This is a genomic window from Limosilactobacillus reuteri subsp. simiae, assembly GCF_020784875.1.
GTDB lineage: Bacteria > Bacillota > Bacilli > Lactobacillales > Lactobacillaceae > Limosilactobacillus > Limosilactobacillus reuteri_H.
This window is the reverse complement of sequence record NZ_JAJGUI010000094.1, coordinates 1-57671: the sequence shown is the minus strand read 5'-3', so window position 1 is coordinate 57671 and position 57671 is coordinate 1. Positions and strand designations below refer to the sequence as shown.

The window sequence follows — 57671 nt, the reverse complement described above, 5'->3', positions numbered from 1 at the left end:
TACTGTAATTGCCACTGGAATTGATAAGAAAAAGAAAATTCAACAACAAAAACCAACGGAAAATGAAGCACCACGAGTAACACGGTCTATTCCACAAGAAGAACAACCCGTTGAACAACCAAAGCAACGAGATCCTTTTGATGGTTGGAATGATCCAACAGCCGATACAAGTAACCAATCAAGAAATTCTGATAATGAATTTTCTCACGTTACTAAGCCAGAATTTAACGTATTTAACGATGATGCGGCTAATACGGATGACAATGATGATACTAACTTATCGACTCCACCGTTCTTCAAGAATCGTCGTAAGTAAATAATCTAGCAAAAAGGTGGATTTTTAATCCATCTTTTTCTGTTTAGCACTATTAAGGAGGTTAAAACAATGGCAGCAAATTTCTTAAAAAGTCTATTTGGTGAAGAAGACATTGATGAACAAGATGGTCTCTATGAAACAAGTGAACAAGTTTCAACGCCAGCAAACACAAGTAATAAAGTAGTTTCAATTAATAGCGGGCGTCTTAACCAAATGAGTCAGATTTCCTTATATGAGCCCCGTCTTTATGCAGATGTAAAGCAGATTGCGTCTCAATTATTAGAGGGGCATGCAGTAATCGTTAACTTCACTCAAATGGATGCAAATGTTGCAGCACGGTTAGTAGATTTCTTAAATGGGACCGTTTTTGCAATTGATGGTGAAATGAAACGGATCGGAAAGGAAATTTTCCTCTGTACCCCTAAAAATTATGAAATTTCAGGTAGCTTAACGAGTAATCTAAAAAATGATGGTGATAAATTTTAGTCACTAAAAGGAGTTAACATGATCGCATTTTTATTATGGGCTCTTAATCAATTAGTTGATGCTTATATTTTAGTAATAGTTGTGTGGTGCATTATGTCATGGTTTCCTAATGCACGCAATTCACGACTCGGTGATATTATCAATCGGTTGGTAGAACCTTATATGCATTGGTTTGACTTTATTCCTCCAATCGGGGGGATAAGTTTTGCGCCGATGATCGCTATCCTTGTACTATATTTTGTTCAAGCAGGATTAGCACAAATAGCAGCAATCATTTAATTAATATTAAGAGGAAGTAGATTTGAGCGAAGATAATATTAAACAACATTTTCGTCCGGATGAAGCCACCCTTATTGACCAAGCAAATGACTGGGTAGCCACTGCAGAAGGCCAATATCGTCCTGTCCTCACTCCTTTTTTAAATCCGCGTGAACGTTTTATTGTCCAAACGATTGTTAATCGAAATAACAATGTTAAAATAACAATGTATGGTGGTTGGCAAGGCGCAGAAATGCAACGAGTTTTAATTTATCCGCCTTATTATGAACCCTCTATAGAAGACTTTGCTTTACAGGCTTTAGAGATAAACTATCCTGTTAAGTTTTCAGAACTTCACCATCGGCAAATTATGGGAACATTGATTGGTGAAGGGATGGAGCGGAATGCATTTGGTGATATTTTAACTGATGGGTCGCATTGGCAAGTTATCGTAACGAAACCAATGGCAGAGTATTTACGTAAAAACGTTGATCACGTTGGTCGAATTAAGGTTAAATGGATTCCGATCGCAACAGAAGCAGTGGTAACACCTAAAGAAGAATGGGTACCGATAGTTACAACGGTTTCATCACTACGGTTAGATGTTGTGATAGCTGCAGGCTTTAATTATTCACGAAACCGGGCAAAGCAATTAATAGAGCATGGTCAAGTTCGATTAAACTGGGAAGAGATTGATCGTCCAGATTATCAAATTGTGGTTCATGATTTGATATCTGTGCGTCATGGTGGTCGTCTCAGAATCGATATGACCAATGGGAAAACAAAAAAAGATAAAGAAAGAATTACCATTTCAGTTGTAAATGCGTAATTTGAATGGAGGAATTTACTCATGAGTTTGACGGTTGATCAAATTAATAATAAGCAATTTAATACCAAGATGCGGGGTTATAATCCTGAAGAAGTTCAAGAATTTATTCAGGAAGTTTCACAAACAGTTCAACAATTAATAACTGAAAATAATAATTTACAAGAGCAAGTACGGGCTAATGATAGCAAGATTAAGTACTTTGCTGACTTGAAAGATTCTTTAAATAAGTCAATTTTAGTTGCTCAAGAGGCCGCTGATAAGGTTAAAAATAATGCTAAGCGTGAAGCAGATATTATGATTCGTGAAGCGCAAAAGCAAGCAACTGATATTGTTTCGGAAGCTAATGATAAGTCAAATCAAGTAATTGAAGACGCTGCTAATTCTACTAAGAAGTTAACAAGTGAAACTAATGATCTTCGTAAACAGACTCGGATCTTCCGTCAACGGCTTCAAGTCATGCTTGAATCTCAATTAGAAGTCATTAAGAGTAATGAATGGGACAAGCTTTTGGAAAATGATGACTTGAGTAAATATGACGAAATTGAAAAAATTTTAGGCAGTCGTCTTGACAGCAGTTCAGCAACCAGTGTAGAATCAACTGCAACAACTGCTAGTGAAGAACAACCTGTTGAATCAGAACAGCCAGTTGCTTCTGCTGAACAAACAGAAGAAGAGAGTGCACCTGTACAACCAACAGCTGTTAACGATGACAAAGGATCAGATGCACCTGAAACTGTTGTTGTCTTCCCTGATAATAACAAGTAAATCACTAGGATCGTATTTTAATAAAATCGTTGAAGAGAATTGGAATAATTATCATAACGTTGAAGCGAGTCAACAATTGGTGAGAGGTTGATAACGTTTTAGTATTCCTGATCATCTCGGAGTACCTCATTTGAGTTAGTTAGGATGAGGCGGTTCATTATCGTTATCTAATGACATGAGGAAACTTTAATTTTAAAGTTTTAAATCCGGGTGGTACCGCGAAGAAGCTTCGTCCCAGTAATGGGAGGAAGCTTTTTTATTATTAAAATACAAGAATTAATGAAAGGGGTAGTTACAATGCGTGTTAAAGATACGTTAAACCTTGGCCGTACTAAGTTTCCAATGCGCGGAAAGTTACCTGTAACAGAAGCACAACGGGAACAGCTATGGGAAGAAAATAAAGTTTATGAACTACGACAAAAATTAAATGAAGGAAAGCCTACTTTTGTTTTACATGATGGCCCTCCATATGCTAACGGTAATATTCACATTGGCCACGCCATGAATAAGATTTCTAAAGATTTTATTGTGCGCTATAAGTCAATGTCTGGCTACCGGGCACCTTATGTTCCTGGTTGGGATACTCACGGATTACCAATTGAACACCAATTGACTAAGTCCGGTTACGACCGTAAGAAGATGAGCTTAACTGAATTCCGTGATCTTTGTCGGGAATATGCCCTTAAGCAAGTTGATAAGCAACGGACTGACTTTAAGCGTTTAGGTGTAAGTGGTGAATGGGATCATCCATACCTTACCCTTGATAAAGAATTTGAAGCTGCTCAAATTCGGGTATTCGGTGAATTTGCTAAGAAGGGTCTATTATACCAAGCCAAGAAGCCAGTTTACTGGTCATGGTCTTCAGAATCAGCATTAGCAGAAGCTGAAGTTGAATATCATGATGTTGTTGCTAAAACAGCCTTCTTTGCCGAACAAATTAAAGATGGAAAAGGTCGCTTAGATAATGATACATATTTAGTTGTTTGGACGACTACTCCATGGACCATCCCAGCCTCAGAAGCGGTTGCTGTTAATGCAAAATTTGACTATTCAGTTGTAAAGCCTGCTAATGATGACCGGAAGTTTGTTGTTGCAACAGATCTGCTTGATAAATTAGCTGGAAAACTTGGCTGGGAAGATTATGAAGTTGTTGATCATTTAATGGGTCAAGAACTTGAAGGGATGACTACTCAACACCCATATCTTGATCGTGATCTTCTTGTTGGCGTAGCTGATTATGTTACTGCTGATGCTGGTACTGGTCTTGTTCACACTGCTCCTGGATATGGGGATGATGATTACAACTTTGGTAAAAAGTATGACTTGCCAATTTTTGCCCCAATCAATGATCAAGGTGTTTTAACTAAGGAAAATGGTGAAGGCTTTGAAGGGGTATTCTACCAAGATGCTGATGATGTATCCCTTCAAAAGCTAGAAGAAAACAATGCTTTACTTCTTCAAGAGCCATTACAACATAGTTACCCATTTGATTGGCGGACAAAGCAACCAATCATCTTCCGGGCAACTGATCAATGGTTTGTATCAATTGAAAAGATGCGCCAAAATATTTTGGACGCCTTAGAAGATGTTAAGTACCATCCAGAATGGGGAAAGGTTCGTCTTCGCAATATGATCAAAGACCGTGGTGATTGGGTAATTTCTCGTCAACGTGTTTGGGGTGTACCTTTACCAATCTTCTATGCTGAAGATGGTACACCAATCATGGAAGAAGAAACAATCAACCACGTAGCAGACTTATTTGCTAAGTATGGGTCTAATGTTTGGTTTGAACGTGAAGCAAAAGATCTTTTACCAGAAGGATACACTAATGAACATTCTCCTAATGGTAAGTTTACTAAGGAAACCGACATTATGGACGTATGGTTTGATTCAGGATCATCACACCAAGGAGTATTAGCTGAACGTGACTACTTAACATACCCAGCTGACCTTTACCTTGAAGGATCTGACCAATACCGTGGTTGGTTTAACTCGAGTTTGATTACCAGTGTTGTATGTTCAGGACATGCGCCATATAAGGAAATCGTTTCTCAAGGATTTACACTTGATAAGCGCGGTAACAAGATGAGTAAATCTCAAGGTAATGTTATCGATCCAAATAAGGTTGTTCAACAAATGGGTGCGGAAATTATCCGGTTATGGGTAATGAGTGCTGATACTTCGGCCGATGTTCGTGTATCGATGGGAACATTCCAACAGATTTCCGAAGCATATCGTAAGTTGAGAAATACATTCCGCTTCTTACTTGCTAATACCAGCGACTTCAATCCTGAAGAAAATACCGTTTCTTATGAGAAGTTACAATCGGTAGACAAGTACATGTTGGTTAAACTTAACCACTTCTTAAAGACAATGCGGGAAGATTTTGATAACTATGATTTCCTTGATGCTTATAAGGTATTGATCAACTTTGTAAACAATGATCTTTCAGCTTTCTACATGAACATTGCCAAAGATGTCCTCTACATTGAGGCTGAAAATTCAGAAGTTCGGCGATCAATGCAAACTGTCTTTTATGATATTCTTTTGACACTTGTTAAACTTCTTACGCCAATTCTCCCTCATACTACAGAAGAAGTATGGAGCTACATGAATGAACCAGAAGATTTTGTTCAATTAACTGAAATTCCAGATCCACGGACATTCGCTGGGGAAGAAGAGCTATTGAGCAAGTGGGATGACTTTATGGAAGTTCGTTCACACGTTCTAAAGAGTCTTGAAGAAGCACGAAATGCTAAGTTAATTGGTAAATCTCTTGAAGCTCAAGTTGATCTTTACTTAACCGAAGATCAAAAACAATTACTTGATAGCCTTGATGAAAACATTCAATTATTGCTAGGGGTTTCTGCTCTTCATGTCCATCCTGCTGATGAAGCGCCTGCCGATGCTGACCAATACAATGATGGGGTAGCAGTTAAGGTTACAACCGCTAATGGTGAAACATGTGCTCGTTGTCGAATGGTTAAAGAAGACGTTGGCAGTGATCCAGCATATCCTGAATTATGTGCTCGCTGTGCTGCTATTGTTCGGGAAAATTTCCCTGAAACAGTGGAAGACGGTCTAGAAAAATAATGATCTCTAAAAAAACTGATTTTCGATATCCAGTAAATGACAATTATTTTTAAGCGGTGTAAAATACCAAGTGACGCTTGTTGCTTGGTATTTTATTATGGAGTTGGTAAAAATGCTCAAAGGAAAAGTAAAAAGTTTTGATGAACAAAAAGGATGGGGATTTATTACGGTTCCTCACGAAGGAGAAATTTTTGTTCACTATAGTGGAATCGAAGGAACGCGTCGTCGTATCCTTCATCCTGATGAAGAGGTCTCGTTAGTAATTGTTCAAGGACAAAAGGGACCGCAAGCAGCACATGTTCGTGTTTTAAGATAAGGATGGATTCTAATGGAATTTGAAGAGCGACCAATAAGTAGTAAGACAGTTTTTCATGGTCATTTAATTGATGTTGAGGTACAACAGGTTATCACCCCGCATGGTAATAAAACACAACGGGAAATCGTCCATCACGCACCAGCAATTGCGATTTTGGCTTTGACGGCTGATAATAAGATGATCCTTGAAAAACAATGGCGCGCACCGATTGCGAAAACAACCCTTGAAATTCCTGCGGGGAAACTCGATCAACGTGATGCTGATAATGCACTTCATGCGGCTAAACGCGAATTAAATGAAGAAACAAGATATGAAGCAACAAGTTTAAAAAAGATTTCTTCATTTTATACTTCTGTGGGTTGTATGGATGAATATATGACTCTTTATCTGGCCACGGGATTAAAACGGGTTAGCAACGAGCTGCCGCAAGATCAAGATGAACAGTTGATGTTAGAAGAAGTAACTTTACCACAAGCGCTTGAAATGATTGATCAGGGCGAAATTGAAGACGCTAAGACAATCATGGCAATCTATTACTGGCAAGGAATGAACAACCGTGGATAATAAACAACAAGATGAGCAACAATCACGTATGTCACGTAGTCAATATCGTCAACAGCAACGTCAAACTGAACAACCTAATGAAGCGGCAGAAAATACAACTGATCAATTTTATAGTCGCGAAGCAGTTGCTAGTCAGCGTCATGACGAAACAGTGGCAGAAAAGACAGCGCGCTTGAAACGCCGCTTAAATATTGCAATCATTGCTTTGATTGTGGCAATTATTATTGTTTACTTAATACTATTTTATGTTGGATAAAAAGGAGAAAAATATGCGATTTGGAATTATTTGTGCAATGCCTGAAGAAATTAAAGAGTTAACTGCAAAGTTATCCGATAAACAAGAAAAGAAAATCGGGGGTAAATCCTACCTTTTCGGTAAAATCAATAATCAAGACGTTGTATTAGTAGAATCTGGAATTGGTAAAGTGGAAGCTGGGATTACTACTGAACATTTAATTACCGATTGTGGGGCAGATGTTGTGATTAATTCTGGATCAGCTGGCGGAATTGGGGAAGGCTTACATGTTGGTGATATTGTAATTTCAACTGAAACGGCCTATCATGATGTCGATGCAACTGCATTTAATTACCGTTATGGTCAACTCCCAGGAAAAGAACCGCGCTTTAAGGCTTCTGACCAATGGGGACAAGCCTTAGAAAAAGCCGGCGAAAAGACTGGCTTAAATGTAAAACGAGGATTAATTGTTTCTGGTGACCAATTTATTGCAAGTTCAGAAGCAATTAAAGAGATTTTGAATAATTTCCCTGATGCACTTTCTAGTGAAATGGAAGGGGCAGCGGTTGGACAAGTTGCCACTGACCACCAAATTCCATATGTGGTAGTCCGGGCAATGTCTGATACAGGTGATGAAGATGCCGGCGTTAGTTTTGACGACTTTATTATTGATGCCGGAAAACGCTCTGCAAACATGCTTCTTCAGCTCTTTGCAGATTTAGATAAGTAAATGGAAGGATGAAATACTCGTGAGTGAGATTTATTTGGATAATGCAGCAACAACCCCAATGACCCCAGAAGTGATTGCGGAAGTGACTAAACAAATGCAAGAATCATGGGGAAATGCCTCAACTGGTTACTCTTATGGGCGTCATGCCAAACTTGTAATGGAAGATAGTCGTCACATTCTTGCCCAGAGCATTAATGCTGATGATAATGAAATTATCTTTACCAGTGGGGGAACTGAAAGTGATAATACTGCGATTATCCAAACTGCTTTTAAACGGCAGAACCTTGGTAAGCATATTATTACAACTGCCATTGAGCATGAGGCAGTCTTAAAACCCCTCCATTTTTTAGAAGAACATGGCTTTGAGGTAACCTATTTACCAGTTGATGAAAATGGTAATATCTCAATTGATGATTTTAAGGCTGCTCTTCGTGATGATACGATTTTAGTAACCATTATGATGGAAAACAATGAAGTGGGTAGTCAAATGCCTATCCATGAGATTGGTGAAATTTTGAAAGACCATCAAGCATGGTTTCATACAGATGCTGTTCAAGCATATGGACTGTTGCCAATCGATGTTAAAGCTGATCACATTGATATGCTTTCAACATCTGCCCATAAAATTAATGGTCCAAAGATGATTGGCTTTTTATATCGTCGTGATGGCATTAGTTTTCCAAGCTTTATTAAGGGTGGAGATCAAGAAACTAAACGTCGTGCTGGAACTGAAAATGTACCTGGAATTGCCGGTTTTGCTAAAGCGGTAGAATTAAACACGCCGGAAGTAAAAGAAGAACGGCGCGATCGTTATTACGCCTTTAAGCAAAAGATTGTTAACGTGCTTAAGGAAAATAATGTTGATTTTGAAATTAATGGTCAAATCAACAAAACCCACGTACTTAACTTATGGTTTAAAGGCATTTCAACTTATGTTATCCAGACAGACTTAGACCTTGCAGGCATCGCAGTCTCTGGTGGGTCTGCATGTACAGCGGGTAGTATTGAACCATCTCACGTTTTAACAGCGATGTTTGGCGCCGATAGCCCCCGCATTAGTGAATCAATTCGAATTAGTTTTGGCGGGTTAAATACTGAAGAAGATATTGATCAGTTAATTGCTACGATTGTTAAAACCGTTGAAAACCTAAAGAAGATTAATGGGGACAATTAAAATGGAATTTACAAAAACAGTACAAATTTCTGGTGATAAAGATAAATACACAATCAGCCCAGAAATAAAAAAATATGCCTTGCTTGATTTAGGATTTGAACAGACTAACCGGGGAAACTTTGAGTATTTAGGAAGCCTCGATACTGATAATCCATTTAAACCAGTTGCTCGCCTTCGAATTTTAATTAACAGTGACTTAGACGGTTTTAAAATGGAGACTCTTTCTGGAAATGGTTTAAGAAAAATTAATATTTTTAATCACCAACGGGCAACTGAATTTGTGCAACAATATCATTATATTTTAGATGAAATGGTCGCCCGGCAAATATTCACTAAATAAAAACTGTGCAGGGATTGAAATACTTTGGTACAATGGTTATCACTGGATGCATGCGACCTTCAATCGTAGATTATTCCAGAATCTATACGAAATGATGGTGATAATTAATGGCTGATAATAGTCATACACGTGTGGTAGTAGGAATGAGTGGGGGAGTCGATTCTTCAGTGACGGCTCTCCTCTTAAAACGCCAAGGATATGATGTAGTTGGTGTCTTCATGAAAAACTGGGATGACACTGATGAAAATGGTGTTTGTACTGCCACTGAAGACTACAAAGATGTAGCAAAAGTTGCTTCTAAGATTGGGATTCCATACTATTCTGTTAACTTTGAGAAGGAATACTGGGATCGGGTTTTCAAGTATTTCATTACTGAGTACAAGAAAGGTCGTACACCAAATCCTGATGTTATTTGTAATAAAGAGATTAAGTTCAAGGCTTTTATTGAGTATGCTAATCAATTAGGTGCTGATTACGTTGCCACTGGACACTATGCTGATGTAAAGCGTGATGAGAACGGCCGGATGCACCTGATGCGCGCTAAAGATCAACACAAAGATCAAACTTACTTCTTAAGTCAACTTGATTACAAGCAGTTGGATAAGGTAATGTTTCCATTAGCTGGCTACACTAAGCCAGAAATCAGAAAGATTGCTGAAGAAGCTGGTCTTGCTACTGCTGATAAGAAGGATTCAGTTGGAATTTGCTTTATCGGTGAGGATGGTCATTTCCGTGAATTCTTGAGTCAATATATTCCAGCACAACCAGGAAATATGGAAACCCTTGATGGCAAAGTTGTTGGTCAGCATATGGGCTTAATGTATTACACCATTGGTCAGCGTCGTGGACTTGGCCTTGGTGGTAACAAGGAAAGTAATGAGCCATGGTTTGTGATCGGTAAGGATATGAAGAAGAACGTTCTTTATGTTGGTCAAGGATACGAAAACAGCCATCTTTATGCTACTCATCTTGAAGCAAGTGATATTCACTGGGTTGATGATGTCGTAAGTCGTTATGGACGTGATTTTCACTGTACAGCCAAGTTCCGCTACCGTCAGACGGATGTTGGCGTTACTGTTCATTTGTCAGATGATGATCAAATGGTAACGGTTGAATTTGATGATCCTGCACGGGCCATCACTCCAGGTCAAGCAGTTGTCTTTTATGATGGTGAGGAATGTCTTGGGAGTGCGATTATTGATCGTGCTTACAGTCATGACCGGCAGCTTCAATACGTTTAATTCATATTTTTAGACCTTAAAGAAGGCAGAAGTAATTTCACTTTTGCCTTCTTAAATATACATAAAGTAATAACTCTGTGATAAACAATTGCCGCAAACTCTGGTAAGATAGTAAATAAAAGGGGTAACGACAGAGATGACAAAAGTTTATTTAATCCGACACGGAAAAACGCAGTGGAATTTAGAATCCCGTTATCAAGGTGCCAATGGCGATTCACCGTTATTAAAGGATAGCTATCGAGAAATTGAATTATTAGCAAGCTCATTGCAAAGGATTCCGTTTGAGCATGCTTATGCCAGTCCCTTAAAGCGTGCGCGAATAACCGCTCAAGCATTATTGAATCATTTGAATCCAGAAATTCCATTAACAATTGATAGCCGGTTAAAAGAATTTAATTTAGGCAAAATGGAAGGAATGCATTTTGAAGATGTTGCGGCAAAATGGCCTGAGGTTTTAAAAAACTTTCGTCATCATCCTGATAAATATGATGAATCATTAGTAGAAGGGGAAAGTTTTCTGGAAGTAATAGCTCGTTTCCGTGCAGCAATTGAAGAGTATTGTCGCCAGTATCCTAATGGTAATATTCTCGTGATTTCACACGGAGCTGCCTTAAATGCTGCCATTAATGCATTGATTGGAACGCCTCTTGCTCACTTGAAAGATCGTGGTGGACTAAGCAATACATCAACGACGGTTCTTACTACTAATGATGGTCGTCATTTTGAACTTGAGAAGTGGAACGACACATCTTATCTTCACAAGAGCAAGGTTGATCCGACTGATACGATTTAAGAGGTGATATTAATGACAGAGAAAAAAGATTTTCGTGATCCTAAGAAAAAGGAAACAGAAAAATTAGTTCATAAACTAGTTGAAGCAATTGATGAGCACCCAGATAAAGTAAATAATTATTATGATTTAGGTTCTTTGTTAACCCGGTTAAATGATTATCAACAAGCAGAAGAACTCTTTATGAAGGCTTTAGGTATTTTTGAGGCAAAGGGCGACAAGAATGCTATGAATCTTTTAAACTATGGCCTTGGTAACCTTTACTATGAGATTGGCAAAGTTAATGAAGCAATTAAGCTTTACAATAAGATTGATGATCCAAAGCTCAAAGCGGATTCTTATCTTATGTTAGCTCAAAGCTATATGAAAAAGGGTCAATACAAGCAGGCAGTTGCTTATGGATTAACTGCGCTTGAATTACGTCCAGACGATCCTGAAATTAACCAGGTAATCGGTGATTCATTATTAGCATTAGGTGAATTTAAACAGGCTAAAGCTTACTATGATGCAATTCTAAAGTATCATCCAGGACGTGCTGATACGCAGTTTAATCGTGGAATTGTAGCGATGGTTCTCGGTGAGCCTTACAAAGACTACCTTGCGCAAGCTAAGCAGTTAGATCCTAATTACTACCATAAGAGTGAGCAACGTCTTAATGATATTGAAAAAACGCTTCAGGCAACGCAAAAGAAAGATTAGCAACATGAAAGGATGACTTCTATGGCTGAAGAAATCGACCTATTTAAGACGCCAACGGAGCCGTCTTTTTTTATTGGTCAAGTACAATCTGAGATTTTCACTAGTCCAGATTCGTTTTTTAAGGTTTTAATTGTCTCGGTTGAAGAAGCAAACTTTGATTGGCATGAGCCGGAAATTACTGTAACTGGAAGTTTTGGTGATCTTAGTGATGATCAAACTTACCGCTTTGAGGGAAAAATTGTTGAACATCCGCGATATGGACAACAATTTCAAGCGACTTCTTACCATGCCAACCGTCCTACAAGTAAGGATGGATTAGTTGATTTCTTGTCTGGAAAACAATTTACTGGAATTGGAAAAAAGACGGCCGAAAAAATTGTGGACAAGTTAGGAACAGATGCAATTAATAAAATTATTGCTGATCCGCATGTTTTAGATGAATTAAAACTCCGCAAAGCAGTTAAGGATTCATTAGTTGATAATTTACGAGCAAACCAGGGGATGGACCAGATTATTATCGGCCTAAATGATCTCGGCTTTGGTGCTAACCTTAGTAGTGCAATTTTTGACAAGTACGGAGAAGAAACTCTGCATATTATTAATGAAAATCCTTACCAACTCGCTGCTGAGATAGATGGGATTAGCTTTAATCGGGCTGATCAGGTGGCACAGAAATTAGGAATCGCCACGGATGATTCACGTCGAATTGATGCCGCAATTATCCAGACGCTTGATGACTTGACAATGGAAACTGGTGATACATTTACTACAACCAAACCTCTTCTGCAGCAAACTATCCAGTTGCTTGCCCAAGGAAGTGGAGGCCGTGTTTCGACCGATTTAATTGCCAACCAAATTGTTGAGCTAGAGAAAAATCAAGCAATTAGTTATGCGGATGAAAAAATTTATCCAACTGCCCTTTATAACGCGGAATGGCAAATTGCTGATCACTTACATCGTCTTCTTACCGTTGACCAGGAAAAAGTACCAGCAACGACTATTGAGAAAACAGTTACGAAGGTTGCCGATCAATCGGGGATAACCTATGACCAAGTTCAAAAAGAGGCCATCAAAACAGCCTTAAATAGTAAAGTTATGCTTCTTACGGGAGGCCCAGGAACGGGAAAAACAACAATTATTAAAGGGATTGTAGCAAGTTATGCGAAAATTCATGATCTTTCATTGGACGTAAATGAATATAAAGAAAAGTCATTTCCTGTTTTACTAGCTGCTCCTACAGGCCGTGCTGCTAAACGAATGAGTGAAGCTACTGATTTACCAGCAAGTACAATTCACCGCTTGCTCGGGCTTAATGGCCGGGAAATGCCAACTGATATGAATGCCCGCGATTTAGAAGGCTCATTATTGATTATTGATGAAATGTCGATGGTCGATACGCTTTTGTTTAAAACTCTTATTCAAGCTGTTCCTACTTCTATGCATGTAGTTTTGGTAGGTGATAAGGACCAATTGCCATCTGTTGGTCCCGGGCAAGTTTTCCATGATCTTCTTGATTTTGCAGAACTGCCCAAAGTTGAACTGACCAATATTCACCGCCAGGCTGCTGATTCAACAATTATCCCATTAGCTCATGCTATCAAAGAGGGTAAGCTACCATCAGATCTAACGAATAAAATGCCAGATCGATCATTTATCTCATGCCATGCTAACCAAGTGCCAAGTGTGGTTCAACAAATTATTGACCTTTCTAAAAAACGAGATTATTCCGCAAATGATATTCAAATCTTGGCACCAATGTACCGCGGACAGGCAGGAATCGACCGTTTGAATGAACTTGCACAACAGGCGTATAATCCTCCAGCTAATGGAAAGCAAGAAGTCGATTTTAGGGGACTAACTTTTCGTGTTGGAGATAAGGTTCTGCAACTCGTTAATGTTCCAGAAAAGAACATTTTTAATGGTGATATTGGAAAAATCACAGCAATTGAAAGCGGTAGAACAGTCGGTAAGAAAAATGAATCAATTACTGTCGATTTTGATGGTAATGAAGTGAGTTATAGCCGCATGGAATGGAATCAATTACGGTTAGCTTATTGTATTTCGATCCATAAAGCACAGGGAAGTCAGTTTAAGATGGTTCTTTTGCCGATTGTTCAGCAGTTTAGCCGGATGCTTCAACGAAATCTTTTATATACGGCGATTACCCGTGCCGCAGAAAAGTTAGTCTTGATCGGTGAGCCGTATGCGGTTGTGACTAGTGTAAAAAATGAAGCAGTTAACCGGAAAACTTCTTTGGTCGATCGTCTTGATAAGGTTTGGAGTAGGCATGGTGAACTAAAATCAAAATTGGATTATCAAACGGATTCGTTAGCAAAAGAACTTTCTAGTCCGCAACCTGTTCAAAAAGAAAATGAACAGTTAATAAATAATGATGCTCAGCAATATATCCTAACAGCTGATCTTATTAATTCAGAGACAATTGATCCATTAATCGGAATGGAAAATATTAGCTTACAAAGTTTGCATCAAGCCAAATAATACTTGCTTGAATAGTAATTTGTTGTCATAATAGTTATGATTATTGTCGAACTTTAAAGGAGTATAAAAATGACCCAGATAAAAAATGCCGATAATGTGCGTTTATTTTCACTAAATTCAAATCCAAAACTAGCTGAACAAATTGCTCAACGCGTGGGGATTCCGTTGAGTAAAGCTTCCATTAGTCATTTTGCTGATGGGGAAATTAAAATTACAATTGACGAAAGTATTCGTGGCTGTGAGGTCTACGTCATCCAGTCAGTTTCTGATCCAGTTAACACTAACTTAATGGAACTATTAATTATGGTTGATGCTCTACGGCGGGCAAGTGCGGCCAAGATTAACGTAGTAATGCCATACTATGGCTATGCACGTCAAGATCGAAAAGCACGAAGCCGTGAACCAATTACAGCTAAATTGATCGCGAACCTTCTTGAAATGGATCAAATTAGTCGACTAGTAACGATTGACCTTCATGCTCCTCAAGTTCAAGGTTTCTTTGATATTCCTGTTGATCATCTTCAAGCAACTAGTCTTTTTACTAAATATATTGAGGAACAAAACTTGGGTGATGATATTGTAGTAGTTGCCCCTGATCATGCTGGCGTTAATTTAGCGCGGAAATATGCTGAACGAATTAAAGCTTCCATTGCGATTATTGATAACCGTAACGATGAAGTTCGGGAACGGACTGAACAAGAAGTACCGGAATATGTAATCGGGGATGTAAAAGGTAAGACTGCGATTATTGTTGATGATATTGTAGATACAGGAGTACGGATGAACTTATCTGCACAAGCATTAAAGAACTTTGGTGCCGCTAAAGTTTACGGAATTGCTACGCATGCAGTATTATCAGCTGATGCGGTAAATACGTTACAAAATTCTCCTCTTGAAAAAATGATTGTAACAGATACAATCCAACTACCAAAAGAGAAAGAATTCCCTAAGTTGGTTCAATTATCAGTGGACGATTTATTAAAAGAAGCAATTGTTCGTATCCACAATAACCAATCAATTGATACATTGTTTAATCGTAAATAAATTAATTTGTTTGAAAGGTTCTCATCTAATGAGACCTTTTTTTATATGTTTTTTATTAAAAAAATTGTATAACCGTTTTAATTGATGATGAATATTATTTTATTTATAATAGGCGGTGGATAAGTTTGATTGACAGACAAGTCCTATTTGTAGAAACAGTTAATGATTACTGATAATGAAAGGTTAGTTTAGTAGTCAAAAGGAGGATTTTGATGTTATCGAAAAATAATAATCGTGAGCTTCAACGAAAGATAGATGATAGGCAAGAGCGTTTTACATTACGTAAACTTTCAATCGGGGTTGCCTCTGTCTTACTTGGTTCTTTTATTATGGGAACCCAGTTGTCGCAAACGGCTTATGCTTCTAATGACAATAGCACAGCAATTACTGAAACAACGCCCCAGGCAAGTTTACCAGGGAGCAATGATGCGTCAAATCAATCTAGTGCGGCTGAAAGTGCTAGTGCCCCAGTAAGCGCAAGTTCTAATCAAAATAATCAGGTGCGTACAGCAAGTGAGGAAGTTACAGCTACTTCTAATAATTCTAGCTCAACAAATTCCTCATCAGCAGCTAAAATAGCAACTGCTAGCAGTCAATCATCTCAAACGAGTGCTGGATTAACTAATAATAACCCAAGTTCGACGCCCGTGATGGCTGCAAGTGGATCTAGTGACTCTATTCAAACTTTAACCAGTAATTCCCAAGCGTCATTAAATACTCAACAAGCAAGTATTACAGATGGGCCAGATTACCCTAATACCAATGGAATAATACCCCAAAATCAATATATTTTTGATCAATTCCATTTAACTAATGGTCAATTAACTGATAATGCGTATACGCCTTTAAATATGGTAATTACTTTAGCTACTAATCGGAATGAGCCAGGAGGAATCTTAAATTACTATATTACGAACGACCAATACACGCAGCAGTATAGTAATGGGACAATAAATGTTGGGGAAATGCAAACCTATGAGGGACCATATCAAGGTTCTAAAATTAATATTTACAATTTTGGGGAGAATGGAATAAGTGTTAATGAACTTAATAATAATTATGGCTTAGCTTTTACATTTGGTTATGGAAAGTATCAGGCTCTTATTAAAGAAAACCCTAATCCTTATGCAGCAGATAGTGTATCTAATGCGTGGGGAGATGCAATGCCAGAAAAAGTAACTCAAACTATTAAATATGTAAATGAAAAAACAGGAGAAGAGATATCAGGAATACAACCTTACACACAAACGGGACTCACAGGACAGGTATATTCGGTTGGAAAAAACGATCAAATAGTTATTAAAGGTTACTATTTGGTTAATAGTAGTCGTGCTAATGGAATTATTTCACAATTTCATAATGGAGGAACTTACACAAATGAATGGGTAAGCGCAAGCGGACAATTAATAAAAGAGGTATGGCACCAAATTTCACAAAATGGGTTGATGCAATGTGATATTTATATTAATGGTCAGCAGCAATATGATCCTAATAATTCAAAAGGAATTGTTTATCCTTCAAGCCAAAGCTCACTTGGCCCAACATCTTTGAGTATTCAAAATGGTAATTATGTCTTTCCAAATCCTTATGTAGAGCAGACACAAAACATTGAATTAAAATATTTGCCATTAGGGAAAATTATTCCAGTTTTACCGAATGGAGAAGTAATACCAAACGCACCGCAACCGCAATATCAGAATAATCCGAATGATCCAACTGAGGTTAAACCGGATGAGCCAGTTCCTGTTATTCCTGGTTATACTCCACAAGAACAAACGGTTACGCCAGAAGATCCTGGAAAAGATACACAGGTTATTTATACGCCAATTCAGCAGGGTTCAATCACTGTGACCGTTCATGATGTAACAGATAATGTTAACTTGCCGCAATACGGTAAGAGCAGTGGTGAACAAGATGTGGGGATTGGATTTACCTATGATAAGAATACTGTAATTACAGACCTTGAAAACAAGGGTTATAAGGTCCTTAATCCAGACGTTGCAATTCCAACGACCATTAGTAAAGGTGCGCAAAATATTGTGATTAATGTTGAACACCAGCTTGTTCCTGTAACACCAGAGAATCCAGGAATTCCTGGTCAACCTATTAATCCTAACGATCCAGAGAGTCCAAAGTGGCCAGACGGGACTGCTAAGAACGATTTGGAAGTAACTGGTACTCAGACCATTCATTATGAAGGCGCGGGCGATAAGACGCCAGCTGATAATACTCAACACTTTACCTTCACGAAGAGTGCTACTGTTGATAAAGTAACTGGTAAGATTGCCAGTGAAACTGGCTGGAACGTCGCTAGTCATACCTTTGGCAATGTTGATACGCCAGTAGTAGCGGGCTATCACGCAGATAAGGCGGTTGCAGGTGGGGCAACAATCACTCCTGATGACTTGGATAAGACGATTGTGGTAACCTATGCACCAAATGGTCATGTAATTCCTGTCGGTCCAGACGGTACACCAATTCCAGGTGCCGATCAACCACAATTCCCAACGAATCCTGATAATCCAACAGGAACAACGCCGAGTGAAGTTCCAGTAGTACCAGGTTATCATCCAGAAACTGGTAAGCCAGGTGATCCGGTCGATCCAGTGCCAGGCCAACCAGGCAATAATGTACCAGTGAAGTATGTGCCAGATACCCCAACACCAGAAACTTATACTGGTTCGCAAACGATTAAGTTCGTTGACGGGAATGGAACGGAACTCCACGTACCAGATATTCAAATAGCTGGGGACTTAACTGGTGACCACACCTTTGGTAAGATTAACACGCCAGTAATTAAGGGTTACACTACTACCCAAACTACTGCAGGTGGTGCAATAGTTACCAAGACTGACCCGAATACCACAATTACAGTAACGTACACGCCGAATGGTCACATTATTCCTGTTGGTCCAAATGGTACACCAATTCCAGGAGCTGACCAACCACAATTCCCAACCAACCCGGACAATCCAAGTGAAACGACACCGGGCCAAGTACCAGATGTGCCAGGTTATCACCCAGAAACTGGTAAGCCAGGTGATCCGGTCGATCCAGTGCCAGGTCAACCAGGCAATAATGTACCAGTGAAGTATGTGCCAGATACACCAGTTGAACAAGGCTCAATTACCGTGACCGTTCATGATGTAACGGATAATGTCAACTTGCCGCAATATGGTAAGACTAGTGGTGAAGAAAATGTCGGGACGACCTTCACTTACGATAAGAATACGGTAATCCAAGAACTAGAAAACAAGGGTTACAAGATCCTTAATCCAGACGTTGTAATTCCAACGACAATTAGTAAAGGTGCCCAAAACATTGTGATTAATGTTGAACACGAGCTTGTACCTGTAACGCCAGAAAATCCAGGAACACCAGGTCAGCCAATTAACCCGAACGACCCAGACGGTCCAAAGTGGCCAGATGGGACCGCTAAGGATGACTTGGAAGCAACTGGAACCCAGACTATTCATTATGAAGGTGCTGGCGATAAGACGCCATCTGATAACACTCAGCACTTCACTTTCACGAAGAGCGCAACGGTTGATAAAGTAACTGGTAAGATTGTCAGTGAAACGGGTTGGAACGTTGCTAGTCATACCTTTGGCAATGTTGACACACCGGTAGTAGCAGGCTATCACGCAGACAAGGCCGTTGCTGGTGGGGCAACCATTACCCCTAATGACTTGAATAAGACGATTGTGGTAACCTATGCACCAAACGGTCACATTATCCCAGTCGGCCCAGACGGCAATCCAATTCCAGGTGCCGATCAACCGCAATTCCCAACCAACCCGGACAACCCAAGTGAAACGACACCAGGCCAAGTACCGGATGTACCAGGCTATCACCCAGAAACTGGTAAGCCAGGCGACCCAGTCGATCCAGTACCAGGCCAACCAGGTGAGAACGTACCAGTTAAATACGTTCCTGACACTCCAACACCAGAAACTTACACTGGTTCGCAAACAATTAAGTTCGTTGATGGAACTACGGGCAAGGAGATTGAAACGCCAAATGTACAAACGGCTCCAGATCTAACTGGTGACCATACCTTTGGCAAGATCAATACTCCAGTGATCAAGGGTTACACTACTACTCAAACTACTGCTGGTGGTGCAACGGTAACTAAGAACAATCCTAATGCCACGATTACGGTGACGTACACACCAAACGGTCATATTATTCCAGTCGGCCCAGACGGCAATCCAATTCCAGGTGCCGACCAACCACAGTTCCCAACCAATCCGGACAACCCAAGTGAAACGACACCAGGTCAAGTTCCAGATGTACCAGGTTATCACCCAGAAACTGGTAAGCCAGGTGAACCGGTCAATCCAGTGCCAGGCAAACCGGGTGAAGATGTACCAGTGAAGTATGTGCCAGATACGCCAGTTGAACAAGGGTCAATCACTGTTACTGTGCGTGATACTACCGATAATGTTGACTTGCCGCAATACGGTAAGAGCAGTGGTGAAGAAAATGTTGGGACGACCTTTACTTACGATAAGAACACGGTAATCCAAGAACTAGAAAATAAGGGTTACAAGGTCCTTAATCCTAATGTCGTCATCCCAACAACGATCAGTAAGGGTGCGCAAAACATTGTAATTAATGTTGAACACGAGCTTGTGCCTGTAACGCCAGAAAATCCAGGACAACCAGGTCAGCCAATCAATCCGAACGATCCAAATGGTCCAAAGTGGCCAGATGGGACCGCTAAGAATGACTTGGAGGCAACTGGAACTCAGACCATTCGCTACGTTGGGGCTGGTGACCAGACGCCGGCTAACAATGTTCAGCACTTTACCTTTACTAAGAGTGCCGTGGTTGATAAGGTAACTGGTAAGATTGTTAGTGAAACTGGGTGGAACGTCGCTAGTCACACCTTTGGCAATGTCGATACGCCAGTTGTTCCTGGCTATCACGCAGATAAGGCAGTTGCCGGTGGGACTACCATTACCCCTGATGACTTAAATAAGACGGTTACGGTAACGTACACGCCAAATGGTCATATTATTCCAGTAGGTCCGGATGGGAAGCCGTTGCCAAATGTTCCACAACCGCAATACCCAACGAACCCGAATAATCCAACTGAAGTAACGCCGAATGAACCAGTACCGGAAATTCCAGGATATACACCAAATATTTCAACGGTAACTCCTGAGAATCCGGGTGAAAATACTCCAGTAGTTTACAAGCCAAACGAAAAACCAGTTGAGCCAACCACCCCTAGTGAAAATGGCACTCCAAATGGTAATGCTGGCAATCCAACTACACCACAGCCAGAGACACCAGCAAAACCATCGACGCCAACTACAACACCAGCTGGAAATGGTAATATTCCTACTAATGGACAAACTACTTCTTCAGCAGGCAGTTTAGTTACCACAAGCAATGTAAACAACGCTAATGCCACCACACCAGTAGCACAAAAACAAGCTGCTCAATTACCGCAAACTGGCAATGAACAATTAAAGCACGAAGGAATCTTAGGCTTACTTGCCTTAGGAGTTGCAGGCTTATTAGCATTTGGTAAAAAGCGTCGTAAAGAATAGTTAACTTATTGTTTGTCACATCGAATAATTATAAAAAAGCCGAGGTTAAGAAATTTCTTAGCCTCGGCTTTTTGGGATTAAATTAAAATGATAATGAGTCAATAAATGTTCGGTAAGCTTGATTTTCATTGCTTTCGACAACGTTTTTACGAAGGTTAGCTAGATCGACTGCGTGTAAAGATGATTCATCTACAGTAATAGTATGAGTAAACGTAGCATTACCGATTAATTCGATCCAGTAGTTGTAGTCATCACGGTGAAGAATTGTCTTGACCATGCCACCAGGATTATAAACGCTAATTGGTTCATTAAATGATGCTGCGTCTGGATGAGTGAGGGCTAAAGCGAGACTAGTGGCAGACATACCTGTCCCACAAGCATTTGTAAAGCCGACTCCTCGTTCAAACGTTTTTACAAAGAGTTTGTTATGACCGAGAATATGGCCAAAATTAACATTTACCCCGTCACTGAAGTAAGGATTATCACTATTTAACCGTGTACCTAATTCTTCAAGTGCTGGGCCATTTAGTTCTTCCATACTAACAAAACTAATTAAGTGGGGATTAGGAACAGCAAGGACTGAAAAACGAAGACTAGGATATAATTCAGGGACAAGGGTGTCTAACAGGCGCTCATGGCCAAGATTATCAAATGGCAAAGCAGTGTGGTCAAACTTTACTGGTGAAATTTCAACGGCAAAAGCAGGAACTCCGGGTGCAAGGTTTTCGTGCTGACGAACACGAAGACTAGCATTCATTGTATCGACTTTAAAATCGGTTAAATTATCACGTTCTGCTACATAACGAGCAACCGTTCTTAAACCATTCCCGCACATTGAGGCCTCACTGCCATCTGCGTTAATTACCCGCATTTGTGCTGCTGATTCTGGTCTAGTTGGATGGTTAACAACTAACACACCGTCAGCACCACCGAGAACGCCATTTTGTGCATCAGTTATTTGCTGAGTAAATGAAACTAATTCTTCATCAGTAAGGGGATTGGTCAGTTGTGTTTGGTCAAGAATAAAAAAGGAATTTTGTGATCCGTGTACTTTTAATAATTGCACCATAAATATTTCCTCCTAATTTGCGAAAAAGCGATGGTAAATAGCTCGAACGGCATCATCCGCGTCTTCGTTGTATGTCCCGATCATGATTGCAATTCGTGAAGCTCCTTGATTAATCATGGGAACCGCAATGTGTTTTTCGGCTAGAGGCATTAATATATCATCAATTACCCCCGTGCGATTACGCATACCTTCACCAACAACCATGGTAATTGCATAATTGTCAATCCATTCTAAACGGTCAGGATTAATCTCTTCTTGAATTTCATTGCAGATGGTATCGATTAATTGGTCATTAATTGCATTTCGATCAAGGATAATTGTTATATCATCAATTCCTGAAGGCATATGTTCGTACGAGACGTTATGCTTTGCGAGAATTTCAAGAATCCGAAGAGTAAAACCTGCTTGCTTGTTAAGGAGATATTTGTGAAGGTAGAGGGCTGCAAAGTGTTTTCCACTCACGACCCCCGTTACAATGTCGCTTGGTTGAAAATCTTTATCAGGGACAATCATTGTTCCCGGCTTTTCAGGATCATTAGTATTACGAACATTAATTGGGATATTTCCTTGAATGGCAGGAATCAATGCTTCATCGTGAAAGACGGAAAAACCAGCATAAGATAGTTCTCGCATTTCCCGGTAAGTCATGGTAGTAATTGGCTGCGGATGATCGACAATTTGTGGATTGGCTGAGTAAATAGCATCGACATCGGTGAAATTTTCATAAGTAGAAGCGTGAAGACCGCGCGCAAGAATCGCACCGGTGATATCAGAACCACCACGAGAAAAAGTAGCAATGTGGCCGGCAAGAGTTAGGCCATAGAAACCAGGGAATACTAATAATTCGTTCTCGTTAAACGTAAAATGACTCAGGTTTGCATATGTTTCTGGGATAACATTAGCATTATTGGGTGTTCCAGTAACGATAATACCAGCTTCACTTGGTGTCACAAAACGTGCTTCATAACCTAAATGCTGCAAAAGGATTGCCATTAGTTGGGCATTTAAGCGTTCACCATGAGCTTTGAAAGCGGCCAAAAGATAGTTATCATTTGGATACGTATGGTTAGGAAGGCCTTCTAGTCGTTCAACTAGCGGAATTAATTTATCTGCTGGTAAGCCAAAATAAGCAGCAATTTCTTGATATCGATTTAAAATTTGCTCAATGATTTCTTGGGGATTTTGGCCTGCAATTACTGCTTGGGCATATTTAATCAGTAAGTCAGTAACTTTAATATCATCGGCAAAACGTTTACCCGGCGCAGAAGTGACAATTACCCGGCGTTGGGGGTCAGAGGTAATAATATTAATTGCATTTTGAAAGGCTTCTCCATTAGCCAGAGAACTTCCACCAAACTTTACAACTTTCATACTTAAATACTCCTTTGAGAAAATTAGGGTTGCTAATTTATCTCTAAAATAATTTAATCGAATTCTAACACATTAAGGGAGACATGCAAGCCTTTAAGTTGTATAAGGTAAGTAAAATAAACTTTCTTACATCTAATGGATTAAAAAAACTTTTTTAAATTTAATTATTTGTATTGACATTCTCATAAAAGACTTATAAGCTATGTATAAATCGAAGAGGCGCAACCGACACTAGTAAACTAATTTAGTCCGCCAAGACATTGAGGTTAGTTGAACAGGGAAGTTGCCGAAGCGCTTAGTTTGGCACATTAAGTAGCTGGGTCGTAGTTGAATAAGCTACGGACTGTCGCAGGACAATAAGAGCCTGCGTTGCGCTATCGACAAATCAGAATGGATAAGTGAATTCCACTGTTTGTTTGCGCAGACAGTGGATTTTTTTATAGCCTCTTTACTACAAATCTCATGGAGGAATTACAAATGAACGAACAGATTACTGATCAACAATTAAATGCCGCTGGTCATCTAACGATTGGGGGATGTGATGCGGTTGACTTAGCTCATCAGTTTGGTACCCCGTTAGTTGTTTATGATGTTCAACAGATTCGCCAACAGATTCGAGCATTTAAGCGGGTTTTTGAAGAAAATAATGTTGATTATGCGGTTAGCTATGCTAGTAAAGCTTTTTCAGCAATCGCAATGTATCAAGTAGTTGCTGCAGAAGGTGCGCATGTTGATGTTGTTTCTGGTGGTGAATTATATACTGCCATCAAAGCCGGCTTTCCAATGGCTAATGTTAGTTTTCACGGAAACAATAAATCACGGGAAGAATTGGAAATGGCAATTGACCATCACGTGGGAACAATCATGATTGATAACTTCCATGAGATTGAATTGTTAGCAGACATTTTGGAGGAACTTGATGCACATGTTGATGTAATGTTGCGAATTACTCCTGGAATTTCTGCTCATACAAATAAGTACATTCAAACTGGTCAAGTTGACAGTAAATTTGGATTTGACCTTCAATCAGGACAGGCAGATGAGGCGTTAGCAAAAGTTCTTGAAAATCCCCGGATGCAAATGAAAGGATTGCATGCCCATATTGGTTCACAGATTTTTGAACTTGCGGGATTTGAAGGAGTAGCTAAGAAGTTAGTTGAAGTTGCCGCCCACTGGCAAGAAAAATTCAACTATCAAGCTGCTGTGATCAACGTTGGAGGTGGCTTTGGAATTCGTTATGTAAAAGATGATACACCACTTGCTCCAGAAGAATTTGTGGCAGCAATTATTAAGGCAATTAAAGCGGAAATTAAAGAAACAAATCTTGCTATGCCAGCGATCTGGATAGAACCCGGACGTTCAATCGCGGGACCTGCTGGCTATAATCTTTATACTGTTGGATCCCGTAAAGATGTACCAGGGTTGAAGCCATATGTAACAGTTGATGGCGGGATGGGCGATAACATTCGTCCAGCACTTTATGAAGCACAATATGAAACGGTCTTAGCAAATAATCCTCGGGCGGAATTGGTTGAACATGTTCGGGTAGCAGGAAAGTATTGCGAGTCTGGTGATATCCTCAGTCAGAATCAGGCATTACCGGCTACGAAACCAGGAGATGTCTTAGCGATGCTTGATACTGGTGCTTATGGCTATTCAATGGCTTCAAATTATAATCGGAATCCTCGTCCAGCAGTTGTCTTTGCAGAAAAAGGCACAGCCCAGGTTGTGATTAAACGAGAAACTTACGATGATTTAATTCATTTGGATGAACCATACCAACAATAATTTGACATATATAAAGGAAGAAAGAGGTAAATAATTATGGCTGAATTAGATGCACAAACAATCATTAACTACATTAGTAACGCACTCAAGAAGACACCGGTAAAGGTCTACCTTAAAGGAAATTTGGGTGATTTAGAATTTCCCGCAGAAGTAGAAACATTTCTTGAACAGCATACGGGAGTTATTTTCGGTGATTGGACAGTTATCGAACCGTTATTAAAGAAATACAGTTCAGCAATTGAATCTTACCATGTGGAAAACGATGCGCGTAATTCAGCAGTTCCTTTGCTTGATTTGAAGAATATTAATGCCCGCATTGAGCCAGGCGCAATTATTCGCGATAAAGTTCTTATTGGTGACAATGCTGTCATTATGATGGGCGCAACAATTAATATTGGTGCTGAAATTGGTGCTGATTCGATGATTGATATGGGGGCAGTTCTTGGTGGCCGTGCAATTGTTGGTCGCCACTGTCATATTGGTGCTGGTACTGTACTAGCTGGAGTTGTTGAACCGGCTTCAGCTGAACCAGTCCGGATCGATGATAATGTAATGATTGGCGCCAATGCGGTGGTAATTGAGGGAGTACACGTTGGGGAAGGTGCTGTAATTGCTGCTGGCGCCGTGGTTACCCATGATGTGGCTCCCCATACGATGGTTGCAGGAGTTCCTGCTAAGTTTATTAAGAATGTTGATGACCAAACCGCTGGCAAGACTGAATTAGAGGATGATTTACGGAAGCTCTAGGAGGAGGTCAAGATGTTAACAGAAGAAGAATTAATTCAAATTCGTCGTCATCTCCATCAAATTCCAGAGCTGGCTCTTCAAGAATTTGACACCCACCAATACTTAGTGAAGACGATTGCCGGTTTTAACCAAGCCTTTTTAGAAGTTCGTACCTTTAAGGAATTACCAACTGCTCTCATGGTGTTAGTTCATGGGCAGAATCCACAACGAACAATTGGGTACCGAACAGACATTGATGCTTTACCAGTTGAGGAACAAACAGGCTTGCCATACTCATCAACTCATCCGGGAATAATGCACGCCTGTGGTCATGACATTCATATGACGGTTGCATTAGGCGTATTGAGTTATTTTAGTGAACACCAGCCGCAAGATAATATCCTGTTTTTCTTCCAACCGGCCGAAGAAAGCGAAAATGGTGGAAAGCGGGCATATGAACTGGGCTTGTTTAGTGGAAAGTGGAAACCAGATGAGTTTTACGGGTTGCATGATAATCCTGATTTGCCAGCAGGCGCAATTGGTTGTCGGATGGGGACCTTGTTTGCGGGAACCACGGAAGTTAATATTGATCTCAATGGTAAGGGCGGTCACGCGGCGTATCCTCAAAATGCTAATGATACGGTCGTTGCGGCAGCATCATTGATTCTTCAAGTGCAGACTGTGATTTCGCGGAGTATCGATCCTATTCAAAGTGGTGTAATTACCTTAGGAAAGATTGACGGCGGGACGATTCGAAATGTTATTGCTGGACATACGCGGATTGAAGGAACGATTCGGGGACTAACACAAACGATGATTGAAACTATTGATGACCGCTTGAAGGACGTATGTGAAGGAATCGGACGCAGTTTTAACATGGATGTTTCCCTTGAATTAAATCAGGGTGGCTATTGGCCAGTAGAGAATAATCCAGAATTAACAAAACGGTTTATCCATTATATGGAAGAAACACCAACTGTAAACTTTATCGAAACAGAACCAGCAATGACTGGGGAAGACTTTGGCTACTTACTGGCTAAATTTCCGGGAACCATGTTTTGGCTTGGGGTTGAAGATGATTCACAATTACATTCGGCCACCCTTACCCCTAATGAAAAAGCAATTATACGTGGAGTAGATGCGATTACTGGTTTTCTTGAATATCGAATGCAAAATTAGTAGGGAATAAATAATGGAGGAAAGAATATGACATTATTACAAAATGCAGACTTAATGACGGCAATTGTAACCCCCTTTGATGACGAGGGAAATATTGATTATGGTCGTTTAGAATATTTGACAAATTACTTAATTGAACATGGGAGCAACGGTTTTGTTATCGGGGGGACTACTGGGGAAACTCCAGAACTCACTCATGATGAAAAAATTGAGCTATACCAACATTTCGGTGAAATTGTAAACGGACGGGTTCCGGTTATTGCTGGAACTGGAAGCAATAATACTAAGGAAACGATTACCTTTACTAATGAGGTTGCGCAAATTAACGGTATCGATTATGCTCTTGTTGTTGTTCCTCCTTATAACAAACCTAACCAACGGGGAATGGTTGCTCATTTCACAGCAGTTGCGGATAATGTTGACCTCCCAATCATCATTTACAACATTCCTGGTCGTACAGGGGTAAAGATGGCTCAGGAAACCGTAGTAGAATTGTCTCACCATCAAAATATCGCCGCTGTAAAACAATGTACATCTTTGGAAGAACTTGAATACATTGTTGAACACCGCGACCCTGATTTTGCAGTTTTCACGGGTGAGGATGCACAAGCTCTAACTGCCCGGGTTTTAGGAGCAAATGGGGTTATCTCGGTTGCTTCCCATACTTATGTCGATCAAATGCGTCAAATGTATGACTCACTATACCGGGGTGATTATCAAACTGCTGGTAAGCTACAACGGTGGTTAACTCCCCGGATGGCTGCTTTGTTTATGTTCCCATCACCATCACCAGTTAAAGCCGTTTTGAATGCGCAAGGTTTTAACGTTGGCAGTTGTCGCTTACCAATTCTTCCATTAAATGAAGAAGAAAAACGCGAATTAGAGACTGCTTTATCATTACCTACTAATTCGTTGACTGCCAAGAACTTACCATTAAATTTGGGGGAATAGAGCATGAAAAAAGTTTTAATTGCCGGTGCGACTGGAGCAATGGGACAAAAGGCAGTTGATCTAGTGAACTCACTCGCTGGCTTTGAAATTACCGCTGCGCTTGCACCAACCTTAACAAAAGAGAATATGACTGATTTTCACCTTGCATCATCTGTTCATCCTTATCAAACTTTGGATGAAATTGAAGATGGAGTTGCTGATATTTGGATTGATTTTACCTTGCCAAGTGCTGTTTATCAGAATGTTAAGTTTGCACTTGAACATGGAATGAGGCCGATTGTTGGAACGACTGGCTTAACCGATGAACAACAAACAGACCTGGTGCGCCTCAGTGAAGAAAAACATGTGGGCGGATTGATCGCTGCTAATTTTGGGATGTCAGCAGTTCTTCTTATGAAATTTGCTCAGGAAGCGGCTAAATATTTCCCTGACGTTGAAATTATTGAAATGCATCATGGTGATAAAAAAGATGCCCCATCGGGAACGGCTTTGAGTACCGCAAAGTTGATTGACCAAGTTCGTCCTGCACATGAGACGAATCCTGATGAAACAGAGAGCTTAACTGGTGCGCGGGGTGGCGACTACCATGGAATTAAGATTCATGCTGTTCGGCTTCCGGGGTACATTGCTCACGAACAAGTTCTCTTTGGTGGGGATGGGGAGGCCCTAACCATCCGCCAAGATTCATTTGACCGTCAATCCTTCATGAATGGGGTTAAAGTTGCTCTGGAAAAAGTTGACGGATTGTCAAAATTAGTAATTGGCTTAGAAAATATTTTATAAGAGGGTGAAAAAATGCCAAGACTCCATGCTGAATTAGCAACAACCGTAAATAGTCATCTGGCAGCTGTTCCGCCAGCACAGATTCGCGCATTTGATGAAGAAATTTCTGCCGTTCCTGGACTAGTAAAATTAACGCTTGGGGAACCGGACTTTGCTGTGCCAGATCACGTTAAAAAGGCAGCGATTGAAAGTATTCAAAATGATGATTCTCACTATTCGCCGAGTAAGGGTAAAATCGAATTACGCAAAGCGATTAGTAAATATCTTGAACGGAGTCGCCATGTTTACTATGACCCTGAAACCGAAATTGTAGTCACGATTGGAGCAACAGAAGCGGTAACCGCGACAACATTTGCGATGCTAAATCCAGGAGATAAAGTAATTATTCCCACTCCAGCATTTTCGCTATATTTCCCGAGTGTTTCCCTAACTGGGGCTGAACCGATTAAAGTTAACACTGCTGAAGATGGCTTTTTGCTATCTGCTGAAAGACTAGAAGAGGTATTAGCAAAAGAGGGTCCGGCAGTAAAAGCTGTTCTCTTAAATTATCCTAATAATCCAACTGGCCGTTCGTACACTGAAGAAGAGTTAAAAGCATTAGCTAAAGTAATTGAAGATCATCACATCTATGCGATTGTTGATGAGATTTATAGTTCATTGATGTACGATCAACCCTTCCATTCACTTGCGACACTTTTGCCCGAGCAGACAATTCTGATTAGTGGTTTATCAAAATCACATGCAATGACAGGTTATCGTTTAGGATATGTGGCTGGCCCGGAAGAATTTATTTCAACGATGTCAAAGATGCATTCATTTATGGTAACGTGCCCAAATGATACTGCGCAAGCCGCCGCGATTGAAGCATTAGAAAACGGGGCTGATGATCCACAAGAATTTAAGCAGGCCTATCGTCAACGGAGAGATAAACTTGCGAGTGCAATGCGAAAGATGGGCTTTGAAATTGCATTGCCAGATGGCGCATTTTATATTTTTGCTAAAATTCCTGCTCAATTTGGGAAGGATGATCTCGCTTTTGCTCGTAAATTAGCCCACGAAGCTAAAGTTGGCGTAATTCCCGGGAATGCATTTGGTCCTGGTGGAGAAGGATACATTCGTTTATCATATGCAGCGGCAGATTCTGTTATTGATACGGCGATTGAACGGTTACAAAATTTTATGAATAATTTAGGATAGGTTGAAAGAAGGAACTAAGATGAGTAAAGAATATAATGTCGCAATTTTAGGTGCTACTGGTGCAGTTGGTACACGGATGATTCAGCAATTGGAACAATCAACAATTCCAGTAAAGAGTGTAAAATTACTTGCATCTGCTAAGTCAGCTGGGAAGCAATTATCATTTAAGGGCCAACCGATTACTGTTGAAGAGACTACACCTGATTCTTTTGATGGGGTTGATATTGTGCTTTCATCTGCTGGTGGATCAGTATCAAAAAAGTTCCTTCCAGAAGCAGTAAAACGGGGAGCAGTTTGTGTTGATAATACGAGTGCTTTTCGGATGGAACCCGATGTACCACTAGTAGTTCCAGAAGTAAATGAAGAGGCGTTAAAAAATCATCACGGGATTATTGCTAATCCTAACTGTTCGACAATTCAAATGGTGGTAGCATTGGAACCAATCCGCCAAGCATTTGGATTAAATCAAATTATTGTTTCGACTTACCAGGCGGCTTCAGGAGCAGGTCAATCAGCCTTAAATGAATTACGACAAGAAACCCAAGACTACCTTGACGGTAAAGATATGCAAGCAGATGCCAAGATTTTACCAACAAAGGGTGACAAGAAGCATTATCCATTAGCCTTTAATTTATTACCCCAGATCGATGTCTTTGAAGAGGATGGTTATTCCCATGAAGAATGGAAGATGATCCACGAAACAAAGAAGATCATGTTAAACGACATGGACGCTAAGGATATTAAGGTTACTGCCACTTGTGTTCGTGTACCTGTCCCAATTGCTCATGGAGAATCGATTTACTTTACTGTTGATGATCCAACGGTAACTGTTGACCAATTGCGGGCAGTATTAAAGGACGCTCCCGGGGTAGTTCTGCAGGATGATCCTGCGCACCAGATTTATCCTCAACCAATTAATGCTGTTGGTAAGCGTGACACTTTTGTTGGTCGCCTCCGCGCAGATGAAGAAAATCCTGGTTCCTTTAATATGTGGGTTGTTGCTGATAATCTCCTTAAAGGGGCTGCCTGGAATACCGTTGAAAATGCAGAACGGTTAGTCGCAAATGGGTTAGTTTAAAATTTTATAATCATAAAAAATACTCTCTGGATATAGGGAGTATTTTTTGTATGGTTATAAAGTTTGTCGATAGTAAAAAGTAATGTAGCCAATAAAAAGTTGAAATAAGTCTTCAGTATTTTTAGGATCTAGTTCAAAAAGTTTTTTAATGCGAAGTAATCGATTATTGAGTGTATTACGGTGTACAAATAAATTATGTGCAGTTTGATTCACACTCATATTACACTTAATAAACTCACGGATTGTATCGATCAATTCTTTCCCATCTTTTCTTTTTAGCAAGGCTTCATATTGATCATTAACTGCTATTAAATTTAAATCACTATCTAATACCTGTTTAATAAAAGAGACTTGTGAGTAGTGCCTAAATGATGTCTTTCCAAAAATATTACTTAATCGCAGTGTTGCAACTGCTTGCTCCGCTAATCTACCAAGCAAATTACCCCAATTACTGATACCGTATTCAATTTCTTGATGTTCAAGTTTTTGTTGAATATATGTTTCTTGGTGCTTTGAACTGAGAATAATCAACTCAATGCGATTAGTGAGAGAAAAAATAATTATTTCCTGATCTAGTTTAAGGTTTTTAATTATTTGAGAACTCCCGGCAATTGCAATTACACATCGTTGTTTTCCTAAATTTATATTTAGACGATTTGCTTCCTCAACTAGTTCACTATCAAGTTGCGGATCTTGATACTTGCTGACATTAATCCACCTATAAATAAATCTTTGTTTAACTTTTTCAATTTCGTGCTCTTGTTCATTTTCTTGTTTTTGTTGTAGCAAGAGCTCGACTGCTGTTTTTAGCAATGATGCTAGGGGAGTAACTTTATTAGGGTCACCAGTAATTCCAACAACACCGATAATTTCATTTTTGAATTTTAAAGGCATATTAACGCCTGGTTGCCCATGATTTCCATATTGTTGATCCATTGGTAGTGTTTTTCGCTGTTTTATCGCATCGACAGCTCCAACATGTAAAGTATTTATCCTACTTTTGTTACCGCTTGCGATGATATAACCTTTCTTATTCATAATATTAATGTTATATGGTATTTGCGTCATCATATGATCGACAATTGATTGTGCAAGTTTTGGTTTGAGCTCCATCATTTTTCTCCTTTAATATTTTGATAATAGGAACTATGTACAAGATGCATAATAATTTTTGTGCAAAACGTAACTTGTTATAAGCTTATTTAAAGGTTAATGTAAACGGTGACAAAGGGATGTTTTTTCTTGTGATGTTTTATCTTATTTTAGTATTTCTTTACTAGTAATCAAAGAGGAGGCTTATAAAATGATTTCTTGGTGGGGAGCATTAATAGGATTAGCACTTGCGATTTTTTTGATTTTACGAAAACTAGATCCAGTATATTCGCTATTATTAGGAGCCATTGTCGGCGCCATTATTGGTGGAGCTGGTTTAGAAGGAACTATTAATATTTTGGTTAAAGGTGAGCAAAGTGTAATGGGAACGGTCCTTCGAGTATTAGCGGCAGGAATGTTAGCTGGCGTTATGATGGATTCTGGGGCTGCCGAAACCCTTGCACGGACGATCGTTAATAAATTTGGTGATCGATTAGCTATTTTTGCATTAGCTCTTGCAACGATGGTAATTACAGCTGTGGGGGTCTTTATCCCAGTTGCTGTTTTAATTGTTGCACCAATTGCCCTTGAAGTTGGTCGCAATATGCATATTTCAAAATTATCTTTATTGGTTGCCTTATCTGGTGGAGGCAAGGCAGGTAACATAATCTCACCAAATGCAAATACAATTGCAGCCGCAAAGGGATTTGGTCTTGAGCTGAGTCAAGTAATGATTGCTGATTTTATTCCTGCCGTAATTGCTTTAATAGTTACAGTTGTAGTTGCTAGAATGATCCGCAAAAAAGGTAGGGCAGTTTTAGAACAAGATCTTGAAGATAGTACAAAAACAATCAAGCAAAGTGATTTGCCGACGTTTAAACAAGCCATCGTTGCTCCTGTTATTGCAATAGTTTTACTTTTGTTAGGACCAATTGGAACTATTTGTCATTTACCATTATTAGCAAAGGTAAATTTAGATGCTACCTATGTTTTGCCATTTGCAGCAATAATAGGTGCTTTAGCAATGGGAAAAGGTGAGAAGATTAAAAGTTATGCTCAGACTGGTGTTAGTCGAATGACTGGTGTAGTAATGATTTTAATTGGTGCAGGTGCAATTGGTGCTACTATCACCGCGTCTACTTTCCCAGAGTTATTAATTGATCTTATTAAGGCAAGTCATGTGCCTGGTGTCTTATTAGCACCACTTTCTGGTATTCTCATGGCTGGAGCAACTGCTTCAACTTCTACGGGTGTTATTTTAGCTACTGGTTCTTTTGCCAAGTCTATTTTAGGATTTGGTGTTGCACCACTTGCAGCGGCTGCAATGGTTCATACTGGGGCGATTGTCATTGACCAATTACCTCAAGGAAACTATTTTCATGTTACAGCGAATGCAATGCATATGGATATTAAAGAACGATCGCAAGGCATTTTTTATGAATTCTTAGTTGGGGGTTCCGCAATGCTAACCGCAACTATCTTGTATGGCTTTTTGCATTTACTATAAATGAAATGAAAGGATGATCAGTGATGAAATTTGTAATTGCCCCAGATTCATTTAAAGGCGGATTAACAGCAAAAGAAGCAGCAAATGTGATGGCAGAAGGAATTAAAAGAGTGTTTCCGAATGCCGAGTATGTTTTAGTTCCAATGGCTGATGGGGGAGAGGGGACTGTTCAATCCTTAGTTGATGCGACTAATGGTCAAAAAATGATTGCTAAAGTCCACAACCCATTAAATAAATTAGTTAATGCTGAGTATGGGATATTAGGTGATGGGGAAACAGCAGTGATTGAGATGGCGGCAGCAAGTGGTCTTCAATTTGTTAATGAGGAGACTGCAAACCCGCTTATTACAACTACATATGGTACCGGCGAGTTAATTAAGGATGCTCTTGACCATAATATTAAAAAAATAATTATTGGAATTGGGGGAAGTGCAACCGTTGATGGTGGTGCAGGAATGGCCCAAGCACTTGGAGCAAGTTTATTGGATGTTGATAATCGTGAAATTGGTTTAGGCGGTGGTGCGTTAGCAAGTTTAAATCAAGTCGATTTTCGAGGTTTAGATCCCCGTTTAAAAAATGTAGATATTCAAATTGCATCAGACGTTACCAACCCATTAACAGGAAGAAATGGGGCAGCCCCAGTATTTGGTCCACAAAAGGGTGCTGACGAAGAAATGGTGAACATCTTGGACAAAAATCTTCATCATTATGCACGAAAAATAGTTGCAGCTGGTGGGCCAGACGTTGAACAAACGGCAGGTGCAGGGGCAGCCGGTGGCTTAGGAGCCGGATTAATAGCTTTTACCGGTGCAACAATGAAGCGAGGAGTAGAACTAGTAATTGAAGCAACTCAACTACGAAAAAAGGCAGTTGGCGCTGATTATGTTTTTACTGGTGAAGGAGGAATTGATTTCCAGACTAAATTTGGTAAAACGCCATATGGAGTCGCTAAGGCAACTAAAGAGGTGGCGCCAACTGCTCCGGTAATTGTGTTGGCTGGAAATATTGGTAAAGGTGTAAATGATCTATATTCATCCACTGCCATTGATGCAATTTTTGCAACTCCTGAGGGGGCTAAACCATTAAAAACAGCATTAGCAGATGCACCTATTGATATTGCACAAACAGCGGAAAACGTTGCGCGTTTAATTAAAGTAAGTCATGTTAATAATTAGGAATTAAAAGAGGGTGGAAAAAACTTTGCTTTTTTCTCACCCTCTGCTATTTTCACGAACAATTGCAAGATAACGTAGAACTAGCTTCGCGTCATCACAAGGCTCGCGTCCGAACAATAATCAGCCCGTGCCGTGTAAATCATCGTACTAGCTTAGCCAACCGCCTTGTTGAGAAGATTGTTTTCTACTCGCTTTTTATAGCAAATTACTGGCTTGGCTTAGTCTTATAAAGACCGTATAATGAATTGGAAGATAACCAAGGAGAATTTAAAAATGGAAGATAATAAGTATCAATATGATGAAAACGGTTTTCGTGAAGATTTAAAAGATGATCCAGATGTCCTTCACCAGCCAGATGCTGACCGTACACAGCGGGATCTAGTAACCCTAGACTATGATGAGACGATGGCATTTCTTAACGGTGAAAAGGAAGTTAAGACCGTTTATGACTTTTCGGATGATGTTCTGGAAAAGATAAAGGAAAACTATCCGACACTAAATGATACGCCGATCAATAAAGTAATCATGGAAAAATATCAGCAGATTTTATCCGCTCGATACAATGAATCACAAGCAAATAATAAGACGGTGCATGCCGATGATAGTGAGGATAATGATGAATAGTCTAATAACGTTTATTATTTCAATTGTCTTTTTAGGATTAGTGATTTGGGAAAATCGTTTGCATAGTCAACTTGGATTTTTAGCAAGTCAACGACCAGATAAAGTTACAAAGGATTTTATTCGGGTAGTTCGCCAAGAAAAACGGTTGAATTGGATCTTGTGTATACTAGCAATTATTGTTTTCATGACGACTAGTCGTTACTCAGTTCTATTAATGAGTATTATTACAATTATTGAATTGTTATTAGTAACTCGTATGGATCGTGTAAAAAATGAAATGATAGATTAAATATTATTATAATGATTAATCTTTTAAGAAAGAGTAACGTTTTTTAAGAACTATCTAATAATTGCTATACGCATTTAAAAATTAATGGTAAAGTTAGAATTGTGTATTTCACTAATTTATTATTGTTTGTTTAGTTTTTAGGAACTTATTGGGAGGGTGTTTTATTTATATGAGTAAAAAAAGAACACATCATTCAAATAACCATCGATCTCGTGGCGTTTTTGCAGGAGCAGTTAGTGCCTTAAGTTTATTAGCAGTAACAACACAAGCAGTTAATGCTGAACAGCTTACTGTTAAGTCTGGTGATACTATTTGGGGGCTTGCAAAACAACATGGACTTTCTATTAGTGCATTAGAACAAGCAAATCCTTCAGTTAAGAAGATAAGCAATAGCATCGACTTAATTACAGTTGGTCAACAATTAACGTTGCCTACTACTCAACATGATGCTAACGCGGATTTGAATGCTGATGGTAGTTATACTGTTAAACCTGGCGATACACTTAGTTCTATTGCTGATCGTTATAATGTAACTGTTAGTCAATTAATGGCATGGAACAACTTAAGCTCTAATGATTCATTATACATTGGACAACAACTCAGTGTAACAGGCCCTGCGATCTCAACTGCTGTAAACGCCCCTGTTGTAAGTACCCCTGTTTCTGATGCGAGTGTATCGTCTCAGCAACCGGCTGCTCAATCGACAGACACAACTTCATCGGTTCAAGTTCAAACTTCAGCAGTTACGTCTACTTCTGTGTCTCAACAAGATATGGCTAGTAGTCAACCAGCAGGGACTTCACAAGCAACTCCTGCTTTGAGTGCAACGCAACAAGTTTCAACTTCTTCAACAGTAGCTGCTCCTAACCAAAGTGCAGCCAATAATAGTAGTACCACTATTGCGAATAGTACAACTTCGACTTCTGCTGCTGTAACGTCCTCAGCAACTACTGATAGTCCAGCCACTACAACAGTTGCTGCTCAACCTGCTACAGCTAATAATGTTCAGGTTGCTTCTACCTCAGCTGAAAATAGTGTTGCACCGCAAACACAAAGTTTTGCTGTTAGTCAAGCTACTTCAACAGCTGTGAATACTGCTGCTTTATATGGACAATCATTTGTTCAAGCAGCACCAGTAGCAAGTCAAGCTTCACAATCACAGACTGCACCAGCATCACAAGCAACGGATAACGTTCAGAATAGTAATGCTGCTTCACAACAAACAACTGTTGTAGCGTCACAAGCTCAACCGCAACAATCACAAGCGGCTACTAGTCAACCTGCACAGCAAGCAGCAACTACTAATCAAGATTTACAACATGGTTCTGTAGTTAGTCTTGCCACTAAGATTGCTAACTCTAATAGTGTTCCATACGTATGGGGTGGTGAAAGTCTTAGTGGAATGGATTGTTCTGGATTAGTTAAATATGTTTATGCTAATGCGGAAGGTAAGCAATTACCACACTATACAGGAGCACTTGAAAACTGTGTGGACCAACATCCAGTTAGTGAAGCTAAGCCAGGCGATCTCTTATTCTGGGGTAACCATGGTTCAACTTACCATACAGCTATTTACACAGGAAATAATCAATATGTGGCCGCTGCTCACCCGGGGACTAATGTTTCGACTTACACAATCAGTCCATACTTTAATCCAAGTTTTGCCGGAACGGTTAAATAGTTCTGATAGATTATTAGAGCTTTTTCATTAGATAGTAACAAAGATGTAACCTAAAAAAGGTTAACATTCTTCTATGCTCGTGTTATCTTACTTATATTGCAATTCCAGTATTGCTCTAAAAATATTTCACATTTATTGGGGAGTGTTAAATATGAGTAACAAACATGAAATTGAAGAAGATTTATACCGTGCACAGTCCCGTTTGGATGATTTATGTAAACAAGAGGGACAGGAAAATACGGGCACTCAGACTGTTACTATTCAACCAAAATACGGTGAAGAGATGCAATCTTTACGGGAAGAATGCAGTCAGTTACGGATTATTTTAGAAGCGATGGAAGCTTCTGAAGATTAATAAAATAAAAAGATCAACAAAAAGCAGTAAGCGCTAGAAGAAAAAATTATCTTCTGGGCTTACTGCTTTTAACTTATTTTTCTGTTGTTTGCCAAATTGGATATTGACTAATGTCTAGGGTGAGGTCGATAAAACGATTACCTATTTCTTCTCCATCAGTTTGACTAAATTCTAGTGAAGTAGTTGTGATGTGGAGATTATCGCTTTGGAAGTGGTGGGCAAATTTTGATTGATCTAACTTACCCCGGGCTAACTGTAGCAATTGCCATGTTGTCATAGGCCATCCTTTCCGTTCAGCGACGACTAATTCCAATGATGGTTTCTTTAACGAAGCGCTTGGTGCAACTTTAAATCCACCACCGATAAATGGATGGTTGCTGGTAATTGCGATGTAAGCTTTAGGAAAAATAAAGCGTTCACGCCCAGATTGAATCATCAGGGTAAAAGGCTCTTGATCATAGATTACTCCAATTGCCTTTTGGAGGTAGGTGAAACGCCCAATATGATTTTTCTTGTGATGAGCCTTAAATGTATTAGCACGACTAACAATTGCCGCGTCAAAACCAATTCCTAAATTATTAAGAAAATAACCTTCTTCACCCCGAATCGCCTCATGATAATGACCAATGTTAATTTTTTGTGGTGCGTCTGCAGTTAAAATTTGATTTAATGCCCTTTGTGGATGCATAGAAATCCCGTAACCGCGGGCAAAATCATTTCCTGTCCCAGCAGGAATATATCCAACCGCAAGTGGTTTTTTATTCAATCGCTTGGCCGTCTTCATAAGTCCATTAACAACTTGATGTAGCGTACCATCACCACCAATCGCAATGACAATTGTTGATCCCGCATCATGAGATTGGGCGATTTGGCTGGCAAGGTATTCTCCATGATTAGGATACTTAGTTGTTTCCATGTGATAATCAATTTGTTGTTGATCTAAGACCGGTTTAATTGACGACCATGCCTTTTCTGCATTGCCATTACCAGCATGACGGTTGAGGATGATTGAATAATTCATCAATATTCCTCCTTTGAATGGTGCCAAAAAGCAAAATAATATTTATATTCGAATAATTAATTCAGTATTTTTCTAATGTTCATAAGAAAGTTGGAGGCTGAGAAAAACAAGCGTTTTTCTCAGCCTCTGTTAATGATTAAAAGCTTAGAACGTCGTCAACTTAAAGTTAGGGTTTTGCTTTTCGTAAGCAAGGGCCTTTTCATCAAGTTGTTCTACAAATTCAATATTGTAGTCAGTGTTGTGTTCAACCATTAAAAGTGCTTCAGCTTCTGAATCAGCTTCAATATACAATGATTGAGTGTTTTCACGAACTGGGCGTTTTGTCTTATCAGCTTGGTAGTATACTTTAAAAGTCATACTGTTAAAAACTCCTTAATTAAAGATATTATGCAGTAATTTACTTTATTATTCTATCACAGATGACCAAAAGTGTCTTAAATTTTCCTAACATGGTATTATTAAATAAAGGTAAAGGCCAAAGAGGTGATAGTCATGGTTATCTTCTTAATCTGTATTTTAGCAGCAATAATTGTTATTGCTCTTTATTTAACGATCCATCGCGTATTTCTTAAGCGAGCAACGATGATGGTACAGAAAAACGCTCAAGACGTTACTGATGCAGCGTTAAATACTAGTTTGAAAGAAATGTTACATTGGGATAAAAATCTAAATTCTCAAATTGTTGCCGATGTTTGGGGAAAAGGTGTGCTTGCTTTTGAATACCATTTTGATTATAAAAAAGAAAATATTAATCTTGATGATTTCACACGTCAAAAACTAGCAGCAGAACTTAATGAATATGCAAAACGACACCATTTAAAGATGGCTCCCAAAGCCTCTCAACCGTTTATTATAACCGATTGGTGGAAATATGAGGGGATCTTGCATATCGATATTGCCTATTTGATAAATGAAGCAACTGTTGAGTACATTGAAGATTTAAAAAAATTAAATCAAAATAGTAATTAGTGAAAATGGCCGGGAGAAAGTGTATTTTTCTCTCGACCATTTTTTGTAAACATTAACTAATCATTACTGTATCTGCAGGCGCCTCAAATGGTTGATCTTTATTAATATGATCGTAAAATAGCACCCCATGCAAATGGTCAATTTCATGCTGACAAACAATTGCTGGATAATGCTTTAATCGTACCTTATGAGTTTCACCGTTAACATCTTGATAACGTAATGTAATGCGGTCATGTCGTGGTACGTAGCCAGGCACGTCTTTATCAACTGAAAGACAACCTTCACCTTCAGTAAGAGCACCATATTGAACCGATTCACTGACGATTACTGGATTAATGATAACGTCCTTAAATAAGGGCTTTTCATCTTCAGCAGGTGCGGGAACAAGGACAGCAGCCATTTGCTTTGAAACACCAACTTGAGGAGCGGCAAGGCCAACTCCAGCTCGTAACTTGTACTTTTCACATAATTCAGGATCTTGGCTTACTTCTAAGTATTGCATCATATCCTTTGCTAATTTTTGGTCTTCATCAGATAGGGGAAATGAGACCTTAGCAGCTCGTTTACGTAAAACGGGATTGCCATCACGGGTAATATCTTTCATTAAATACATTACTCACTATGCCTCCATATAAAAATTCAGTCATATTATAGTCTATCATAACTATTTAAAATTGCTAATGAATATGAGGATAACAATATTTAACTATAAATTTTGAAAAAACGTATACTTCACTTGGACCATTTTAACAATTCTGTCCATTAAGTTTATGAAAGCGCTTGTATTATTTAACTAATCGGTTATACTATAAATGTAGGTAAGCAATCGCTTACATGATGTTAATTGGATTTGGAAAGGAATGTTGAATATGGCCAATACCAAAGCTGTCAATTTTGCTGAGATTAAAGCCAATGAAGGGGTACCTTATGCAAAACCCGTACAAATTCTGGATAACGACGGAAATGTTGTTAACGAAGAATTAATGGCTAATTTCAGTGATGAATTATTAGTTGACTTAATGAAAAAAATGGTTTGGGAACGTGCCTTGCATGAACAAACAATGAGTTTTTCAAAGCAAGGTCGATTAGGTTTCTATGCGCCAACTTGGGGTGAAGAAGCTTCTGAAATGGGAACAGCTGCTGCATTTAAGAAGCAAGACTTCCTTTTCCCTGCTTATCGTGATTTGCCACAATTAATTCAACATGGAGCAACTGTTGCTCAAATGTACTTATGGTCAAAGGGACACATCAAAGGTAACCTTTTTGATGCACGTGCTCTCCGGCCACAAATTATTATCGGAGCGCAGATGGTCGAAATGGCTGGTGGTGCTCTTGGAATTAAGAAGAATGGTGAAAAGGACACTGTTGCCTATGCTTACACTGGTGAAGGTGGAAGCTCACAAGGGGATACTTATGAAGGAATGAACTTTGCTGGTGCATTCCAAGTACCTGGTGTATTTATTATTCAAAATAATGGATGGGCTATTTCGTTCCCACGAAAGCTACAAACTGAAGCACAAACAATTGCCCAAAAGGCTGTTGCTGCTGGAATTCCAGGTGTCCAAGTTGATGGAATGGATGTCCTTGCATGTTATGAAGTTGCTAAAGAGGCACGTGAATTTGCTGCTGCTGGTAATGGACCAGTGCTAATCGAAACATTAACATACCGGTTTGGTGCTCACAGTTCAGCAGGTGATGATCCTACTCGTTACCGGACTGAGGATGAAACAAAGCCATGGTTTGATAAAGATCCATTGATTCGTCTTCGCAAGTACCTAACGAAAAAGGGGCTTTGGTCTGAAGAAGAAGAACAAAAATATGCTGATGAATGCAAACAAAGCTTTAAAGAAGCAATGAAAGAAGCAGACTCAGTAGAACCTGAAAAAGTTAGCGATATGTTGAAGCGGACGTTTGAAGTACCAACTCCAGACATTAAAGAACAAATTAAGAAGTACGAAGAAAAGGAGTCGAAGTAATCATGGCTAAAAAGACTTATATCAAAGCTATTACTGAAGGTATTGACATCGCTTTAGCCGAAGATCCTAAGACTTTAGTATTCGGTGAAGATGTTGGTAAAAACGGTGGTGTTTTCCGTGCTACTAATGGGCTTCAAGAAAAATACGGTGTTGATCGAGTATTTAGTACCCCTCTTGCCGAATCAGGTATTTTAGGAATGTCAATTGGTTTAGCAGCAACTGGCTGGCGTCCGGTACCAGAAATTCAATTCATGGGCTTTACTTTTGAAGCAATGGATTCTATCGCTGCCCAAATGTCACGGATGCGTTTCCAATATAATGGAACAAAGCATGCGCCAATTACTATTCGGACTCCTTATGGTGGTGGTACTCATACTGCTGAACTACACGGGGATGATCTTGAAAACTTCTTCGTTGGTATTCCAGGATTACGGGTTGTTGCACCAAGTTCTGCTTACGATGCTAAGGGATTAATTATTTCTGCAATTGAAAATAACGATCCAGTTCTTTTCCTTGAAAACCTTCGTCTCTATCGTTCAGTCAAAGGTGAAGTTCCTGATGACAAGTATACTGTTCCGTTGGATAAAGCAAATGTTGTTCAAGAAGGTACTGATGTTACAATTATCGCTTATGGTGGTGAAGTATCAGAAGCACAAAAAGCCGCTAAGAAATTAGCTAAGGACAATATTTCTGCTGAGATTATCGACTTGCGTTCTCTTTACCCACTTGATACTGACACGATCTTTGAATCAATTAAGAAGACGCACCGAGTAGTTATTGTTCAAGAAGCACAAAAGATGGCTGGTGTTGGTGCCCAAGTTGCATCAGCTATTTCAGAAGGTGCAATTATGTACCTTGATGCTCCTGTTACCCGGGTTGCTGCTCCTAACTCAGTATATCCATTCCCACAAGCTGAAAATGTTTGGCTTCCAGGTGCACGTGATATTAAGGATGCCGTACGGGAAGTAATTAATTACTAAAAGTGCGGAATAGAAAGGGTGTTAATACGATATGGCATACATTTTTAGACTACCAGAAATGGGCGAAGGATTAACTGAAGGTGACGTTGCTTCTTGGCTCGTTAAAGAAGGAGAAGCAATTAAAGCTGATGATCCTTTAATTGAAATTCAAACTGATAAATCGACTACTCAATTGGTATCTCCAGTTGATGGAACTGTCAAAAAATTATTTGTAAAAGAAGACGACCACGTTGAAAAGGGCGACAAGCTCGCTGAAATTGATGATGGTAAGCCTGGTATTAGTACAAACGTCGAAAGCGAAGACGATGATGATGAAACTGATACAGGCAGTGAAGAAGCTACTGAAAGTGAAAAGTCCACGGCTCCAGCTGCAGATTCCCCTTCAGAAGATAATTCTCCAAAGGGTGGAGTAGCTCCACTTGCAGAACCAAACAAGCTTGTAATGGCAATGCCTTCTGTTCGTCAATATGCTCGTGATAAGGGTGTTGATATCTCACTTGTTCAACCAAGTGGTAACCACGGTCAAGTTCTTAAAGAAGATATTGATAACTTTAATGGGTCAGCTGCTCCAGCTAAGGAAGAAAAGAGTACGGCTACGTCAGCTAAGACTGCTCCAGTTGCAGCTAAGACCGCTGGTAATACAATCAAGCCATGGAATGCCGACCTTGAAGAACGTGAACCAATGTCTAATATGCGGAAGATTATCGCTAAGACTACTCGTGAATCAAAGGATATCTCACCACATGTTACATCATTTGATGAAGTTGAAGTATCTGCTCTAATGGCTAGTCGCAAGAAGTACAAGGCAGTTGCTGCAGAACAAGATATTCACTTGACTTTCTTGCCATACATTGTTAAGGCCTTAGTTGCCACATGCAAGAAGTTCCCAGAATTAAATGCTTCAATTGATGATTCTACTCAAGAAATTGTTTACAAGCACTACTACAATGTTGGGATCCTTACAAACACTGACCACGGTCTCTATAATCCAAATATTAAGAATGCAGATTCTAAGAGCATGTTTGAGATTGCAAAAGAAATTACTGAAAATACTCAGGCAGCCTTTGACAACAAGCTAAGTCCAGAATCAATGGCTGGTCGGACTATCAGTATCAGTAATATTGGTTCAATTGGCGGTGGCTGGTTCACCCCTGTTATCAACCAACCAGATGTTGCTATTCTTGGTGTTGGTCGAATTGACAAGGAACCATACGTTAACGAAGATGGTGAAATTGTTGTTGGTCGAATGATGAAGTTATCATTGACTTACGATCACCGTTTAATTGATGGTGGACTTGCACAACATGCATTGAACTACATGAACAAGTTATTACATGATCCAGAATTATTGATGATGGAGGGCTAGATAATGGCTGATGTTGAACAAAAGGATACAGTAATTGTTGGTGGAGGTCCTGGTGGTTATGTAGCCGCTATTCGAGCTTCAGAATTAGGTCAAAAGGTTACCTTAATTGATAAGGGAGAACCAGGTTTAGGTGGTGTTTGTTTAAACGTTGGATGTGTACCATCTAAAGCATTAATTGCTGCTGGCCACCGTTACCAAGAAACTTTAGACTCATCTATTTATGGTATTTCTAAGACCGATGCAAAGTTAGACTTTACTAAGACTCAAGAATGGAAAGACCATAAAGTTGTCGACCGTATGATTCGTGGAGTTAAGATGCTTTTGAAGAAGCATAAGGTTGAAATCATTGATGGAGAAGCAATTCTTGATAATGACCACCAACTTCGTGTAATTAAGCCTGGTCCAAAGCAATTCATGGATAATGATAATGGTCGGACTATCACATGGAAGAATTTGATTCTTGCAACAGGAAGCCGTCCAGTAGAAATTCCTCATTTTAAGTTTGAAGGCCGCGTTATTGATTCAACTGGTGGCTTAAACCTCAAGGAAGTACCAGAAGAATTAGTTGTAATTGGTGGTGGCTACATTGGTACAGAATTAGCTGGTGCCTATGCTGATCTTGGTGCTCATGTAACGATTATTGAAGGTACTGATTCAATTCTTGGTGGATTTGACCACGATATGGTTGATATTGTTGTCAAGAATCTTGAAAAGAAGGGCGTAGACATTGTAACTAAGGCAATGGCTAAAGATTCTCAGCAAGATGAAAATAGTGTTACTGTCACTTATGAAGTTGATGGTAGCGAAAAGAGCATTAAAGCTGACTACTGCATGGTATCTGTTGGTCGCAAACCAAATACTGATGATTTTGGGCTTGATATGACAAATGTTAAGTTAAACGACCGTCATCAAGTAATTGTTGATGAACAAGGCCGGACGAATGTACCTGGTATTTGGGCTATTGGAGATATTGTTCCTGGTCCTGCACTTGCTCACAAGGCATTCTTTGAAGCTAAGACTGCCGCTGGTGCAATTGCTGGTAAGAATACTGCTAACGATTGGGTTGGAGTACCAATGGTTTGTTTTGCTGATCCAGAATTAGCTCAAGTTGGTATGACGGTTGAAGAAGCTAAAGATAAAGGAATTGATGTATCTACTGCTCAATTCCCATTTGCCGGTAATGCCCGTGCTGTTTCTCTTGATGCTGCCGAAGGATTTATTCGCTTAATCTACACTAAAGATAAGAAAAATGTTATTGGTGCTCAAGGTGTCGGTCCTGGTGTTAGTGACCTTGCTGGTGAACTTTCATTGATTGTCAACTGTGGTATGAATGTTGAAGATGTTGCTTTAACAATTCACCCACACCCAACATTGAATGAACCTGTTCAAGAAGCTGCAGATATTGCGCTTGGCTTCCCAACACATATTTAAATTTTAATAAATTAGAAAAGTTCTTAGTGATGGATGACTCGATTTTGAAATCACTAAGAACTTTTTCTGTTTGGATTCTTTTAGGCCTTTTATTCCTAAATTTCCGTTTGGATTGTATAATACAAGTAGAAAATGATTGGAGGGACAAAAGATGAATTCACAAAACTATAGTTATCCCCTTGATCCATCATGGACAACTAAAGAGATGGAAACGGTAATTGCCATGTTTAGGGCGGTTGAAGATGCTTATGAAGTTGGGATTGACAGAGATAAAATTTTAGATTGTTATCGTGCTTTTAAGCAAGTCGTTCCCTCAAAGGCTGAAGAGAAACAATTGGGTCGCGAATTTGAAAAGAATTCGGGTTATGTTCTCTACCGTGTTGTCAAAGCAGCACAAGAATCAACAGATAAGCGAATTAAGATGGTTGGGCAAAAAAATGATTAGTATTGAAGAGTTAGATCAAAAAGCACAACAAATAATCCGTCAAGCAGGTCAAAATGCATACCAGAAAATGGAAAATGATTACCAGATTGATACAAAGACGAATTATACGGACCTTGTAACAACAATTGACCGGGAAAATGAACAATTAATAAATGATCAACTACGAAAAATTGATCCTGATAGTCAAATCTTAAGTGAAGAAGGATTTGGCGACAAACAAATAAGCAATATGCAAGGACATGTTTGGATTGTTGATCCGATTGATGGAACAATGAATTTTGTTAAGCAGCATAATAATTTTGCTGTTATGTTAGCATTGTATGTTGACGGTCAACCAACGCTTGGCTATATTTTAGACGTAATTAATAATCGTCTTTACCATGGTTGCAAGGGTGCTGGTGTTTATGTTAATAACCAAAAAATTAGCCAGCCAGCTGACTTAGGCTTACGTGAAAGCTTGTTAGCGATGAATCGGACTTTAACTTTAAGTGGCGATTCAGCATTAAAGAAAATCGCTCAAGACGCAATTGGCTTACGGATGTATGGTAGTGCGGGCATTGAGATGATTGATGTGATCACTGGTCAATTAGGTGGATATATCTCGAATTTGAAGCCATGGGACCTTGCTGCTGGGCGAATGTTAGCAGAAGAATTAGGCTTAGTTGTGAAATCAATTGACGGTAGTTCTATTAATGTGTTATCATCTAATCTTGTATTAGTAGCAACGAGGCAGGTTAGTCGAGATATTCGACAAATCATCAATTAGTTGTCGAGGCTGTGACCGCGATGTCACAGTTTTTTTATGAAATTGGCGATTGATAGGCCGCTGCTGTTCGACTTAAAAATGATATGACGAAAGGGAGAATCAAGTTTTGAAAACTCGTGACGACATTCGTAACATTGCGATTATTGCCCACGTTGACCACGGTAAGACTACCTTAGTTAACGAAATGTTGAAGCAATCAGATACTTTACCAGAACACTTCTCAATTGAAGATCGTGCGATGGATACTAACGCTATTGAGCGTGAACGTGGTATTACTATTCTTTCAAAAAATACTGCTGTTAAATATGACAATCACCAAATTAACATCTTGGATACACCGGGACACGCGGACTTCGGTGGTGAAGTTGAACGTGTTATGAAGATGGTTGATGGTGTATTACTTGTTGTGGATGCTTTCGAAGGGACAATGCCTCAGACACGGTTCGTTCTTAAGAAGGCCCTTGAACAACACTTAACACCAATTGTTGTGATTAACAAGGTTGACCGTAAAGGTGCTCGTCCTGAAGAAGTTGTGGATGAAGTTCTTGACCTCTTTATCGAATTAGGTGCAGATGAAGATCAACTCGACTTCCCAGTTGTTTACACTTCAGCAATGAACGGTACTTCAAGTTATGATTCAGATATTTCTACTCAAGAACACACTATGAAGCCATTGTTTGATACTATCATCAAGACAATTCCTGCTCCAGTAGACAATTCTGATGAACCACTTCAATTCCAAGTTGCTATCTTAGATTACAATGACTTCGTTGGTCGAATCGGTATTGGTCGTGTCTTCCGTGGTAAGATTAAGGTCGGCGATAATGTTACCTTAATGAAGCTTGATGGCTCAAAGAAGAATTTCCGGGTTACTAAGCTCTTTGGTTTCTTCGGTTTGAAGCGGTTGGAAATTAATGAAGCTGAAGCCGGTGACTTAATTGCGGTTTCTGGGATGGAAGACATCAACGTTGGTGAAACTGTAGCTGATGCAGAACATCCCGAAGCAATTACTCCATTACGGATTGATCCACCTACATTACAAATGACTTTCCGGACTAACGATTCTCCATTCGCTGGTCGTGAAGGTAAATTTGTTACTGCCCGTCAGCTTGAAGATCGTTTGAAGCGTGAAATGCAAACTGATGTGTCCTTAAAGGTTGAAGATACTGATGATCCAGGTGCATGGACTGTTTCTGGTCGTGGGGAATTACACCTTTCTATCTTGATCGAAACATTACGTCGTGAAGGATATGAATTATCTGTATCACGTCCACAAGTTATTTACCGTGAGATTGATGGAGTAATGAGTGAACCATTTGAAGAAGTTCAAATCGATACTCCAGATGAATATACTGGTGCAGTTATTGATAGCCTTTCTAAGCGTAAGGGTGAAATGAAGAACATGGAACCAGGCGAAAATGGTCAAACTCGTCTTATCTTCTTAGCACCATCACGTGGTTTGATTGGGTACTCAACTGAATTTATGACTATGACCCGTGGTTACGGAATCATGAGCCATACCTTTGAAAAATACGCACCAGTTATCAAGAACTGGAACCCTGGTCGTCAAAAGGGTACTCTTGTGTCCATGAATGCTGGTAAGGCTACTACTTACGCAATGATGGGTATCGAAAGTCGTGGTCAATTATTGATTGATCCAGGTACAGAAGTTTACGAAGGTATGATCGTTGGTGAAAACAGTCGTGAAAATGATATTACTGTTAACATCACCAAGGGTAAGAACTTAACGAACGTTCGTGCTGCTGGTTCTGATGAAATGGCTCACATTAAGACCCCTACTCACTTCTCCCTTGAAGAATCACTCGAATTCTTAAATGAAGATGAATACTGTGAAGTAACTCCAGAAAATATCCGTTTACGGAAGAAGACCCTTAACACAAATGCCCGTGAAAAGGAAGCTAAGCGTCGTCGTGCTGCTTCACGGAAGTAAATATTTAAAAAAGCTTGGGAGGCTAACTAGCTTTCCGAGCTTTTTTTTGTTGTATAATAATGATTGTATTTTGTTTTTAGGTAGGTGCACTTTGTGAAGAAAAAGAAATTAAGATTCCGTAAGATTCGTTCTGTATGGAATAACGTCCGCTACCTTGATTATTATATTTTAGTTCCTTATCTTGCTTTATGTTTAGTAGGAATTGTAATGGTCTATTCAGCTAGTGCTTCCATTGAAATGCAAAATGGTGGAACCCCATTAGGATATTTAGTAAAACAAACAATCTATGTTGTAATGGGAGTTGCAGTAATGGCATTTATGGCAAATTATCCTTTGCGGCATTATCGAACGCCAAGGTTTTTACGAGATTCAACATTGGTAGTTGGTGCTTTGCTTGTCATTGTTTTAGTCTTTAGCCGGGCCGTTAATGGAGCTAAAGGTTGGATATCCTTGGGCTTCTTTAATATTCAACCGGTGGAAATTTGTAAGCTATACTTTATCTTATATTTAGCTGATCGAATGGCTAAAATTAGGCAACGTGGACAACATTTTACCACTGATGCTAAAGGTCCTTGGCTCATAATTGCAGTTTTTCTTGGGTTGATTATGATTCAACCAGATATTGGAGGAATGGCGATTAACGGAGCGATTATTGCAATCATGCTTTTAGCGGCGGATTATAAATGGGGCGTTGGTTTGGGGATAATTCTTGTCTTACCAGCGCTTGGCTACCTTGGATTGGAACGACTAGTTGAAAGTGGTTTGCTCCAAGGCGGTGGATACCAAGTTGCGCGTTTTGTTGCCTTTCTAAATCCCTTTGGAAATGCTAGTGGTTCAGGAAGTCAATTAGTTAATTCCTATTACGCAATCAGCAATGGTGGTGTATTTGGGGTCGGACTTGGAAATAGTATTCAAAAAATGGGATATTTGCCAGAACCCAATACCGACTTCATTATGTCAATTACTAGTGAAGAATTGGGCTTAGTTGGGGTAACGGCAATTTTGGTTACGTTACTCTTTTTGATCTGTCGTATTATTCAAGTTGGGGTGCGCGCAGATAGTTTGTATCAAACGCTCATCTGTTACGGCTCAGCAACATTCTTTACGATTGAAACACTCTTTAACATTGGTGGAGTTCTAGGACTCTTGCCGATTACGGGGGTTACTTTCCCATTTATTAGTTATGGGGGATCAAGTATGCTAATTCTTTCTGCAACGGTAGGCATTATAATGAATATTAGTATGCAGCAAAACCGTGATCGCTTGGTTATGGGGAAACCGTTTGTTCCTGAAACAGGAGGCGTAAAGAATGTTTAAATTAATTCCACGCCGTTCCTTGATAATTTACATTAATAATAATCGTGTGATTCGAGCTCTTCGTCATTATGGTCAGATTGATTATATTTCTCGCCGAATGCATTATGTGGTAATGTATGTAGACCAAAGTGATGTCGAAAAAATAAAAGAGAAGATAAGTCGATTACGCGCAGTAAAAAAGGTTGAATTATCAGCTCGACCAGATTTAGACCCAACGTTAGCTGATCTTGAATTAACGGGGGTCTATCAATTACATGATGAGGATGATAAAAAATGAGAATTGTTGCAGGAGACTTTGGGGGACGAAAACTAAGCGCTGTTCCGGGGATGGCAACTCGTCCAACAACTGATAAAGTTAAAGAAGCGTTGTTTAACATAATCGGTCCTTACTTTAATGGCGGAACTAGTCTAGATTTGTTTGCCGGAAGCGGTGGATTAAGTATTGAAGCTGTATCGCGCGGAATCAATCAGGCAGTCTTAGTTGATCGTCAATATCAAGCAATCAAAACAATTAAGAAGAATATTGACGTTACAAAACATGTTGAACAATTTAAAGTTTATAAAATGGACGCTCACAAAGCGTTGAATTTGTTTGCAAAAGACAAATTGAAATTTAACCTGGTCTTTTTAGATCCGCCCTATGCTAAACAGCAAATTGTTAATGATATGGAGCAGATGGTTAAAAACAATTTGCTAGCTAAAGATGCAATAATTGTGGCAGAAACAGATCAGAATGCGAAATTGCCGACAGATTTAGCTGAGTTTAACTTTATTCGTCGTCAAGAATATGGAATTACGGTTTTAACAATTTATCAATATAAAGGAGAATCAAAATAATGAAAGTTGCAGTTTTTCCTGGATCATTTGACCCATTAACACTTGGACATTTAGACTTAATTAAGCGAGGAAGTGCGTTGTTTGATCAATTGGCAGTGGCGGTAATGACTAATGAAAGTAAAAACCCGCTGTTTACTGTTGAAGAACGAGTAGCGCAAATTAAAGAGGCTGTTAGTGGGCTAGATAATGTTTCGGTTATTACAACGGAAGGCTTAACTGTTGATCTAATGAACCGCATTGGTGCAGATTACTTAATGCGTGGTTTGCGTAATACTACTGATTTTCAATATGAACGTGATATTGCGGCGATGAATAACTTTTTAGATGATCAGTGTGAGACCGTCTTTTTCCTTGCTAAGCCTGAATATCAGCACTTATCTAGTAGTTTGCTGAAAGAAGTAACATCGGCTGGGGGAGATATCTCAGCTTATCTTCCTGCTAATATTAATGAAGCACTAAAAAAGCGTTTAATGGAACGAGAAATGTTACGGGTTAAGAAAGACAATGAAAAAGCAAGATAATGTAATATTACGACGAATAGGAATTATTTTAGGACTTGTCCTTTTACTAGGCTGCTTTTTGTTCTGGCCCCTAAATTCCTATATCGAAAGTCCGGGAACGGCAGCTGATTTACAGTCTTTTGTTAAAATAAAGGGACACCCCGATCGATATAAGGGGAGTTTTATGTTGACATCGGTGGCGATTCAACGCGCCCATCCTGCAACATATTTATATGCCAAAATGATGCCCTATATGTCAATCGAGAGTGCAGAGGATGTAACTGGCGGTCAAAATAGTGCAACGTATGACCGTGTCCAAAAATTTTATATGGATAGCTCAATTAACGAGGCGATTGCAGTTGCTTACAATGCCGCTCACCAAAAAGTGACGCGACGCTATCTAGGAATTTATGTATTGCAAGTTCAGCCTAATTCTAAATTTAAACATGATATTCATGTTGGAGACACAATTACAAAAGTAGATGGTCATCACTTTAATACCGCTCAAGGCTTTCAAAAATATATTGGTGCTAAAAAAGTTGGCACTCCGTTAGCGGTTACTTATACTCGAGATGGGAAAACTAAAACTGTAACTCATCCGCTTGTTAAAATTGCTAATACTAATAAGCCGGGAATTGGGATCATCCTTACTAACAATATGCAAGTTAAGACTAAGGTCCCAGTAAAGGTTGATGCTGGTCAATACGGTGGACCATCCGGCGGCTTAATGTTCAGTTTACAAATATATCAACAAATTAGTGGAAAAGATTTGCAACGGGGACGTAAAATTGCCGGAACTGGAACGATAAATTCAGACGGGACCGTTGGAGAAATTGGTGGAATTGACAAGAAAGTAATCGCCGCGCACCGTGCAGGAGCCACTATTTTCTTTGCCCCTTATATAAAACCAACGAAAGAGATTCTTAAGTATGAAGAAGGTCATCTGACTAATTATCAAATGGCTAAAAAAGCAGCTAAAAAATATGCACCGGGAATGAAGGTTGTCCCAGTCACTTCCTTTGATGACGCGGTGAAATATTTACAAACGCATAAGTAAATTAAAAAGGGAGCGAGACAGAAGTCACTTGTGACTTCGTTTTCGAGCCCCCGCAAGCAACAATAGGCCTCCAACGTTCGGCTTTTTTGCCGGACGTTGGAGGCCATTGTTGTACTGCGTATTTGCTTTTTATGAAAGTAACTTAACTTATGTCACAGTCCCTTTTTTTAATGCAAAATTGATTTTTTTACGTATTTATATTTATAGGGAGGTGAGAAACATGCAGCAATTATCAGAATTATGGATAAAATATCGAGTACAAGTGCTGATGATAGTGATTGCTGCAGTGGTTGGGGGATATTGGATACTTAATAAAAACAATAACGATGCTTTAATTTCAAATACTAATGCTGTTTTAACAAGTAGCGAAACGGGAAGCAGTTTAACTTCTACCACTACGATGAAAGGGACCGTTGCCATTGATATAAAGGGTGCCGTAAAAATGCCCGGAGTTTATGAGTTGAAAGCAGATGATCGTGTGAACGAAGCCTTGAAGGCGGCAGGTGGACCACTACCCAATGCAGATTTGCGTCAAGTGAATCTTGCTAAACAATTAACAGATCAGCAAATGATCTATATTCCGCTTCAAGGCGAAACGCCGGTAGCTTCCAGCAGTACAGAACCATCAGCAGCTAATAATGAAAATGGCAACGATAATTCTGCAAAGATAAATCTAAATACGGCAACCAAAGAACAACTATGTCAAATAACGGGAATTGGCGATAAAAAAGCAGACTTGATATTACAATACCGACAAGAACACGGTCAGTTTAAGAGTATTGACGAACTTAAAGAAATAAATGGCTTTGGCGAAAAAACTGTTGCTAAACTAAAAGATCACCTATCTATCTAGTTTTTATTTTTTTGATGAAGATATTTGTTATACTATATTTCAAATATAGAGGAGTGAAATAATATGAAACCGAGAATTGATTGGGACCAGTATTTTATGATTCAAGCAGCTTTATTGGCGTCGCGAAGTACCTGCAACCGCCTTTCAGTAGGTGCAGTTTTAGTTCGTGATAAGCGGATAATTGCTGGTGGGTACAATGGCTCAGTCGCTGGCGATGCACATTGTATTGATGAAGGCTGCTATTTACGTGATGGACATTGTGTACGAACTATTCATGCAGAAATGAATGCTCTGTTGCAGTGTGCTAAGTTTGGTATTTCTGCTGATGGGGCAAGTATTTATGTAACAGATTTTCCTTGTTTACAATGTACCAAAAGTTTATTGCAGACTGGAATTAAGGAGATAAATTATATTCGTAATTATCACAATGATGATTATGCAATGAAATTACTTAAACTAAAAAATGTTGCGCTTCATCAGATTAAATTAGATAGTGATATTTTAGAAGAGGTCGATCTGGACCAGTATATCAACCCAGATCAAAAATAGATTATTCAACACTTTTGGCTTTTTTCTGCGCTAATTGCAAGTTTAGTAGCGGTTAGTTTCTTTAGTTCATATTGGTTAATTTTTCTTTTAATTGTTATATTTTACCGAATTGCTGTATTAAAAAGGCCAATAGTACTTGGGATTGGAGTGCTGACATGTTTATTAATGGCGATTTTGTGTTACAGTTTACAAAAAAATTGGGCAACTATTACGGCAGATAAGCAAATGGAAGTTACCCAAAGAATATTAGTTTACCCTGATGAATTAAAATTCAATGGAAATTTTATGACAGGGACTGCGATCGACATTCAAACTGGACAACGCGAAGCAATAACGATGTCGTTTAAGTCACCCCAGATGCTAAAAAATATTGATAAGCTTACAACACCCTCGATATGGCTTATTAATGGGCAGTTAAAACCGATTATTCCTCGTACAAATGAAAATCAATTTGATAACTTAACTTATAACCATCATCGTCGGATCTGTAATCAAGTTCAAATTAACCGGGTAGAGCAAATGGTTAGGCAAAAAAGAGGGATAGTTGGCTGGTGTCATACATTAAGAAAACGACTCAGCCTCTACTTTGAAACTTTACCGCCTCCTCTTAGTGCGTATTGCCAACAATTAATAATTGGCAGCAGTAATGAGGATTCGGCTGAATTAATGGTAAGTATCAAAAGGCTTGGCCTGCTTCACCTTTTTTGCATTTCAGGAATGCATATCGTACTTTTCACTGATTTATTACGGCGACTATTGGTTCATTTATGGTGGCGTAAAGAATCGATTGATTTATTCTTAATTATTATTTTGCCGTTTTATCTTCTCATTGGTGGTGGAGCAACAAGCTTGATAAGAGCAACCATTATGGCTGAACTTGGCCTTCTTCATCGATATTTAAATTTGGACCGTCTTGATGGGTGGGCGCTGAGCTTATTAATTGGATTGGTTATTGATCCGTTGCTATTGCTTACATTAGGCGGTCAATTAAGCTATTTGCTTTCTTTTATTCTTCAAGTTCTTCCAGAATCAGTACGTGGTTTTAAGCAGTCTTTATTATTAAATTTAATTAGTTTGCCTTCGTTATTGAGTTATGTATATGAGGTTCATCTTCTAAGTTTTGGGGTTAGTTATTTAATAATTCCGCTATTTTCTACAGTTGTTTTTCCAGCGGTCTTGGTTGGGGCACTTAGTTTTAAGCTTTTTGAACCACTCACGTATCTAATTAATGCTGGTTTAAAATGCTTTCAATATATTTTAAATTGGTTATCTGATTTTCCAGGAATGATTCATTTTGGGAAGCCACCGTTAATTTTGGCCCTTCTATTATTTGCGGCATCTTTATTTGTTGTTTCTCAAGATACATCTTTAAAATCATGGAAAATATTAGCCTTATTGTATGTAATTACTGGAGGGATAATTCATTTTCCGCTTAATGGCGAAGTTACCTTTGTTGATATTGGACAGGGGGACTCGATAATTATTAGAGAACCTTTTAATCGACGGGTAACAATGATTGATACAGGAGGCAAATTAAATTTTAAAAAGCCGGATTGGGCGACTTCAAAGCATTCTCAAGATGATGCTCAACGAATAACCATTAATTATTTGAAAAGTAAAGGCATCAGGCAAATCGATAATATTTGTTTAACTCACCATGATGCAGATCATATCGGCTATTTAACAACGATTTTGGATAATATAGCAGTGAAAAGACTGATTGTCCCAGCGGGGATGGAAAGACAACCAGCACTTCTTAATAAAGTAAGGACTGCTGAAAAGTCATCGCCAGTGATAATTCCGGTGACTGATAATGTTAAGTTGTCATCATTTCCATTGCAAATTCTACATCCTTTTGTTCCGGGTGAAGGTAAAAATGAAGATTCTTTAGTATTAGCTGGGAAATTTGGTGGGAAAAGATTCCTTTTTACTGGGGATTTGGACCAGAAAAATGAAGAAAAAGTTATTCAAAAGTATCCGCAACTAAAGTCAGATATCTTAAAAGCTGGGCATCATGGCAGTAAAACTGCTAGTAGTTATTCATTTTTGCAGACAGTTGCTCCTAAGTATGCGATAATTTCAGCTGGACGATTTAATAGGTATCACCATCCTGATGAAATAACAATAAAAAATTTTCAAAGATTAAATATTAATTACTTATCAACGCAGCAATTTGGAATGATACAATATGTATACCGTGGTCAAAATGGAAAAATAAAAACAACATTGAGGGGAGATGAGACAAGTTGGACATTGCCCAATTATCTACACAATTAAAAACTAAAACCCCAGCAATGGTATATTTGATTTTAGGGAAACAACAGGTTCTTCAACAGCAGGCAATTGATGCTTTTACAAGCCTTATTCCAGAGAATGAACAGGTCATGAATGTTGGTCGATATGATATGGAAGCCACGCCATTGGCAGTTGCCTTGGATGATGCGATGGCGACTCCATTTTTTGGTGAACGACGATTAGTTATTATCAATAAACCGTTCTTCTTAACTGGTGAGAAAAGACATTCGAAAGTTGAACATGATTTGGATAGCTTAAAAAAGTATCTTGAACACCCTGAACCGTCTACAATTTTAGTTTTTGCGGCTCCTTATGAAAAGCTTGATGGACGAAAAGGGATTGTAAAGCAATTAAAGAAGACAGCAGTTTTAGTTGATGCTAGTCCACTTGATGAACGAGCAGCTCGTCAAAGAGTGAGAACTCAATTATCAACTGCTGGTTTTGAATTATCAGAAGCTGCTTTGGATGAGTTGGTTCAACGGACTAATGCGGATTATGGGATGATGGATGCAAGCTTAACTAAATTGAAGATTTTGGCTTATCATGAAAAAAAGATTGATCAAAACATGGTAGCCGCTCTAGTTCCGCAATCATTAGATGAAAATGTATTTGATTTAGTCACTGCGGTTCTTAAGCATAATCAAATAAAGGCCTTAGATCTCTATCAACAGCTATTAGCGGGCCAGCAACCGCCGTTAAGGATTAATGCAGTGCTAGTAGGACAGTTTCGGCTGTTGATTCAAATAAAAGTATTAAGTAAACGCGGTCTTACGCAAGGGAGTCTAGCGAGTCAGCTTAATGTCCATCCTTATCGGATTAAATTGGGATTAAAAACTGCGCGTGATTTCTCAATGCAGGCGTTAGAAAATGCCTATTTGGGATTAATTCGTATTGAACAATCGTTAAAAACGACACAACGCGATCCTTCACTTTTGTTTCAGTTATTTATGTTACAGTATTCTCAGCAGAGCAAAGGGGCATGAGATACAAAAAGAGAGGCTGGGAATTAACTATTAATTTTTGGTTCTCTAACAGTAAAATCCGGACTATGATTTTTGATCGATTCAAAAATCGTAGTCCGGATTTTAAATTATTTATGAAATTAGTCTCCAATCGACTAATTGATTGTCCAAATTTTGTTAGATTTAATGCCATCAAGGCTAGCCCGATATCATTTTCCACAGCTCGTTGTCCACGGAGATGAGTTCGGCGTATGCCAAAATCCCTCTTCATGTGACCAAAGACTGGCTCAACGTCGAACTTCCGTCGACGATAAATTGCCTTGCCTTCGTCACTTGAGAGGGCATCTTTAACTTTAGCTTTATAATAATTCCAGGTTGGGTTAACCTTCATATAGCGTTGACGACCACCTGGTGTCTTCGCTAGTTCATCTAATTTAACTGATAGTTGATGTTTATCAGCACGATAGATTTTGAAGTCACGCTTAAAGCCATACTTATCAGTGGATTTACTATAGCGATAAAAACTAAAACGAACTCCTTGATGATCAATGTAGTAGTCGTCATTAGCGTTATATTCCCAATTCTGTGACC

General features: G+C 39.2%; 55 protein-coding genes, 1 riboswitch and 1 other annotated feature (1 of these 57 running past the window's edge). Of the genes, 48 read left to right on the top strand and 7 right to left on the bottom strand.

Features of this window, described 5'->3' with window-relative positions:
- The 18 genes from ftsZ to LMC10_RS03270 all read left to right on the top strand — a co-directional run.
- A protein-coding gene (ftsZ, locus tag LMC10_RS03355) for a cell division protein FtsZ (protein WP_019254298.1) crosses the window boundary here: on the top strand, positions 1–316 show its 3' end. 932 nt of this gene lie to the left of the window's left edge; only the last 316 of its 1248 coding nucleotides appear in the window; its start codon lies beyond the left edge, outside the window; its stop codon occupies positions 314–316.
- Between the two features lie 69 nt (positions 317–385).
- Entirely contained in the window at positions 386–802 is a 417-nt protein-coding gene (locus LMC10_RS03350; protein WP_003668316.1) for a cell division protein SepF, read from the top strand.
- A gap of 18 nt (positions 803–820) precedes the next feature.
- Positions 821–1081 (top strand): YggT family protein, encoded by a 261-nt coding sequence (locus LMC10_RS03345; RefSeq protein ID WP_003668315.1) that lies wholly within the window; start codon positions 821–823, stop codon positions 1079–1081.
- Between the two features lie 22 nt (positions 1082–1103).
- The gene (locus tag LMC10_RS03340) at positions 1104–1889 is read left to right on the top strand and encodes a YlmH family RNA-binding protein (protein ID WP_229268923.1); all 786 of its coding nucleotides are present in this window, start codon (positions 1104–1106) and stop codon (positions 1887–1889) included.
- Between the two features lie 21 nt (positions 1890–1910).
- A complete protein-coding gene (locus tag LMC10_RS03335; protein WP_019254300.1) occupies positions 1911–2654 on the top strand; it encodes a DivIVA domain-containing protein in 744 nt (247 codons plus the stop codon).
- 20 nt (positions 2655–2674) lie between these two features.
- Positions 2675–2894: a binding site (T-box leader), on the top strand.
- Between the two features lie 57 nt (positions 2895–2951).
- Entirely contained in the window at positions 2952–5747 is a 2796-nt protein-coding gene (ileS, locus tag LMC10_RS03330; RefSeq protein WP_229268922.1) for an isoleucine--tRNA ligase, read from the top strand.
- 112 nt (positions 5748–5859) lie between these two features.
- Entirely contained in the window at positions 5860–6063 is a 204-nt protein-coding gene (locus tag LMC10_RS03325; RefSeq protein WP_003666775.1) for a cold-shock protein, read from the top strand.
- A 12-nt stretch (positions 6064–6075) separates the two neighbouring features.
- Positions 6076–6627, top strand: coding sequence for an NUDIX hydrolase (locus LMC10_RS03320; RefSeq protein ID WP_229268921.1), 552 nt, complete (start codon positions 6076–6078; stop codon positions 6625–6627).
- Entirely contained in the window at positions 6620–6883 is a 264-nt protein-coding gene (locus LMC10_RS03315; RefSeq protein WP_229268920.1) for a hypothetical protein, read from the top strand. The genes LMC10_RS03320 and LMC10_RS03315 overlap by 8 nt, the downstream gene beginning before the upstream one ends.
- Positions 6884–6896: 13 nt before the next feature.
- Positions 6897–7592 (top strand): 5'-methylthioadenosine/adenosylhomocysteine nucleosidase, encoded by a 696-nt coding sequence (locus LMC10_RS03310; RefSeq protein ID WP_003668310.1) that lies wholly within the window; start codon positions 6897–6899, stop codon positions 7590–7592.
- A 19-nt stretch (positions 7593–7611) separates the two neighbouring features.
- Positions 7612–8766 (top strand): cysteine desulfurase family protein, encoded by a 1155-nt coding sequence (locus LMC10_RS03305; protein ID WP_229268919.1) that lies wholly within the window; start codon positions 7612–7614, stop codon positions 8764–8766.
- 1 nt (position 8767) lies between these two features.
- Complete coding sequence (locus LMC10_RS03300) at positions 8768–9106, top strand: DUF1831 domain-containing protein (RefSeq protein WP_003666780.1); 339 nt, start codon at positions 8768–8770, stop codon at positions 9104–9106.
- A gap of 107 nt (positions 9107–9213) precedes the next feature.
- The gene (gene mnmA / locus LMC10_RS03295) at positions 9214–10347 is read left to right on the top strand and encodes a tRNA 2-thiouridine(34) synthase MnmA (protein WP_229268918.1); all 1134 of its coding nucleotides are present in this window, start codon (positions 9214–9216) and stop codon (positions 10345–10347) included.
- 136 nt (positions 10348–10483) lie between these two features.
- Positions 10484–11140: a histidine phosphatase family protein gene (locus tag LMC10_RS03290; RefSeq protein WP_135951473.1), complete on the top strand. Its 657-nt coding sequence runs from the start codon at positions 10484–10486 to the stop codon at positions 11138–11140.
- A gap of 12 nt (positions 11141–11152) precedes the next feature.
- Positions 11153–11836 (top strand): tetratricopeptide repeat protein, encoded by a 684-nt coding sequence (locus tag LMC10_RS03285; RefSeq protein ID WP_229268917.1) that lies wholly within the window; start codon positions 11153–11155, stop codon positions 11834–11836.
- Between the two features lie 21 nt (positions 11837–11857).
- Entirely contained in the window at positions 11858–14335 is a 2478-nt protein-coding gene (gene recD2 / locus LMC10_RS03280) for an SF1B family DNA helicase RecD2 (RefSeq protein ID WP_229268916.1), read from the top strand.
- 69 nt (positions 14336–14404) lie between these two features.
- Entirely contained in the window at positions 14405–15379 is a 975-nt protein-coding gene (locus LMC10_RS03275; RefSeq protein ID WP_019254307.1) for a ribose-phosphate diphosphokinase, read from the top strand.
- A 212-nt stretch (positions 15380–15591) separates the two neighbouring features.
- Positions 15592–20940, top strand: coding sequence for a mucin-binding protein (locus LMC10_RS03270; protein ID WP_229268915.1), 5349 nt, complete (start codon positions 15592–15594; stop codon positions 20938–20940).
- Positions 20941–21022: 82 nt separating this feature from the next.
- On the opposite strand, the gene dapF is transcribed toward LMC10_RS03270, so the two are convergent.
- Both dapF and LMC10_RS03260 read right to left on the bottom strand, forming a co-directional pair.
- Positions 21023–22009, bottom strand: a complete 987-nt coding sequence (gene dapF, locus LMC10_RS03265) for a diaminopimelate epimerase (protein ID WP_229268914.1) — start codon at positions 22007–22009, stop codon at positions 21023–21025.
- A gap of 12 nt (positions 22010–22021) precedes the next feature.
- Positions 22022–23380: an aspartate kinase gene (locus LMC10_RS03260; protein ID WP_229268913.1), complete on the bottom strand. Its 1359-nt coding sequence runs from the start codon at positions 23378–23380 to the stop codon at positions 22022–22024.
- Between the two features lie 206 nt (positions 23381–23586).
- A riboswitch (Lysine riboswitch) is annotated at positions 23587–23766 on the top strand.
- A 91-nt stretch (positions 23767–23857) separates the two neighbouring features.
- Here LMC10_RS03260 and lysA point away from each other — a divergent pair.
- From lysA to LMC10_RS03225, 7 genes are read left to right on the top strand one after another with little or no spacing between them, the layout of a single operon-like run.
- Positions 23858–25168 carry a diaminopimelate decarboxylase gene (gene lysA, locus LMC10_RS03255; protein ID WP_229268912.1) on the top strand — a complete coding sequence of 437 codons (1311 nt, stop codon included), beginning with the start codon at positions 23858–23860 and terminating at the stop codon, positions 25166–25168.
- Positions 25169–25204: 36 nt separating this feature from the next.
- Entirely contained in the window at positions 25205–25915 is a 711-nt protein-coding gene (gene dapD, locus LMC10_RS03250; protein WP_229268911.1) for a 2,3,4,5-tetrahydropyridine-2,6-dicarboxylate N-acetyltransferase, read from the top strand.
- Between the two features lie 12 nt (positions 25916–25927).
- A complete protein-coding gene (locus tag LMC10_RS03245; RefSeq protein WP_229268910.1) occupies positions 25928–27073 on the top strand; it encodes an N-acetyldiaminopimelate deacetylase in 1146 nt (381 codons plus the stop codon).
- A 27-nt stretch (positions 27074–27100) separates the two neighbouring features.
- Entirely contained in the window at positions 27101–28024 is a 924-nt protein-coding gene (gene dapA / locus LMC10_RS03240; RefSeq protein ID WP_229268909.1) for a 4-hydroxy-tetrahydrodipicolinate synthase, read from the top strand.
- Between the two features lie 3 nt (positions 28025–28027).
- Positions 28028–28807, top strand: coding sequence for a 4-hydroxy-tetrahydrodipicolinate reductase (gene dapB, locus LMC10_RS03235; protein ID WP_229268908.1), 780 nt, complete (start codon positions 28028–28030; stop codon positions 28805–28807).
- Between the two features lie 12 nt (positions 28808–28819).
- Positions 28820–30004, top strand: coding sequence for an aminotransferase class I/II-fold pyridoxal phosphate-dependent enzyme (locus tag LMC10_RS03230; RefSeq protein WP_229268907.1), 1185 nt, complete (start codon positions 28820–28822; stop codon positions 30002–30004).
- 19 nt (positions 30005–30023) lie between these two features.
- A complete protein-coding gene (locus tag LMC10_RS03225) occupies positions 30024–31082 on the top strand; it encodes an aspartate-semialdehyde dehydrogenase (protein WP_229268906.1) in 1059 nt (352 codons plus the stop codon).
- A 54-nt stretch (positions 31083–31136) separates the two neighbouring features.
- Here LMC10_RS03225 and LMC10_RS03220 read toward each other — a convergent pair whose 3' ends face one another.
- A complete protein-coding gene (locus LMC10_RS03220) occupies positions 31137–32198 on the bottom strand; it encodes a CdaR family transcriptional regulator (RefSeq protein WP_229268905.1) in 1062 nt (353 codons plus the stop codon).
- A 187-nt stretch (positions 32199–32385) separates the two neighbouring features.
- On the opposite strand from LMC10_RS03220, the gene LMC10_RS03215 reads away from it, so the two are divergent.
- From LMC10_RS03215 to LMC10_RS03190, 6 genes are all read left to right on the top strand, one after another.
- Positions 32386–33681, top strand: a complete 1296-nt coding sequence (locus tag LMC10_RS03215; RefSeq protein WP_003668281.1) for a GntP family permease — start codon at positions 32386–32388, stop codon at positions 33679–33681.
- A 23-nt stretch (positions 33682–33704) separates the two neighbouring features.
- A complete protein-coding gene (locus tag LMC10_RS03210) occupies positions 33705–34856 on the top strand; it encodes a glycerate kinase family protein (RefSeq protein ID WP_229268904.1) in 1152 nt (383 codons plus the stop codon).
- A gap of 240 nt (positions 34857–35096) precedes the next feature.
- Positions 35097–35480 (top strand): hypothetical protein, encoded by a 384-nt coding sequence (locus tag LMC10_RS03205; RefSeq protein ID WP_229268903.1) that lies wholly within the window; start codon positions 35097–35099, stop codon positions 35478–35480.
- Complete coding sequence (locus LMC10_RS03200) at positions 35473–35769, top strand: hypothetical protein (RefSeq protein ID WP_229268902.1); 297 nt, start codon at positions 35473–35475, stop codon at positions 35767–35769. Before LMC10_RS03205 ends, LMC10_RS03200 begins: the two co-directional genes overlap by 8 nt.
- A gap of 169 nt (positions 35770–35938) precedes the next feature.
- Positions 35939–37450, top strand: a complete 1512-nt coding sequence (locus LMC10_RS03195) for a LysM peptidoglycan-binding domain-containing protein (RefSeq protein WP_229268901.1) — start codon at positions 35939–35941, stop codon at positions 37448–37450.
- A gap of 151 nt (positions 37451–37601) precedes the next feature.
- A complete protein-coding gene (locus tag LMC10_RS03190) occupies positions 37602–37805 on the top strand; it encodes a hypothetical protein (RefSeq protein ID WP_003668273.1) in 204 nt (67 codons plus the stop codon).
- Between the two features lie 73 nt (positions 37806–37878).
- On the opposite strand, the gene LMC10_RS03185 is transcribed toward LMC10_RS03190, so the two are convergent.
- Together LMC10_RS03185 and LMC10_RS03180 are read right to left on the bottom strand one after the other, a co-directional pair.
- Positions 37879–38826 carry a diacylglycerol/lipid kinase family protein gene (locus LMC10_RS03185; protein WP_229268900.1) on the bottom strand — a complete coding sequence of 316 codons (948 nt, stop codon included), beginning with the start codon at positions 38824–38826 and terminating at the stop codon, positions 37879–37881.
- Positions 38827–38970: 144 nt separating this feature from the next.
- Positions 38971–39183, bottom strand: a complete 213-nt coding sequence (locus LMC10_RS03180) for a DNA-directed RNA polymerase subunit epsilon (RefSeq protein ID WP_003666803.1) — start codon at positions 39181–39183, stop codon at positions 38971–38973.
- A 135-nt stretch (positions 39184–39318) separates the two neighbouring features.
- Between LMC10_RS03180 and LMC10_RS03175 the strand changes: the two genes are divergently transcribed.
- On the top strand, positions 39319–39795 hold the full coding sequence (locus tag LMC10_RS03175) for a hypothetical protein (RefSeq protein ID WP_229268899.1): 477 nt from the start codon (positions 39319–39321) through the stop codon (positions 39793–39795).
- Between the two features lie 52 nt (positions 39796–39847).
- On the opposite strand, the gene def is transcribed toward LMC10_RS03175, so the two are convergent.
- A complete protein-coding gene (gene def / locus LMC10_RS03170; protein WP_094502557.1) occupies positions 39848–40408 on the bottom strand; it encodes a peptide deformylase in 561 nt (186 codons plus the stop codon).
- Positions 40409–40664: 256 nt separating this feature from the next.
- On the opposite strand from def, the gene pdhA reads away from it, so the two are divergent.
- From pdhA to holA, 16 genes are all read left to right on the top strand, one after another.
- Entirely contained in the window at positions 40665–41771 is a 1107-nt protein-coding gene (gene pdhA, locus LMC10_RS03165; RefSeq protein WP_019254060.1) for a pyruvate dehydrogenase (acetyl-transferring) E1 component subunit alpha, read from the top strand.
- Positions 41772–41773: 2 nt separating this feature from the next.
- On the top strand, positions 41774–42751 hold the full coding sequence (locus tag LMC10_RS03160) for an alpha-ketoacid dehydrogenase subunit beta (protein WP_229268898.1): 978 nt from the start codon (positions 41774–41776) through the stop codon (positions 42749–42751).
- Between the two features lie 31 nt (positions 42752–42782).
- Positions 42783–44117 (top strand): 2-oxo acid dehydrogenase subunit E2, encoded by a 1335-nt coding sequence (locus tag LMC10_RS03155; protein ID WP_229268897.1) that lies wholly within the window; start codon positions 42783–42785, stop codon positions 44115–44117.
- 3 nt (positions 44118–44120) lie between these two features.
- Complete coding sequence (gene lpdA, locus LMC10_RS03150) at positions 44121–45548, top strand: dihydrolipoyl dehydrogenase (RefSeq protein WP_003668265.1); 1428 nt, start codon at positions 44121–44123, stop codon at positions 45546–45548.
- Positions 45549–45699: 151 nt separating this feature from the next.
- On the top strand, positions 45700–45993 hold the full coding sequence (locus LMC10_RS03145) for a UPF0223 family protein (protein WP_003674372.1): 294 nt from the start codon (positions 45700–45702) through the stop codon (positions 45991–45993).
- Entirely contained in the window at positions 45986–46759 is a 774-nt protein-coding gene (locus LMC10_RS03140; RefSeq protein ID WP_229268896.1) for an inositol monophosphatase family protein, read from the top strand. The genes LMC10_RS03145 and LMC10_RS03140 overlap by 8 nt, the downstream gene beginning before the upstream one ends.
- A 106-nt stretch (positions 46760–46865) precedes the next feature.
- Complete coding sequence (gene typA / locus LMC10_RS03135) at positions 46866–48710, top strand: translational GTPase TypA (protein WP_229268895.1); 1845 nt, start codon at positions 46866–46868, stop codon at positions 48708–48710.
- 93 nt (positions 48711–48803) lie between these two features.
- Entirely contained in the window at positions 48804–50027 is a 1224-nt protein-coding gene (locus LMC10_RS03130) for an FtsW/RodA/SpoVE family cell cycle protein (protein ID WP_019254065.1), read from the top strand.
- Positions 50020–50304 carry a YlbG family protein gene (locus LMC10_RS03125; protein ID WP_003666818.1) on the top strand — a complete coding sequence of 95 codons (285 nt, stop codon included), beginning with the start codon at positions 50020–50022 and terminating at the stop codon, positions 50302–50304. The genes LMC10_RS03130 and LMC10_RS03125 overlap by 8 nt, the downstream gene beginning before the upstream one ends.
- The gene (gene rsmD, locus LMC10_RS03120; RefSeq protein ID WP_229268894.1) at positions 50301–50864 is read left to right on the top strand and encodes a 16S rRNA (guanine(966)-N(2))-methyltransferase RsmD; all 564 of its coding nucleotides are present in this window, start codon (positions 50301–50303) and stop codon (positions 50862–50864) included. Before LMC10_RS03125 ends, rsmD begins: the two co-directional genes overlap by 4 nt.
- A complete protein-coding gene (gene coaD / locus LMC10_RS03115; protein WP_003668252.1) occupies positions 50864–51385 on the top strand; it encodes a pantetheine-phosphate adenylyltransferase in 522 nt (173 codons plus the stop codon). Before rsmD ends, coaD begins: the two co-directional genes overlap by 1 nt.
- Positions 51369–52421: a SepM family pheromone-processing serine protease gene (locus tag LMC10_RS03110; RefSeq protein WP_229268893.1), complete on the top strand. Its 1053-nt coding sequence runs from the start codon at positions 51369–51371 to the stop codon at positions 52419–52421. The genes coaD and LMC10_RS03110 overlap by 17 nt, the downstream gene beginning before the upstream one ends.
- 220 nt (positions 52422–52641) lie before the next feature.
- Positions 52642–53274 carry a helix-hairpin-helix domain-containing protein gene (locus LMC10_RS03105; protein ID WP_035168135.1) on the top strand — a complete coding sequence of 211 codons (633 nt, stop codon included), beginning with the start codon at positions 52642–52644 and terminating at the stop codon, positions 53272–53274.
- A gap of 63 nt (positions 53275–53337) precedes the next feature.
- Positions 53338–53823: a ComE operon protein 2 gene (locus LMC10_RS03100; RefSeq protein ID WP_003666825.1), complete on the top strand. Its 486-nt coding sequence runs from the start codon at positions 53338–53340 to the stop codon at positions 53821–53823.
- 165 nt (positions 53824–53988) lie between these two features.
- Positions 53989–56100, top strand: a complete 2112-nt coding sequence (locus LMC10_RS03095; RefSeq protein WP_324294039.1) for a DNA internalization-related competence protein ComEC/Rec2 — start codon at positions 53989–53991, stop codon at positions 56098–56100.
- A complete protein-coding gene (gene holA / locus LMC10_RS03090; protein ID WP_229268891.1) occupies positions 56070–57101 on the top strand; it encodes a DNA polymerase III subunit delta in 1032 nt (343 codons plus the stop codon). The genes LMC10_RS03095 and holA overlap by 31 nt, the downstream gene beginning before the upstream one ends.
- Here holA and LMC10_RS03085 read toward each other — a convergent pair.
- The coding region (locus LMC10_RS03085; RefSeq protein ID WP_229268890.1) for a transposase at positions 57064–57671 on the bottom strand (608 nt) is incomplete at its 5' end. The genes holA and LMC10_RS03085 overlap by 38 nt on opposite strands.

Coding starts and splice junctions, on each gene's coding strand:
- dapA (WP_229268909.1), top strand. CDS start 27,101: ATGACATTATTACAAAATGCAGACTTAATGACGGCAATTGTAACCCCC.
- LMC10_RS03230 (WP_229268907.1), top strand. CDS start 28,820: ATGCCAAGACTCCATGCTGAATTAGCAACAACCGTAAATAGTCATCTG.
- LMC10_RS03105 (WP_035168135.1), top strand. CDS start 52,642: ATGCAGCAATTATCAGAATTATGGATAAAATATCGAGTACAAGTGCTG.
- LMC10_RS03300 (WP_003666780.1), top strand. CDS start 8,768: ATGGAATTTACAAAAACAGTACAAATTTCTGGTGATAAAGATAAATAC.
- LMC10_RS03345 (WP_003668315.1), top strand. CDS start 821: ATGATCGCATTTTTATTATGGGCTCTTAATCAATTAGTTGATGCTTAT.
- LMC10_RS03100 (WP_003666825.1), top strand. CDS start 53,338: ATGAAACCGAGAATTGATTGGGACCAGTATTTTATGATTCAAGCAGCT.
- LMC10_RS03320 (WP_229268921.1), top strand. CDS start 6,076: ATGGAATTTGAAGAGCGACCAATAAGTAGTAAGACAGTTTTTCATGGT.
- LMC10_RS03290 (WP_135951473.1), top strand. CDS start 10,484: ATGACAAAAGTTTATTTAATCCGACACGGAAAAACGCAGTGGAATTTA.
- lysA (WP_229268912.1), top strand. CDS start 23,858: ATGAACGAACAGATTACTGATCAACAATTAAATGCCGCTGGTCATCTA.
- LMC10_RS03200 (WP_229268902.1), top strand. CDS start 35,473: ATGAATAGTCTAATAACGTTTATTATTTCAATTGTCTTTTTAGGATTA.
- dapB (WP_229268908.1), top strand. CDS start 28,028: ATGAAAAAAGTTTTAATTGCCGGTGCGACTGGAGCAATGGGACAAAAG.
- def (WP_094502557.1), bottom strand. CDS start 40,408: ATGTATTTAATGAAAGATATTACCCGTGATGGCAATCCCGTTTTACGT.
- coaD (WP_003668252.1), top strand. CDS start 50,864: ATGAAAGTTGCAGTTTTTCCTGGATCATTTGACCCATTAACACTTGGA.
- LMC10_RS03225 (WP_229268906.1), top strand. CDS start 30,024: ATGAGTAAAGAATATAATGTCGCAATTTTAGGTGCTACTGGTGCAGTT.
- rsmD (WP_229268894.1), top strand. CDS start 50,301: ATGAGAATTGTTGCAGGAGACTTTGGGGGACGAAAACTAAGCGCTGTT.
- LMC10_RS03260 (WP_229268913.1), bottom strand. CDS start 23,380: ATGAAAGTTGTAAAGTTTGGTGGAAGTTCTCTGGCTAATGGAGAAGCC.
- LMC10_RS03110 (WP_229268893.1), top strand. CDS start 51,369: ATGAAAAAGCAAGATAATGTAATATTACGACGAATAGGAATTATTTTA.
- LMC10_RS03310 (WP_003668310.1), top strand. CDS start 6,897: ATGCGATTTGGAATTATTTGTGCAATGCCTGAAGAAATTAAAGAGTTA.
- LMC10_RS03325 (WP_003666775.1), top strand. CDS start 5,860: ATGCTCAAAGGAAAAGTAAAAAGTTTTGATGAACAAAAAGGATGGGGA.
- dapD (WP_229268911.1), top strand. CDS start 25,205: ATGGCTGAATTAGATGCACAAACAATCATTAACTACATTAGTAACGCA.
- LMC10_RS03190 (WP_003668273.1), top strand. CDS start 37,602: ATGAGTAACAAACATGAAATTGAAGAAGATTTATACCGTGCACAGTCC.
- LMC10_RS03160 (WP_229268898.1), top strand. CDS start 41,774: ATGGCTAAAAAGACTTATATCAAAGCTATTACTGAAGGTATTGACATC.
- LMC10_RS03335 (WP_019254300.1), top strand. CDS start 1,911: ATGAGTTTGACGGTTGATCAAATTAATAATAAGCAATTTAATACCAAG.
- LMC10_RS03185 (WP_229268900.1), bottom strand. CDS start 38,826: ATGAATTATTCAATCATCCTCAACCGTCATGCTGGTAATGGCAATGCA.
- LMC10_RS03195 (WP_229268901.1), top strand. CDS start 35,939: ATGAGTAAAAAAAGAACACATCATTCAAATAACCATCGATCTCGTGGC.
- LMC10_RS03350 (WP_003668316.1), top strand. CDS start 386: ATGGCAGCAAATTTCTTAAAAAGTCTATTTGGTGAAGAAGACATTGAT.
- LMC10_RS03245 (WP_229268910.1), top strand. CDS start 25,928: ATGTTAACAGAAGAAGAATTAATTCAAATTCGTCGTCATCTCCATCAA.
- LMC10_RS03215 (WP_003668281.1), top strand. CDS start 32,386: ATGATTTCTTGGTGGGGAGCATTAATAGGATTAGCACTTGCGATTTTT.
- ileS (WP_229268922.1), top strand. CDS start 2,952: ATGCGTGTTAAAGATACGTTAAACCTTGGCCGTACTAAGTTTCCAATG.
- LMC10_RS03270 (WP_229268915.1), top strand. CDS start 15,592: ATGTTATCGAAAAATAATAATCGTGAGCTTCAACGAAAGATAGATGAT.
- lpdA (WP_003668265.1), top strand. CDS start 44,121: ATGGCTGATGTTGAACAAAAGGATACAGTAATTGTTGGTGGAGGTCCT.
- LMC10_RS03125 (WP_003666818.1), top strand. CDS start 50,020: ATGTTTAAATTAATTCCACGCCGTTCCTTGATAATTTACATTAATAAT.
- recD2 (WP_229268916.1), top strand. CDS start 11,858: ATGGCTGAAGAAATCGACCTATTTAAGACGCCAACGGAGCCGTCTTTT.
- LMC10_RS03220 (WP_229268905.1), bottom strand. CDS start 32,198: ATGATGGAGCTCAAACCAAAACTTGCACAATCAATTGTCGATCATATG.
- LMC10_RS03275 (WP_019254307.1), top strand. CDS start 14,405: ATGACCCAGATAAAAAATGCCGATAATGTGCGTTTATTTTCACTAAAT.
- LMC10_RS03210 (WP_229268904.1), top strand. CDS start 33,705: ATGAAATTTGTAATTGCCCCAGATTCATTTAAAGGCGGATTAACAGCA.
- LMC10_RS03140 (WP_229268896.1), top strand. CDS start 45,986: ATGATTAGTATTGAAGAGTTAGATCAAAAAGCACAACAAATAATCCGT.
- LMC10_RS03285 (WP_229268917.1), top strand. CDS start 11,153: ATGACAGAGAAAAAAGATTTTCGTGATCCTAAGAAAAAGGAAACAGAA.
- mnmA (WP_229268918.1), top strand. CDS start 9,214: ATGGCTGATAATAGTCATACACGTGTGGTAGTAGGAATGAGTGGGGGA.
- dapF (WP_229268914.1), bottom strand. CDS start 22,009: ATGGTGCAATTATTAAAAGTACACGGATCACAAAATTCCTTTTTTATT.
- LMC10_RS03175 (WP_229268899.1), top strand. CDS start 39,319: ATGGTTATCTTCTTAATCTGTATTTTAGCAGCAATAATTGTTATTGCT.
- pdhA (WP_019254060.1), top strand. CDS start 40,665: ATGGCCAATACCAAAGCTGTCAATTTTGCTGAGATTAAAGCCAATGAA.
- LMC10_RS03205 (WP_229268903.1), top strand. CDS start 35,097: ATGAATTGGAAGATAACCAAGGAGAATTTAAAAATGGAAGATAATAAG.
- LMC10_RS03145 (WP_003674372.1), top strand. CDS start 45,700: ATGAATTCACAAAACTATAGTTATCCCCTTGATCCATCATGGACAACT.
- LMC10_RS03095 (WP_324294039.1), top strand. CDS start 53,989: ATGGCGATTTTGTGTTACAGTTTACAAAAAAATTGGGCAACTATTACG.
- LMC10_RS03155 (WP_229268897.1), top strand. CDS start 42,783: ATGGCATACATTTTTAGACTACCAGAAATGGGCGAAGGATTAACTGAA.
- LMC10_RS03180 (WP_003666803.1), bottom strand. CDS start 39,183: ATGACTTTTAAAGTATACTACCAAGCTGATAAGACAAAACGCCCAGTT.